At 32.2% G+C, this 57671-nt stretch carries 57 protein-coding genes, 2 pseudogenes, 1 riboswitch and 1 other annotated feature (2 of these 61 cut by a window edge); of the genes and pseudogenes, 50 read left to right on the top strand and 9 right to left on the bottom strand.

The features are described 5' to 3' along the window. The 8 genes in view from FS802_RS00595 to FS802_RS00565 are tightly spaced (at most 52 nt apart) and all read left to right on the top strand, a layout consistent with a single transcriptional unit that may run on beyond the window. Positions 1–350, top strand: partial view of a putative phage tail protein gene (locus FS802_RS00595; protein ID WP_144524728.1) — the 3' portion only. It extends 223 nt beyond the left edge of the window; only the last 350 of its 573 coding nucleotides appear in the window; the start codon falls outside the window, past its left edge; its stop codon occupies positions 348–350. Positions 351–354: 4 nt separating this feature from the next. Further along, a complete protein-coding gene (locus FS802_RS00590) occupies positions 355–1884 on the top strand; it encodes a pyocin knob domain-containing protein (RefSeq protein ID WP_144524726.1) in 1530 nt (509 codons plus the stop codon). Beyond that, entirely contained in the window at positions 1881–3260 is a 1380-nt protein-coding gene (locus FS802_RS00585; protein WP_144524724.1) for an outer membrane protein assembly factor BamB family protein, read from the top strand. The genes FS802_RS00590 and FS802_RS00585 overlap by 4 nt, the downstream gene beginning before the upstream one ends. A gap of 12 nt (positions 3261–3272) precedes the next feature. Next, on the top strand, positions 3273–3674 hold the full coding sequence (locus tag FS802_RS00580; protein WP_144524722.1) for a hypothetical protein: 402 nt from the start codon (positions 3273–3275) through the stop codon (positions 3672–3674). 20 nt (positions 3675–3694) lie between these two features. Next, positions 3695–3838 (top strand): hypothetical protein, encoded by a 144-nt coding sequence (locus FS802_RS30865; RefSeq protein ID WP_186367205.1) that lies wholly within the window; start codon positions 3695–3697, stop codon positions 3836–3838. A gap of 52 nt (positions 3839–3890) precedes the next feature. Continuing rightward, positions 3891–4397 carry a Bsp6I family type II restriction endonuclease gene (locus FS802_RS00575; RefSeq protein WP_144524720.1) on the top strand — a complete coding sequence of 169 codons (507 nt, stop codon included), beginning with the start codon at positions 3891–3893 and terminating at the stop codon, positions 4395–4397. 52 nt (positions 4398–4449) lie between these two features. Continuing rightward, positions 4450–4875 (top strand): phage holin family protein, encoded by a 426-nt coding sequence (locus FS802_RS00570; RefSeq protein WP_144524718.1) that lies wholly within the window; start codon positions 4450–4452, stop codon positions 4873–4875. Beyond that, positions 4875–5636: an N-acetylmuramoyl-L-alanine amidase gene (locus FS802_RS00565; protein ID WP_144524716.1), complete on the top strand. Its 762-nt coding sequence runs from the start codon at positions 4875–4877 to the stop codon at positions 5634–5636. The genes FS802_RS00570 and FS802_RS00565 overlap by 1 nt, the downstream gene beginning before the upstream one ends. An 82-nt stretch (positions 5637–5718) precedes the next feature. Here the strand turns inward: FS802_RS00565 and FS802_RS00560 are convergent, their stop codons facing one another. After that, the gene (locus FS802_RS00560; protein WP_144524714.1) at positions 5719–6096 is read right to left on the bottom strand and encodes a hypothetical protein; all 378 of its coding nucleotides are present in this window, start codon (positions 6094–6096) and stop codon (positions 5719–5721) included. A gap of 346 nt (positions 6097–6442) precedes the next feature. Here FS802_RS00560 and FS802_RS30860 point away from each other — a divergent pair, with 346 nt between their 5' ends. Both FS802_RS30860 and FS802_RS00555 read left to right on the top strand, forming a co-directional pair. Further along, complete coding sequence (locus tag FS802_RS30860) at positions 6443–6604, top strand: hypothetical protein (protein ID WP_186367204.1); 162 nt, start codon at positions 6443–6445, stop codon at positions 6602–6604. Next, the gene (locus FS802_RS00555; RefSeq protein ID WP_144524712.1) at positions 6601–7059 is read left to right on the top strand and encodes a putative toxin-antitoxin system toxin component, PIN family; all 459 of its coding nucleotides are present in this window, start codon (positions 6601–6603) and stop codon (positions 7057–7059) included. Before FS802_RS30860 ends, FS802_RS00555 begins: the two co-directional genes overlap by 4 nt. A gap of 99 nt (positions 7060–7158) precedes the next feature. Here FS802_RS00555 and FS802_RS00550 read toward each other — a convergent pair whose 3' ends face one another. Then, positions 7159–7623 carry a restriction endonuclease gene (locus FS802_RS00550; RefSeq protein ID WP_144524710.1) on the bottom strand — a complete coding sequence of 155 codons (465 nt, stop codon included), beginning with the start codon at positions 7621–7623 and terminating at the stop codon, positions 7159–7161. A gap of 228 nt (positions 7624–7851) precedes the next feature. On the opposite strand from FS802_RS00550, the gene FS802_RS00545 reads away from it, so the two are divergent. Continuing rightward, complete coding sequence (locus FS802_RS00545) at positions 7852–11142, top strand: SIR2 family protein (protein ID WP_144524708.1); 3291 nt, start codon at positions 7852–7854, stop codon at positions 11140–11142. 93 nt (positions 11143–11235) lie between these two features. Here FS802_RS00545 and FS802_RS00540 read toward each other — a convergent pair whose 3' ends face one another. Beyond that, entirely contained in the window at positions 11236–11433 is a 198-nt protein-coding gene (locus FS802_RS00540; RefSeq protein ID WP_144524706.1) for a helix-turn-helix transcriptional regulator, read from the bottom strand. Between the two features lie 150 nt (positions 11434–11583). Here FS802_RS00540 and FS802_RS00535 point away from each other — a divergent pair, with 150 nt between their 5' ends. From FS802_RS00535 to FS802_RS00495, 9 genes and pseudogenes are all read left to right on the top strand, one after another. Continuing rightward, positions 11584–11886: a hypothetical protein gene (locus FS802_RS00535; protein WP_144524704.1), complete on the top strand. Its 303-nt coding sequence runs from the start codon at positions 11584–11586 to the stop codon at positions 11884–11886. Then, positions 11883–12065 carry a hypothetical protein gene (locus tag FS802_RS00530; RefSeq protein ID WP_000156984.1) on the top strand — a complete coding sequence of 61 codons (183 nt, stop codon included), beginning with the start codon at positions 11883–11885 and terminating at the stop codon, positions 12063–12065. Before FS802_RS00535 ends, FS802_RS00530 begins: the two co-directional genes overlap by 4 nt. A gap of 118 nt (positions 12066–12183) precedes the next feature. Then, entirely contained in the window at positions 12184–13374 is a 1191-nt protein-coding gene (locus FS802_RS00525) for an FtsK/SpoIIIE domain-containing protein (RefSeq protein WP_144524702.1), read from the top strand. Then, positions 13316–13936, top strand: a complete 621-nt coding sequence (locus FS802_RS00520) for a replication-relaxation family protein (RefSeq protein ID WP_144524700.1) — start codon at positions 13316–13318, stop codon at positions 13934–13936. The genes FS802_RS00525 and FS802_RS00520 overlap by 59 nt, the downstream gene beginning before the upstream one ends. Before the next feature lie 250 nt (positions 13937–14186). Further along, positions 14187–14897, top strand: a complete 711-nt coding sequence (locus tag FS802_RS00515) for a hypothetical protein (protein WP_144524698.1) — start codon at positions 14187–14189, stop codon at positions 14895–14897. 203 nt (positions 14898–15100) lie between these two features. Beyond that, a pseudogene (locus tag FS802_RS00510) lies at positions 15101–16843 on the top strand (RNaseH domain-containing protein); the annotation flags it as partial. A gap of 208 nt (positions 16844–17051) precedes the next feature. Next, on the top strand, positions 17052–17825 hold the full coding sequence (locus FS802_RS00505; protein WP_000732197.1) for a DUF3959 family protein: 774 nt from the start codon (positions 17052–17054) through the stop codon (positions 17823–17825). A 128-nt stretch (positions 17826–17953) separates the two neighbouring features. Further along, positions 17954–18370 (top strand): DUF3995 domain-containing protein, encoded by a 417-nt coding sequence (locus FS802_RS00500; RefSeq protein WP_098654024.1) that lies wholly within the window; start codon positions 17954–17956, stop codon positions 18368–18370. A 139-nt stretch (positions 18371–18509) separates the two neighbouring features. Continuing rightward, positions 18510–18713 (top strand): hypothetical protein, encoded by a 204-nt coding sequence (locus FS802_RS00495; protein WP_098654023.1) that lies wholly within the window; start codon positions 18510–18512, stop codon positions 18711–18713. A gap of 249 nt (positions 18714–18962) precedes the next feature. On the opposite strand, the gene FS802_RS00490 is transcribed toward FS802_RS00495, so the two are convergent. Next, positions 18963–19175, bottom strand: a complete 213-nt coding sequence (locus tag FS802_RS00490; RefSeq protein WP_000409414.1) for a hypothetical protein — start codon at positions 19173–19175, stop codon at positions 18963–18965. 229 nt (positions 19176–19404) lie between these two features. Between FS802_RS00490 and FS802_RS00485 the strand changes: the two genes are divergently transcribed. From FS802_RS00485 to FS802_RS00455, 6 genes are all read left to right on the top strand, one after another. After that, complete coding sequence (locus FS802_RS00485) at positions 19405–20409, top strand: DUF1835 domain-containing protein (protein WP_098654022.1); 1005 nt, start codon at positions 19405–19407, stop codon at positions 20407–20409. A gap of 146 nt (positions 20410–20555) precedes the next feature. After that, positions 20556–20960, top strand: coding sequence for a hypothetical protein (locus tag FS802_RS00480; protein WP_000282702.1), 405 nt, complete (start codon positions 20556–20558; stop codon positions 20958–20960). Positions 20961–21118: 158 nt separating this feature from the next. Continuing rightward, positions 21119–22354, top strand: coding sequence for a cytochrome P450 (gene cypA, locus FS802_RS00475; RefSeq protein WP_144524696.1), 1236 nt, complete (start codon positions 21119–21121; stop codon positions 22352–22354). A gap of 266 nt (positions 22355–22620) precedes the next feature. Then, positions 22621–23904 carry an MFS transporter gene (locus FS802_RS00465; protein ID WP_075307154.1) on the top strand — a complete coding sequence of 428 codons (1284 nt, stop codon included), beginning with the start codon at positions 22621–22623 and terminating at the stop codon, positions 23902–23904. Next, complete coding sequence (locus FS802_RS00460) at positions 23894–24526, top strand: Vat family streptogramin A O-acetyltransferase (protein WP_078183857.1); 633 nt, start codon at positions 23894–23896, stop codon at positions 24524–24526. Before FS802_RS00465 ends, FS802_RS00460 begins: the two co-directional genes overlap by 11 nt. Positions 24527–24596: 70 nt before the next feature. Next, on the top strand, positions 24597–24752 hold the full coding sequence (locus FS802_RS00455) for a DUF1540 domain-containing protein (protein ID WP_000046092.1): 156 nt from the start codon (positions 24597–24599) through the stop codon (positions 24750–24752). Between the two features lie 102 nt (positions 24753–24854). Here the strand turns inward: FS802_RS00455 and FS802_RS00450 are convergent, their stop codons facing one another. Next, positions 24855–25352 (bottom strand): PadR family transcriptional regulator, encoded by a 498-nt coding sequence (locus tag FS802_RS00450; RefSeq protein WP_098654020.1) that lies wholly within the window; start codon positions 25350–25352, stop codon positions 24855–24857. Between the two features lie 140 nt (positions 25353–25492). Here FS802_RS00450 and FS802_RS00445 point away from each other — a divergent pair, with 140 nt between their 5' ends. The 6 genes from FS802_RS00445 to FS802_RS00420 all read left to right on the top strand — a co-directional run bounded on the left by FS802_RS00445 (position 25493) and on the right by FS802_RS00420 (position 34502). Next, complete coding sequence (locus FS802_RS00445) at positions 25493–26707, top strand: cytochrome P450 (protein ID WP_144524694.1); 1215 nt, start codon at positions 25493–25495, stop codon at positions 26705–26707. Positions 26708–26819: 112 nt separating this feature from the next. After that, positions 26820–27398, top strand: coding sequence for a cysteine dioxygenase family protein (locus FS802_RS00440; RefSeq protein WP_098654018.1), 579 nt, complete (start codon positions 26820–26822; stop codon positions 27396–27398). A gap of 157 nt (positions 27399–27555) precedes the next feature. After that, the gene (locus tag FS802_RS00435; protein ID WP_000766373.1) at positions 27556–28407 is read left to right on the top strand and encodes a Cof-type HAD-IIB family hydrolase; all 852 of its coding nucleotides are present in this window, start codon (positions 27556–27558) and stop codon (positions 28405–28407) included. Positions 28408–28849: 442 nt separating this feature from the next. Then, positions 28850–30637 carry a PAS domain-containing sensor histidine kinase gene (locus tag FS802_RS00430; protein ID WP_098654017.1) on the top strand — a complete coding sequence of 596 codons (1788 nt, stop codon included), beginning with the start codon at positions 28850–28852 and terminating at the stop codon, positions 30635–30637. A 221-nt stretch (positions 30638–30858) separates the two neighbouring features. Next, on the top strand, positions 30859–32985 hold the full coding sequence (locus FS802_RS00425; protein ID WP_000745498.1) for a peptidoglycan D,D-transpeptidase FtsI family protein: 2127 nt from the start codon (positions 30859–30861) through the stop codon (positions 32983–32985). Positions 32986–33323: 338 nt separating this feature from the next. Continuing rightward, a complete protein-coding gene (locus FS802_RS00420; protein ID WP_098654015.1) occupies positions 33324–34502 on the top strand; it encodes a macrolide family glycosyltransferase in 1179 nt (392 codons plus the stop codon). Between the two features lie 49 nt (positions 34503–34551). On the opposite strand, the gene FS802_RS00415 is transcribed toward FS802_RS00420, so the two are convergent. Then, positions 34552–35232 (bottom strand): aspartate/glutamate racemase family protein, encoded by a 681-nt coding sequence (locus FS802_RS00415; RefSeq protein ID WP_098654014.1) that lies wholly within the window; start codon positions 35230–35232, stop codon positions 34552–34554. Between the two features lie 153 nt (positions 35233–35385). Next, a riboswitch (SAM riboswitch) is annotated at positions 35386–35501 on the top strand. Positions 35502–35639: 138 nt separating this feature from the next. Between FS802_RS00415 and FS802_RS00410 the strand changes: the two genes are divergently transcribed. From FS802_RS00410 to FS802_RS00395, 4 genes are all read left to right on the top strand, one after another. Next, complete coding sequence (locus tag FS802_RS00410; RefSeq protein WP_001038205.1) at positions 35640–36188, top strand: ECF-type riboflavin transporter substrate-binding protein; 549 nt, start codon at positions 35640–35642, stop codon at positions 36186–36188. Positions 36189–36198: 10 nt separating this feature from the next. Beyond that, positions 36199–37899, top strand: coding sequence for an ABC transporter ATP-binding protein (locus tag FS802_RS00405; protein ID WP_098654013.1), 1701 nt, complete (start codon positions 36199–36201; stop codon positions 37897–37899). Beyond that, positions 37892–38692: an energy-coupling factor transporter transmembrane component T family protein gene (locus FS802_RS00400; RefSeq protein WP_000287575.1), complete on the top strand. Its 801-nt coding sequence runs from the start codon at positions 37892–37894 to the stop codon at positions 38690–38692. The genes FS802_RS00405 and FS802_RS00400 overlap by 8 nt, the downstream gene beginning before the upstream one ends. A 135-nt stretch (positions 38693–38827) precedes the next feature. Further along, positions 38828–38935 (top strand): YjcZ family sporulation protein, encoded by a 108-nt coding sequence (locus tag FS802_RS00395; RefSeq protein WP_000120182.1) that lies wholly within the window; start codon positions 38828–38830, stop codon positions 38933–38935. A gap of 92 nt (positions 38936–39027) precedes the next feature. Here the strand turns inward: FS802_RS00395 and FS802_RS00390 are convergent, their stop codons facing one another. Both FS802_RS00390 and FS802_RS00385 read right to left on the bottom strand, forming a co-directional pair. Further along, positions 39028–40296 (bottom strand): sensor histidine kinase, encoded by a 1269-nt coding sequence (locus tag FS802_RS00390; protein ID WP_001012273.1) that lies wholly within the window; start codon positions 40294–40296, stop codon positions 39028–39030. Positions 40297–40381: 85 nt separating this feature from the next. Then, positions 40382–41263 (bottom strand): protein kinase, encoded by an 882-nt coding sequence (locus FS802_RS00385; RefSeq protein WP_098654011.1) that lies wholly within the window; start codon positions 41261–41263, stop codon positions 40382–40384. A 127-nt stretch (positions 41264–41390) separates the two neighbouring features. Here FS802_RS00385 and FS802_RS00380 point away from each other — a divergent pair, with 127 nt between their 5' ends. The 10 genes and pseudogenes from FS802_RS00380 to FS802_RS00340 all read left to right on the top strand — a co-directional run bounded on the left by FS802_RS00380 (position 41391) and on the right by FS802_RS00340 (position 51636). Continuing rightward, positions 41391–41903, top strand: a complete 513-nt coding sequence (locus FS802_RS00380) for a GrpB family protein (protein ID WP_098654010.1) — start codon at positions 41391–41393, stop codon at positions 41901–41903. Positions 41904–42074: 171 nt separating this feature from the next. Continuing rightward, a complete protein-coding gene (locus FS802_RS00375) occupies positions 42075–43064 on the top strand; it encodes a zinc-binding dehydrogenase (protein ID WP_000644541.1) in 990 nt (329 codons plus the stop codon). Between the two features lie 262 nt (positions 43065–43326). Then, positions 43327–43926: an undecaprenyl-diphosphatase gene (locus FS802_RS00370; protein ID WP_098654009.1), complete on the top strand. Its 600-nt coding sequence runs from the start codon at positions 43327–43329 to the stop codon at positions 43924–43926. Between the two features lie 337 nt (positions 43927–44263). Beyond that, positions 44264–46402 (top strand): penicillin-binding protein, encoded by a 2139-nt coding sequence (locus FS802_RS00365; protein ID WP_144524692.1) that lies wholly within the window; start codon positions 44264–44266, stop codon positions 46400–46402. 175 nt (positions 46403–46577) lie between these two features. Further along, positions 46578–46836, top strand: a binding site (T-box leader). A gap of 65 nt (positions 46837–46901) precedes the next feature. After that, a complete protein-coding gene (locus FS802_RS31370) occupies positions 46902–47027 on the top strand; it encodes a hypothetical protein (protein ID WP_260989050.1) in 126 nt (41 codons plus the stop codon). Between the two features lie 27 nt (positions 47028–47054). Then, positions 47055–48140, top strand: a complete 1086-nt coding sequence (locus FS802_RS00360; protein WP_260989063.1) for an MFS transporter — start codon at positions 47055–47057, stop codon at positions 48138–48140. Positions 48141–48245: 105 nt separating this feature from the next. Next, positions 48246–49268 carry a serine hydrolase domain-containing protein gene (locus FS802_RS00355; protein ID WP_098654006.1) on the top strand — a complete coding sequence of 341 codons (1023 nt, stop codon included), beginning with the start codon at positions 48246–48248 and terminating at the stop codon, positions 49266–49268. A gap of 4 nt (positions 49269–49272) precedes the next feature. Further along, positions 49273–49866: pseudogene (locus tag FS802_RS00350) on the top strand (GNAT family N-acetyltransferase). Positions 49867–50122: 256 nt separating this feature from the next. Then, positions 50123–50629: a DUF3189 family protein gene (locus FS802_RS00345; protein WP_098654005.1), complete on the top strand. Its 507-nt coding sequence runs from the start codon at positions 50123–50125 to the stop codon at positions 50627–50629. Between the two features lie 200 nt (positions 50630–50829). Then, positions 50830–51636, top strand: coding sequence for a DegV family protein (locus FS802_RS00340; RefSeq protein ID WP_000831942.1), 807 nt, complete (start codon positions 50830–50832; stop codon positions 51634–51636). 134 nt (positions 51637–51770) lie between these two features. Here the strand turns inward: FS802_RS00340 and FS802_RS00335 are convergent, their stop codons facing one another. After that, positions 51771–52343 carry a DJ-1/PfpI family protein gene (locus tag FS802_RS00335; RefSeq protein ID WP_098707713.1) on the bottom strand — a complete coding sequence of 191 codons (573 nt, stop codon included), beginning with the start codon at positions 52341–52343 and terminating at the stop codon, positions 51771–51773. A gap of 528 nt (positions 52344–52871) precedes the next feature. Here FS802_RS00335 and FS802_RS00330 point away from each other — a divergent pair. The 4 genes from FS802_RS00330 to FS802_RS00315 all read left to right on the top strand — a co-directional run. Beyond that, complete coding sequence (locus FS802_RS00330; protein WP_098720415.1) at positions 52872–53819, top strand: DUF7018 domain-containing (lipo)protein; 948 nt, start codon at positions 52872–52874, stop codon at positions 53817–53819. Positions 53820–54246: 427 nt separating this feature from the next. Beyond that, positions 54247–55470 carry a methyltransferase domain-containing protein gene (locus tag FS802_RS00325; protein ID WP_098707715.1) on the top strand — a complete coding sequence of 408 codons (1224 nt, stop codon included), beginning with the start codon at positions 54247–54249 and terminating at the stop codon, positions 55468–55470. A 112-nt stretch (positions 55471–55582) separates the two neighbouring features. Further along, the gene (locus FS802_RS00320; RefSeq protein ID WP_098720416.1) at positions 55583–56887 is read left to right on the top strand and encodes an MFS transporter; all 1305 of its coding nucleotides are present in this window, start codon (positions 55583–55585) and stop codon (positions 56885–56887) included. 515 nt (positions 56888–57402) lie between these two features. Then, on the top strand, positions 57403–57671 hold the 5' portion of the coding sequence (locus FS802_RS00315) for a DUF7018 domain-containing (lipo)protein (RefSeq protein ID WP_098720417.1). Its footprint extends 241 nt past the window's final position; 269 of the gene's 510 nt are visible here — the first part of the coding sequence; it begins with the start codon at positions 57403–57405; its stop codon lies off the right edge, out of view.

Here is a 57671-nt window from a genome sequence, read left to right as displayed (position 1 = left end):
CACTAGAACAACGGAAATCAGTTGTGAAAAGTAAAATGCGAAGTACCGGTTCCACTAGGTTAATGCTCATTAAGAAAGTAGCAGAATCATTTGAGTATGGTGAAGTGGATGCAAAACAAGACATACCGAATTACACTGTCACAATCACGTTTGCGAGTAAATTTGGTATACCACCTAATATTGATGACATTCAGTTGGCTTTAAGAGAAATAATTCCTGCTCATTTAGATGTGAAGTTTGTGTTCACGTATTTAACATGGAATGAACTTGAAAGTTACAAGTATACATGGGATCAACTAGATGCTCTCGAACTAAATTGGGATGAATTAGAAACGTATAGAAAGGTGTGAGAGTGTGCCTAGCTTAACAAATCGATTAAAACTTGCATTGCCAAATGGTAATGAATATGTAAATAGAGCTGCATTAAATAAAATATTTGAAGACATTGATAGATTAGTTATGCTGCAGGGAGATATTGATACAGTTAAAAGAGATGTAAATAAATATACTGATGAACAAGTGCGAAGTGCTAAAGAACATGCAGATGAAGTTTCTAATTCAAAAGCAAGTACTGCATTAAGTGATGCTAAAAAATATGTAGAAGGAAATTGGAAGCAAAAACATCAAGTGACAAGCGATGATGGAACTGCGTATTCCCTTCCACCAGGAACCGATTTGAATAACGTGGAAAATACGGGATTTTATAGAGGTACTGGATTGAAAAACAGTCCGACTTCATCTAATGGTCATTATGTAATGGTTATTAAACAGTCTGGATCCGAGAAGATGCAAATCGCTTCAGTAATAGAGGGTCCATTATTTAATAAATGTGCCCACTCACTGTTTATTCGACATCACTTTGAGGGAAGTGGATGGACTTCCTGGCGAAAGATTTCTACACAAGCGGACTGGGGAGAATGGAGTACGAATGGCGGGCAAGACCTTTTAGTTTGGAATAAGCGGGCATTTGTTGGTTTTAATTCAGAATCAGGAGATAAACTTCATGTCAATTATGCGGGTGACTTTAAAAATGGTGTGAATTTTTTTGGCAGACTCATGGTTGATGAAACTTTTGATGTTGTGCATACAGGATTCAATTTTATGAGGGATAAATCAAGAATTGTTTCTGTACAAGAAGATTGGAACCTAATTGTAAACACAGGATATTATGATGTGACTGATGATACAGGTGAGAGCCATGCAAGTACTCCACCTAATTGCTATCCTTACGGTACTTTAGAAGTTTATAAAAGTGGTGTTGATAGACATATTATTCAACGGTACACGTCTCATAATAGTGCTCAGATGTTTGTTCGCTCTGCATGGAGTAAATCCGCATGGACTGCTTGGAGGAAAATTTCAGATGAAAAATATGTTGATGATGGATTAGCTGAGAAATTATCTAAAGCAGGAGGTACCATGACAGGTCCTCTAGTTTTTGATGTAAATACAGAGGAAAAAGTAATTAGAGGAAATGATAGTACAGGTCCACTGGCAGGATTCTTTTTTCAAAAGAACAGAATGGGTGCGTATGATTGGAAAAATATGTTGCCGATTTTCGGATATGAAGCAGATACTAAAACATTTGAGGTTAGAACACCGATATTTAAATTTGAAGAAAGAAAAGTTTTAACAACAAGTGATTTAGAAGATGGAATTCCGTCAAGAAGCGGTAAAGATGACAATGGTATTTACACCATTTATGAGGAATCACATGAAAACGGAAAGTTCTCAAAGAAATCTATTTTGTCCAGTCCTGATGCGGATGGGAACTACCTTATCCGTACTGTTACGTATTATGAGGATGGAATAGCATACAAAACAAAAACATTTGATTTGAAATACGATGAAGACGGTGATTTTGTAAAGGCGGTGCAGCGATGAGTTTTTTAGAGGAACATGGTATTGGTGGGGCAAACCTTGGATTGGTACGAGCCGTAAAAGTATTTGTTCAAGCAACTGAGCCAACAACCAAAGAAAAAGGGACAGTATGGATCAAGTCTGCTACACCAGCGACTAAAACTGTATTCCGAGAATATGGATTAGAGCCACCGAAAGTGGAAGGAACGCTGTGGATCAGTCTTTATGATATAGACATTAAATTCATGTTAGAACGAGAGCTTAAAGTGTTCTCTAACAAAAAAGAAATCAACATCGAATATTCAAGAGAGAATTTCATTAGTTCAATGGATTCTAGTAAAATAAATGTCTTAAAAAATAAGTTTATGCAAGTCTATTCGTTGCTTGGTACTTCCCGTATTTACAAAAACGGAAAATGGGAATGGTTAATCGGCCAATACTGGGATGGTACAAGTTGGCGAAGCTTTAGCAATTTAGAACTCAGTGTATATATTGGAACAACTGATAAAATGGTTAAAAAGATTTCACCCGATACAGGGAAAGAGGTTTGGTCAGTAAATAACCATATTGGTGCTGTTAACGATGTAGTAGTAGATAAAAATGGATATATCTACAGCGCTTCTGGAGCACCGAACGCAGCAGCCACTATAGGCGAAATTAAAAAGATATCCCCTACAGGACAAGTAGTATGGGCTAAAAGTTATAGTAGGAGTATTCAACGATTAGTAGTAGATAAAGATGGATATATTTATGCATTTAACGATATTAGGCAACTACTTAGGTTTAGTCCTGATGGTGAAAAAATCTGGGAGATTAACCAAACAGATTTCATGCAAGATATCATTGTAGACATAACTGGAAATGTATATATAAGTTATTTATCTGGTAGCAGTCGCAGTCAAATTAAAAAGGTTTCTCCTGGCGGGAAAGACATTTGGAATTACTCCTTCTCTGCAAATCGATCACCTAATCTTTCTATAGATAGCCAAGGTTTCATTTATACGTTTATGAATACAGCCGGCAATGATACAGCTACATTTAAAAAGATTGATCCGAATGGTAAAGAGGTAGCTACTGCTGCCACGAGCATAGTATCAATTTTACGACCTAAACTCGATCAATACAAAAATTTATATGCACTTCATACCGATGGAGCGGGTTTATCTAGTCAGCTCGTCAAAATGGGACCCGATTTAAAAGTTACTTGGTCTGTACCAGGTGATATAAAAGATATTACTGTTGATAAAACAGGAAATGTATTTGCAGCTTTCAAAGATTCAATTAAGAAAGTTTCATCAGCTGGACAAGTAGTATGGACTTACTCAATTACAGTAGATTCTGTAAAAACGTTAGTTGTAGATCAAAGCCCGTATGGAGCATTCCCGTTTTTATGGGAGTAAGGAGTGAAGTGAATGCAAGCATTTATTGCAAATGAAAAAGGGCTAGTTGTAAGTAGACATCTGATGCCGTTAGATGAATTAAATGGATTCGCAAAAAACGCACAAGATGCCATTAAACAAGGTTGGACTTTGTATAATGGCGAAATACCAAGCGATAAAATCGAGGGAAATCGAATCGGCCGAGTTTACTATAATAAGCAGGAGAACTCTTTTTATTACGAATGGGAAGTTATCCAAGTGGATGATTCCAATGTAGATGCACTAAAAGTACTGAAAAAGCAGCAGGAATTAATGCAGCAAGCGATTGATGAAATTATTATTAACAGTCCAGGTCAAGAAGAGCTGAAGATGTTAAATGAGCAACAAGCGTTAATGCAAAAGGCTTTGGATGAATTAATCATTGCTAGCATTTAATAAAAAGGAGCGGATGTAGAATGGCTGAATACATGGCGCAGAGAGTGATTGATGAAGTGTTTACGTATACATTTATTATCGTAAAGATGAAGACTTACAAAGATAGAATCGATAAATACCTAACTGACAATGGAAGAGCAGATTTAATTACTGTTCAAATCTAATAAAAAATTATAATATTTATATAAATAATTTTTTTGTTGGGGGATAGTTAAGATGACGGAAGAATTAACGGATGAACAATATTGTGAATTTTATTGGGCGGTAAAAAGAAAGAAAGATTTAGCTCAACAGTTTGGGTTTGGAACAGGTGGTGCATTAGGTAGCAAGTTTACTGAAAGTTTATGTAGATACTTATATAATTTAAATACATGTGAGGGAAGTGAATTTGATGCTTTAGATGGTGATAAAAATGTAGAAATTAAGGCTACACAATCTAGAAATGGTACTACTTCTATAAATATGAATGTGAATTTTGATATTCTTTTTTGGATGCACTTTGATATAGATAGTGACAAATTAATCATTAGAAAAATTAATGGAGATATTTTTAGAGAGGCTTATAAAAAGCATTATCCTTCGCTATTGACAACAGATTCAAGAGTTACTGTAACTTTAAATAAAATATGTAAGGATTTAACAATAGAAGAAGCGATAAAGGAAGAAATATATAAGTTTGAAAAAGATACAATAAGCATAAGAAAATTAGAAGTGAGTAGTTAAAAAACAGAGATAAATATATTTCTGTTTTTTTATTTTGGAAAGGAGTGAAAAGATGGATCGTATTGATGTATTTATGAAAGCATTTATAGCTACGTTTGGTGGCTTCTGTGGGTATTTCTTGGGAGGATGGGATACAACATTGAAAGTTCTAATTATCATGGCAGTAATCGACTATATCACAGGAGTATTCGCAGCAGGATATAACGGAGAGTTGAAAAGCAAAGTAGGATTCAAAGGCATCGCCAAAAAGGTGGTGCTTTTTCTTTTGGTTGGAATTGCAGCACAGCTAGATTCGGTGTTTGGTAGCAATAGTGCAATTCGTGAAGCGACAATCTTTTTCTTTATTGGAAATGAATTGTTGTCTCTTTTAGAAAATGCAGGACGTATGGGAATTCCTTTACCTTCAACATTAACAAGTGCAGTTGAAATTTTAGGTGGCAAACAAAAACAAGAAGAGAAAAAAGGAGATGTTGAATAATGAGAGTATCAAGTCACAGAGGGCATAATGCAATTGTACCAGGAGCTAACTATGGAGGTAGAAAAGAACACCTCTTAGGAGATCAAACTAACGGAGAATTTATTAGGAAGTTACGTGCATTAGGTCATTCTGTAGAAGAAGATACAGACAACGTGGGTAGAACAGCTTCAGCTGTCGTAGGTAACCAAGTTCGGAATATTAATGATAGACCTAACGATGTAGGCTTTGCTTGGCATAATAATGCTCATAATGGTCAAGCTCATGGGGTAGAAGTTCTCTGTTACTCCGAAAAGGAAGCGCCTATGGCAGCTCGTATCTCAGCAGAAATTGCTAAGCGTACTGGTTGGAAAGACCGTGGAGCTAAAATCCGTCCGGACATCGGAGTAATTCGTTCATCAAACTGTCCGTTTTTCCTTGTAGAAGCTGGTTTTATCGATAACGATGGAGATATGGCTAAGTGGAATGTGGATGCAATTACCTCAGCTGTAATTTTTGCTTACTTTGGAGAAGAATGTGGAGGAGGAAGCTCAAGTGTTGCACCTACTCAGCCAACTAAACGAAACATCATCCAATCAGGTGCTTTTTCACCTTTTGAGGTTCAGGATGTTATGCAAGCATTAACGTCCGTTAAAATGACTGCTAATTTTATCTTAAAGTCTGATGGCTTAACGTATTTTGTTTCTGAGCCAACATCAGATACACAACTTAATGCGATGAAAGGATACCTTGACCGTAAAGGTTGGTGGTATGAAGTTAAATAAAAAAAGCCGTCCTGTTTGATGTGCACCCCAATTGTTAGACACAAAAGACAATTGGAGGTGTGCTTTTTTAATTTATTCTATATTAAGAGGGGACTTGAGGTTGATGCGGATTACCTGGCGTAAACTGCCCGTTCAACACCGTATTCCCTTGCTGACTTACTCCTGCAAAGTATGTGTTTACGATAACTGGACGAAGAGGCTCTTGTGGAGCGAAAGGCTCGCCTGTAACATAAAGGTCTACCGGTACCGTCACCCGAACTACGTATACAGGGTCTTGCGGTATATGCAGTTCGTCTGTTTGATTAAGTGCAGAAACTTGAATGAAGTCCGTGTCCGTATTACGGAATAAAGGTCCAGACGTATACGTTTGGTATCGAGGCTCACAATGACATTCGCAGTCGCACTTTTTACGATTCTTCTGATAACACTTTTGTGAACGGTCGTAATAATAGTTTGACATATTAAGCACGTAGCTCCTTTTTAGTACATGTAATGTGAAGAGTAGGAGGGAGGCTTGGACAATAAATGGTAAATTTGCTGAAAGTGAAATGGGAGAATGAATAGAAAAAACACTTTTAGTTAGTGTTTTTTATTTGAGTTAAGATATGTGCTCTATTGTGGTTTGATGAAATGAATGCTAATACGCAACAGAGGATTTTATCTATTTTTGGCGAATAAATATATTAAATTACAATTTGTTGCATTGTTAGCAAGAATGTATACTGATTTGTTGGAATTTCTTGTATAGTATAAGTAGCTATGGACAAGCCTTACCTTTAAGATAACATTAAAGGAGGTGTTTAATAGTGAAATGGGACAAGGGGGAAATGGATATGAATGCAGTTTTAATATCAGATCAAAGCTTAGACTTTCTTGATGAAGTATTTGAAATTATTGGTGAATCAATTCATGAACAAGACTTATCAAAAGAAGAAATATTAGAATCATTGGATTATAGAAGAAGATGAATAAAAAAGTAAAAGTTGTTCTTGATACCAATGTTTTCATCCAAGCATTATTTTTTCAAAATCCTTCGCCAGTGAAAATAATCAAGTTAGTACAAGCTAGAGAAATTGAATTAGTTTTTTCACAAGATACAATGGGGGAACTGATGTATGTTATTAAGAGTTTTGTCGAAAATCGAATTAGTGATGCGAAGAAACAAGAAACTGTATTTTTAGGTATTGCGAAGTTAATCTTTTTTTCTGAAACAGTTAATATAGCTGGTATGGGGGATATTCCTGAGATTGTAGATAAGGAAGATTTAATGTTTATGAATACTGCTATAGCATCAGATGCTGATTATTTAGTTACTACAGACTTTCGTAGTGGATTAAACACAGTAAGTGGAATTGCATGTAACGTTCTAACTCCTTATCAATTTATGGAGATTATAGATAAATTGAAGCATCAAAACCAATAAACCTTGCTATATGATTGTAGCGAGGTTTTTTTATATGTATGTAATTGTGTGGAATGCAAATTCAAATAAAATAAAGGCTAACTTCCAAAAGAGTTAGCCTTATAACTTCATCATGTTAATAAGAGCATCTCCATCAATCAACTCGATGTTCTTATTAGCTGCATATTGCCTTGCATTCTTATTAAAATTACTGAGTGTAACGAAATACCCTCCAACAGCATCCGCATCTACAATAGCGCTATGGAGCTTCTGAATAAACGGTCTTCCAATGGAACTTTTTGTGTAGCGCTTTACCTCAACAAATTTCATTTCGTTATCTTTATAAAGGATAATGTCTTTTCCGCCATCGTTAGAACCAGAAGTAACTTGAACTTTATATCCGAGAGAGCGAAAGAAATCAGCTACAAAGTATTCAAATTCTCTTGGATTCATTATTTCTAAATTACTGCGAGTTACAGCTTGTTGTACTCGATGTGTTCTAATTTCTTTAGGCGTTACGTGTCGACCTCTCATTACAAAACCGATAAGAAAAACAAGTAAAAGCAATGCTATTGCCCAAATCATGCAATTCACCTCAGTAAGAGTATCTCCAGTTACTCTTATAGTTATTTCTTTTAAAATTGTAGTGGGATTATATGGTATAATTTTGCATGAATATTATATAGGAGAAAATAATGAATAGTTTTTTTTTACTCGAAAATACAATATTTAGAGTAATGGTAAGTAGTTTTTATTTGGTAGAGGAAGCTACTAATTATATATTATCAATTAAATACTTTAAAGGAGATAACCATGACAGTTGAATTAAATATTAATAAATACGAAAAAAATTTAGAGATAGTTTTACCTGATTTGATTAAATCTTATAATGAAGAATCTTTAATCTTTTTTATAGGTGCAGGGTGTTCTAGGATTCAAGGATACCCAAATTGGGATGAATATATCGGGGAATTGATTTCTTATTGGGAGTCAAATTTAGGGGAGATAATTGATGAAAACTCATATTACACTAAAGTAGAAGAACAAGATATTAAAATTCTTGAAAACTTACAAAAGAGTAATATTGAGAAGAAAAGAAAGATTGACATAGCACACCAATTGATTGAAAAGTACTGTAGGCAAAAGGGTTCTAATTTTGAAAATATGGAAAAGAGATCAAAAGAGAAGTTTAATAAAAACGTACTTAATTACGAGAAGGTAAAATTCATGGATTGGGAACCGAAAATGAAAATTAATCCTGTATTACAAGAGCTAGTAAAATTGGAATGTCTTTTTATTACTACAAATTATGACAATCAAATTGAGAAACATTCTGAATTTAAAGGGAGAAATATTAGTATTTATAAAAAGGTTGATGAAGTACCAGCGTTTCCTAAGGTGTTTTCAGTAATTCACCTTCACGGTACTCCAGAAATTGATAAACCAATACATTTTATTAATTCAAGCTCTTCTTATTCTCACTTGTATTTAGATAATCAATCGGAATTGCAGAATATAATTAATTTACTTAGAAAGAAGAAAAATATATCTATTATTTTTATTGGTTGTAGTATGGATGAGGAAGAAGTTTTAACTTTGTTAGATAGAACGGAAAATAGCAAAGCGAATTACTATGCTTTTCTTTCAGATCGTAGTGATGTACCGTCGAATAACCGTGAAATTTTTCAAAATGTAGAAGAAGAATTCTTTCGTGAAAAAAGGAATATTAATGTAATACGTTATGGTGAGGATTATACAAAACTTCCAAGTTTTATAGATAGTTTTGTAGATAAATTAGTGCAGAAAACGAAAAGAGATACTGAAAATGATTGGAATACGTTGTTTGATAATGCAGATATAAATATAATTGATAATTATATTTCAAAAGAAAATTATTATTTTCTTAATCGGTTCTACAAACAAGCTTTGGAAAATAATCAAAAAGAGAAAACACGAGAAATATTAACAGCATCATTTAATTCACAACTAATCAAAAATAATGAAATAGTGAACGCACATAAATATTCGGATTTTTGGACTTTTCTTTCAGTAAACTTTTCTGAATTAGAGAGCGAAGAGAAAAAGGTAGTTATGGAACTTATAAATAAAGTAACAGGGTATAATAATCAAAATAACATGGATTTCTTCAATATAATAAATAAATACTATTATGTAGAAAGATATGAAGGTAGTATCGAAGAGAAATTAACAGTTTTGAAACTTATATTTTCATGGGGATTGAATGAGAAAATAATAGATAAAATTCAAAATAATGAAATTTATCTATTTTGGATTTTGTTTATTCTTAGTGAAAATACATCTGTTTATCGAGAAAAACTAGCTATAAGTAAAGTGCCTACTATCAATTTTAATAATGTTGAATTAGAAGCGAAAATAATACAATTAGTCCAAAATATACAAGGTTATAGCCCGATTGAGGATAGCTTAGAATACAATCAAGGCGCGCAATTATTTTCTCTAATTTTAAAAGAAAGAAAATTAAATTTAGATTCTTTGACAAATGACTCATTCTATAAAGTTAAATTTGTACAGAAACTATTTGTTTATTTAGATAATAAAGAGATTAGGTATCCAGGTGTCATTGAGAAAGTAATAAAAGAAATTGACTATGCCGATCAATTTTTTGGTAGTGAACTTAATTTGTTTTTGAAAAATCACCCTGAGATTAGCGCTCAAAATAACACCCTTGCTGAATATAAAGATGGAATTTCTTCTGTCCAAGTAAGTAATGTTGTTGATAAACCTTTTATAGAAACTAAAGATTTATTAAAATGGCCAATCGGAAATATTATTGAAACACTAAAAACAAGTCGTATAAGTCAAAAACAAGTGAATCCTCATACCTTATATATTTTCAATGTTGAAGGTCAAAATGAAGAATTGATTTCATTTTTTGAAAAAGACCCAGCAAAGGGAGAAAAAATAGTGGGAGAATTATTACAAAATGAAGATTTAAAATCCTTATATTTGCAGGCAATTAGTGTATATCTTCAAAATCACCCTGATAGTGAAGGGATGATTCATAAGTATATCGATGTTATTGAAAAGGACAAGATTACTTATGAAACTTATAAGATATTTAGATCTTTAATAAAAGTAAATCCGGAATTAGTTTATGAATTTCTTACACATTTAGATTATTCTTCGTTTGAACAGAAATTCATAGAAGGAGTACCAGATGAACAATTTATTGAGATAAATTATTTTTCGAATTCTAATATTGGTAAATTTTACGAGATATTGAGGGAATGTATGTCTAATAAAGCTATTGAAAAAGAAAGATTAAATTCGTACATTGAGCAAACAAGAAATACCTTTTTAAAGCAATATGTATGCGGAATGTTTTATGAATTCGCACCAACTGAAATAAGTAAAGTGACTTTCAATTCTTTTCAAGGTATTAGTCATTATAATAATATACGAAGAGATGTAATGCCTTTTTATAAGAATATAGTTATAAATCTTTTGCTAAATGGAACAAAAGATTCATTTTTACAACAAAATATTATACTTGTTATAATTTATGAGGTTATTCCTAAAACTGATATTGATGTATCAAAGGTTAATAAGGATTTATTATCAGAAATTCTTCCTGGACTGTTCCGGGCATATCTTCAAAGCCAAGATTTTAATGAAAATACCTACAAGTGGTTATTAGAGATACTAAAAAATACAGAGCTATCCTCTACTTTAATGGAGTTTATAATTACCAGTTGTAAAAACAGTAATAATGAAACATTAAAAAGGATAGATAAGCTACTTATTGAAATTGAGAATAATAAATTTAATCCTAATAAAAGTATAAGGCTAAGTTTAGTTAATCATTATGTCAAAGAAGTTTTTAATAACACTCTAATGTTACGTAAAGAAAAAATCAATGTTTATATAAAAGCAGTTATTTTAAGCTTTAAGAATAATTTTATAAAAATAGATGATTATTCATATGAAGAAATAGATGATCTTATGAATGTTATAGATGAGGAAGGGTTGTTTGAAAAGAATAAAGAATTACATGATAATATTCAAAACTATCTGCCAGCGGTAGACTTTAATAAACTTGGAAGGAAATATTTAAGAGTTTAAAAGTAACTGTGGTCAAATGATTTTATAGAATTAATTACAAATGTATTCAACTGTGATATGAAATAAAAAAAGACGGTATACGCCGTCTTTTTTTTATTTCATATCTTCCTCAATCCAAATGTCTTCTAATTTCATTTCCAGTGCACGAGCAATACGATAGGCAACAGGCAAGGATGGGAGTCCGCCTTTTAATAAATTCGTCATTGCTGAATTACTTATATTCGCTTTCTTTGCGATATATCCATATTTGATGCCTTTTTCATCAAGAATTTGTTTTAGTTGACTTCGCATAATTTCCACATCCATTTTAAATTTTTGCTTGTCCATATAAATATTTTGAGAATGGACGTGCAAAATCCTTCTTTCCAGGTCATATACCTATATCAAGACCACGAGGAATACCAAGTGGAATCAAGGACATCGAGAGGGGAGAGGGCGCGTATGCGTTGGCAATATTCACATTTGAATGAAACGCCTTACCTGTATCCATCAAAAGAATTAAGAGGTATGTATAGGGATTCAAATGGAAAAAAAGAAACAAGTGCAATTGTGGACCACATGGAAAGACATGAGGTTTTTGATAATCGTGAATATAAGGGTTATTACCGTTTATCCAACGATATTATGGATGATTTATATGAAGACGAGGATGAAATGCTTGATTGGGGAGATGTCATTAATGAGTATCAACCGGTTATGACACCGAAAGGATTACAACTCATTCGAAAAGAGGGATTCAAATGACAATCGTTGGTGAAGCGGTAGTAGTATGGACGGCAACGGGCTTGTCAGTGATTACGATGAAGGTTGCAGAGAAAATGGGGCAGAGTGTTCCACATTGGCTTCCACGTATGACTATGTACACAACGCTCACAGGCTCGTTCTTGTATCTTCTACGTTATGTGCTTTTCGCGTTTCTATAGGAGAATACCAACGTGGAATTGTAGGACATTTACTGACAGATGACATAGAACATGTACGGGAGTCTTCCAAAAATAAGGGATATATACCCTTATAAAGGGTAAATGGGGAGTGGAGAAAATGATTGAATTATTACTCGTTCCAGCTGCAGGTCTAACAGTGGCATTATTCGGTGAAAAGTTCAAAAGTAAAAATGATGATAAGCGAAAAATACAGGTGTTTTTTGAGGTAGCTGGTATTGCAATCAAAAGAAATAATGAAGAAAAATTACAATATCCGAAGTTCCAAAAACAAATTGATGATGATCGTAGTACGACTTATGTATATACCTTACCGTTAGGTATGCCGAGTAAAATCATACAGAAGGTAGAGGATGTTGTTTCTGAGGGATTAAATAAACCAGTACGTATTCAATACGATAATTATAAATTGAACATTCGCGTGTTTTACAGTGAGATACCGAAGAAGTGGAATTGGTCAACAGGATTAGTGAAGAAAGGGAAATGGCGTATTCCAGTTGGTCAGAGTCTAGAAACGATTGTATATCACGATTTTGATGAAACACCGCATATGGCTATAGGTGGATTAATTCGTATGGGGAAAACTGTTTTCCTTAAAAATATGTTTGCTTCCTTATCATTAGCAAATCCAGATCATGCACATTTTTATTTAATTGATTTAAAAGAAGAAGGGCTCGAATTTAGCGAATATAAAAAACTGAAACAGGTTGAACAAATCGCAGAAACATCAGAACAAGCACATGGCATGCTGTTAAAAGTAATGGAGAAAATGCATGAGCGTGGGAAGTACATGAAAGAACGTGGCATCAAGAATATTGTTCACATGAAAGAAAAAGACCGATATTTCATTGTAGTAGATGAAGGAGCAGTACTCGCACCTGCAAAAGGATTACCGAGAGCTCATAATAAAATGCTGGAAGAGTGCCAATACATGCTGAGTCATATTGCACGTGTTGGAGGGGCACTTGGGTTTCGTATTGTCTTCTGTACACAATATCCAACAGGAGACACATTGCCAAGGGTAGTCAAACAGATGGCGAATGCAAAACTTGGTTTCCGTTTACCAACTCGTACCGCATCAGAAGTTGTAATTGATCAGTCCGGATTAGAACAACTACCATCTATTCCAGGAAGAGCTATATATATGAAGGAAAACTTCACTGTATTGCAAGTGCCATATATCGATGATAAGGTCATGTGGGAACATCTAAAAGAATATGAGGTGGAAAAACATGAACATCCAGAGTCACATGAAAATCAACCGTCACATGGCGATACTTGCGACGATTAGAAAGCTCCAGTTCGCTACAAGAAGACACGTAATGAGTGTGCATGATATGGGTGGTATACGAAATGCAAACAGAATTATGCATGATTTGAAGCCGTATTTGAGTAAGACAATGCAAGGGAAAGAGTATGTGTACTATCTCAATAAAGAAGGGCATGCTTTGTTTGGTGATGACGGTAAGGTGGTTTCAAGAGGAAAGCTTGCACATGCATTATTACGGAATGAAGCATGGTTATATTTATTCTGTCCGGATGATTGGCAGATTGAAACGGATATACGTTATATAAAGAATAAGGAAAAAAAGAAAATAGTTCCTGATGTGAAGTTTCGAAATGAAGAAGGAATATTGCATGCAGTTGAAGTGGATCGCTCACAGAAAATGAAAGTGAATGAAGAGAAGTTGAAAAAATATGAAGAACTTACGCAAATTTATAAACAGAAGCATAACGGGAAAGTGCCGGTGATTCATTTTTTTACAGTGACAAAGTATAGGGAAATGAGATTAGAAGAGTTAGCAACTAAGTACGATGTGTTTGTGAAGGTGTATGTGATTACAAATATATAAGAGAAAAATAAAAAGGAACAGCAATTCTGTGGCGACATAAATCGTTACAACTCTTAAAAAATAGTTATTTACATCATTATTATCGGATATACAGATTAATACTATGAAAATTTGATTCTACGTTCACTTAGTGGAAAATAAAGGCTATAATATGAACAAGTCGCATTAATAATAAATAAATAGATAAATCGAATTAAAAAGGAAATGCATATGGGTATAAATAATACCTTTGGGGAGGAAACGGATATACATGAGAAGAAAAACACGGTCAAATTTGATCTTGTTCAAAAAAAGACCAATTCATAGAAAAAGGAACAGAAAATTAAGATTGGTAAATTCGCATGAAAATGAATATACACAGAAAAATACAGGGAAACATTTGATGCATAGAGTTTTCAATTTTCTTTGTTTTGTTAGTGTAATAGCGGGAATTATATATTATACAACAAATGACGATTTTCTTTGGATAAATATTGGGGTTACTGAAGAAGAAGCCCTAGCAATAACGCATGATGTTGTTAAAACTCAAACCCAATTAATCTTGCAAGATTTAGGCGTTGGAGATGATGGGATTTCAAGTAAAATAATAATTCATAATACTTATCCAGATAATGGTTATGCCGGTTTGTTCTATGGCGATTATGTGATTGCAAATGGAGTGAAATCATATGTTCAAAAATCTGGAGTTATTGATATATATCCGATGGTTTATTTTATGAGGCGGGATAAGGGTGGAAACATAGTATCAATACCTTCTAATCAACGACCTAATAAAGATGGCTTTCGTGAAGGGATGAATCAAGTACTTGCCCATGAATTGCGGCATTATTGGCAACATCAAACAGGTGTATTTTATAAACATCCTTATGATACTAGTATCCCACATGATGAACGTTGGGCTGAAAAAGATGCAAATGATTATATGGAGAGATATTACAAGTCAATTCAACATAAAAACTAGTCTATATGTTGAATATGAAACGGTGAACTGTTTTACAAGTGATAATGAATAGAAGAAAAATAAAAAAGTGCTAACAAGTTTGCAAACGAACTTGCTAACACCTATACAAAATAGACATAATTTATCGCTGATATGTCGTCTTTGAAAATAGCTTTAATCAGTTAAATCACACTTATACGAAATGCACATAAAAATAGTCTTAATATCAAGAATATAATCATCCAGACATTCCATTGCTATTAAGACGAAAACGGGGCATGATATTAATTTCTACACCAGAATTTGCATCGAATAATAAAAAATTACGGTTTGTAAAACTAAAAGTACAACAAGCTACAAACGGCATAAAATGGATTAAGATATTTAGAAATTTAAAAGAGGATTTTCATATAGGTGGAGAAGTTGAATTAGAGCATATTCTTCAATATCCGAAAGATTATATGCTAGGAGCAAATATTAGGGTGCTGCTTCCATACAATGAGAGAATATATAAAGTGCAAGGTACTAAAATAAAACCTGGTATAAAAGTAAAGGAAAGAGAGTATCTATTTAAAGGGTTTCAGCAAAAATTCTCTTATTTCACATTACTACCAGAATGTAAAAAGCTAGCAACAAATAATGAAAATGAATTATTCCCTTTAATTGCACCAAAAGGATTAGAGACTATAACGTTAGAAATATGGTCTGAAAAAATTTCAATGGAAGTAGAACAAGCGTTATTTGAAAGTGAAATTGTGTTAGCTCATATTGGTGAGTCATCTTATGTATTAAATGCAGATTCTCCAGTATTGTTAAAAATAGTAAGATATAATATTGAAAAAGTATTGCAAAATCCATATAAAATGCAATATTGCCAGAAATACAAAACAAACTTAGTAGAGGATGTTATGAAAGCGGTTTATGCTACTGCAGGTGAGCGCAATGATGCAACATTGGCGTTAATCGCAATGAAAAATTGTGATGGGCGTGAAAAAATTGATCCAAAGCAAATCGTTAGAGAAGGGTTTGCACGAACAAACCGTATTTCAGCATTTATTAATTTATTTATAGGCCAAAGTGTATCCCGTAAAACAATTATAAATTGTATTCTTAGTTTATTAGAACAAAAAGGATTTTTGAAACGTAGTTGGAATAAGATAAATTTACCTTGTACATATGTTAATTTATCAATTGAACGAATCTCGAAATTCGATTTCTTACCTATTATTTCACAAATAAAAGGGAAAGAAATTTCATATAAATTATACGGGAATACTGAGTGGCAAACGATTGATCGTTTATTATTAAATATAAATAAACATAATGCCTTTTTACCGCAGCCTTCAAAAAGAAATGATATGGGGATTCAATTTAAACAATTTGTTTCTGAAACACTAACGGGAATTTTACAACATGCAAAAGAGCAAAATGAGCAAGTATATTTCATTATAGATGCGAATTTAAGAAAACATTGGATAAAAGAGTTACAAAATAAAAAAATTGATATAGATACTTTCCCTGAGATTGTTCCTGATGTGCTAAAGGTTCCAAACTTAAACATTATAAGAATAAATACATCTTTTGATGTACCAAAATACGGCGAGATAGAATGTGATGATATACTGGATGGCACAAGTTTATACACAGATCAAAAAGGAATGTATTATAGCACTGGTAAATATTCGATTAATGGTAGTGAAACATTACAGCGATACATACTTGAAATATTACCGCTAGGTGTAAAACCTGTAGAAAGGAATTATATTGCCAAAATGATACATTACATGTGTTGTAATTCAAGTATGCTGTTAGAAAAGGATGTACACATGCCGTATTCCATGCATATGGCAAAAGTAGTAAAGGGCTATATGACGGATATAGATGCAAGAGAGTTTAAAGAGTTTGATGATGAACTGGATGTAGATATAATGAAAATAGAAAAGAAAGATTCAATTATTCTGCTCTAAATAATAGTAGACAAATCCTGCTCATTATATTGATCAGGATTTGTCATTTTTTCATGTAAATAAGGATATCTTTTGTCATGTATCTTTTCTTTTACGTATTTACTTTATTTACATACAGGATTAAGATGTTTTTTAGAAATAAAAAACTACATCATTTGGGAAAGCAATATGAATTGATTCAAAATAAATTTGAAAGGAATGAGGAATTGTGAAGAAATTAGATGTGTTATTAATGCTATTGAGCGGCCTCTTTCCGGTTGCAGGAATTATAAAGCAAATCCCACTAGAACAATCTTTATATATCGGGGGCCTTTTATTTTTTACTAGTTTCGGTAGCTATTTTGCGAAAAAAATATATTCACGTATATGTAGTTGGATAGCGTATGCGCCATTTATAACACTACTGTTAGTCATTTGGCATCAGGATATTTCAACAAGTTCAATAATAGGGAATGCGAAAATCGCCGCTTGTATCGCTTTAATTCCATGTTTATTCCGTTTTCGTACATATGGACTTACTTTCGGTTTATTCTCATTATGGGCCGCTTTACTTTGGGATATTAAAGAAGTACAGTCGTTAGTCATACTTGAACGTATGTCGAGTTTAATGACAAGTCATTATTTATATCTTCTACTGTTAGTTGGAGGACTTATATTAGGTGGATTACTTGCGATGTTATTACACCGTAAAGAGAACGATACTGATAAAGAAAATATAAATCTATTTCATCAAAAAAAGAAGCGTAAAAAATTATCATTTAAGATTCCACTTCCAAAATTACCGAAGCTTAAGATGAAATTATTTAAGTTTGGTGGAAAAGTATCAAAACGAAAAACGCCAGAAAAAATACGTGAGCATAATTACGAAGAACCAACGCCAGCTGCAACTTATGAAATGACAGAGCAAATACATCAATTTAAAGAAGGTACTACTCAAGGACAAACGAGGATGGAACGTCGTAGAAATAGGTATAATGCATAAGATATTTGAGTAACCCTTTAATGATTTATCATTGAAGGGTTTTTTATGTAATTATATATAGATTGCTAATGAGAAATTTATAGCATACCTTAAAGTTAAGGACTTAAATAAAATAATGGGAGGACAAAATGCTTATTATTACATATATTTCTGTCTGTATATTATTTTTAGTTAGCTTTTTACATGTTTACTGGGCTTTCGGAGGTACGTGGGCGACAAATAGTGTCATTCCAACAAGATCTGGAGAAAAGGCATTTATACCAGGTGTAGGAATGACATTGTTCATTGCGTTATTATTAAGTATGGCGGCAATGATTTTATTACAACAAACAAATGTTGTTCATTTTGTATTTCCTAATAGTATTGTTCAATTGGGCTCTTGGATTTGTATGATTGGTTTTTTTATAAGAGTAATTGGTGAGTTTCATTATTTTGGCATCTTTAAGCGAAAAAAAGATACGCGTTTTGCTAAAATGGATACTGTTTTATATATACCACTTTGTGCATTTTTATCTTTATCGTTCTTACTAGCAATTATAACGTGAACATAAAATAGTAGCTGCCTTTTCTAAAATAAATAAACGTGAATTAGCAAGGAATAAAAGTGAGAAATCTAGTAGTAAATAAAAAGGATGTAAGCGCCTTCTTATCGAAATATAGATTATTATGAAAGGCGGTGACACTATGAAGTATGTAAAAGTCTGTATGAATGGCGGAAGTGAACACAAATTCTCGATGACTTTAGATCTGTTTGAAGAACTTATTACTACAGAGAATGGACTATTAGAAAATAAATTAGTTAGTATTGAAAATGTAATGATTAATCCTACTAATATATCTTCTGTAGTTGAAAAAATTGGTGTACCAGCTAAGTTTATGGAAGCTTAAAAATCAGTACATAAAAAAACATCCATAGGAATGTTTTTTTATGTGTAAATATAATAATTATACAATTAATAAATAAGCAGAATTTTTAGCAATACGTATACATTTGATGTTTAATAGATGCACAATAAAATAAGTACAAGCATATATTATGTTGTAGGACAAGACCTTCGTGTCCTACTTAATACTCAGAAAAAACCTCTATCACATGAGAGCATCCAATTGCAGGGTGCTCTTTTTTTATCCCGTGCTTTAACTTTCAATTTTAAACATATCTTTGATGTTAATAAATATTAAAAATAATATAATAGCAAAAATTAAGTTTGATAAATAGAAATCTTGATGAAATAGTAGTTCGAAGATGACATCGAAAACATATAATATGGCGATAGTAGGTAATATACAAATAAATATAAATCTCCAATTTTTTAAATAATGTTTATAAGTAGTAATCGCTTTCTCCATACATATAGCTCCTATATTTTTTATTTTCTATATAATTATACATTTAAATAAAGGGATTTACAAAGGGATATTTAGTAATTAAGAATTGTAGGAGAGATTTTGATGAAAATGTGGATTGCTGTAGCAATCTGAATAATAAATGCTTTTATTTTAAAAAAACTTTAAAAGAATGATACTAAAATGATACACTATAATATACGTTATTTATGAAATGAATAGAGGGATTTGTGTGATAGATAAAATCAAAAATGTTGTAGAAGAAATGTACGAAGATGAAGCAAAACATTTACTTCAAAGTATTCTAATTCAGTTAAATTTGTTAGAAGAAAACTATAGTGAAGATACCATTGAAAATTTAATGGATATTCCTAAACAACTAACGAGTAATACATCTTATAAAAGAAATGTAAAAGAAAGCTCACATGTTCATATTGCATTTGATGATTCAACAGCTGGATGTTTAAAACATATGCTTAGTCAAGAAGAACGATTGGAAGAGAGGGTTGTCGCTTTTTCTGAATTCTTTTCAATTGGGCCGATAAACAAGTTACATATGAATGAGGGACAACTAGCAAGACAGAAATGGTTAGTAAACAATTTAACTGCTTATGATAATTATTTTGAAGAAGAGTATTTACCAAGGTTTTTAGAAACTATGGAAGAACTACACACTATTCCTATTGAAACGCCTATTACAATTTGGAAAGCTAATAACGCACATGAACATGTAGGCCTATGTTTTGTAATGGCGCAATTAAAAGATAAGAAAAACATTCGCGTTATTAATACGTCTGAAGCAAGTAAAGAAATATTAAAAAAAGAGTATGCTATTCGTGGAACAGGAGAATTACCGCCTGACAGTTTAGCTCTATTCCAAAAAAGTTTTGCAGAATCTCCGTATTTAACTGAAGAGAAGCGAATGAGGTTTGAAGAGGAGTGGTATAGATTATCGAAAAGTACGGAGTTTCTAAGAGTTTGGAAAGAAAATGAAGTGCGTTCTGTACAAGAAGATTATTTTGATCAATTTATTATTGAATGCGCGAAAAGTATAGGTGCTGATCGAGAATTCCTAAAAGCTCCAAGAGTAATTGGTGAAGCGCTTGGTCTTGTAGAGCAGTTAGTTGGCGATACGTTTTTAGAATATCGCTTAAAGGAATTAATTAAACAAGACGTATTTGAATTTGAAGGTTCACTAAAAGAAATGCGTTTTTATAGTGTAAAGTTAAGGGAATAATAAATACATTTTATTTTTAAAAACCTCGTATTTTAAATAATACGAGGTTTTTAAATTGAATTTGGGCTATAACATAAGCTTCCTATAGAGCGCATATTACATATGAATGTTAAAGGTACTGAATGAAAAGTAGGTGATTTGTTAATATGTATAACCAGCAAAATTATCCATATGATCAAGGGATGTATTATAATCCACAAAACTACGGGTATGAATCTGTAAATGAAGTGAGAGATATGGAACAAGAAGATTATAGACCAGATGATGCGGAAGATGCTCCAACGTCACCACCACCGTCACAAGCGCCGTCGTTACCGTCTACATTTGCTTCTCCAGCTCAAGCAGGGAATATGAAATCATGGATGTGTAACTGTCTAGGAAGATGGGGATATTTACGTTTGCATCGTCCTGGACCTTTCGGAAGAGACTTATGGTTCTTCCCGACTGAAGTGAGGAGAAATGGGGTTTCAGGTTACACTTGGCAAGGTGGTCGCCGTCGTAAAGTAAGTTATCGCTATCAACAAATTAGTAATTTCATGTGTTTTGCGTAAAGAAGAGTGAGAGAGTAGAAGGATTTTACTCTCTCACTTTTTATTTTTCAATATACGAAGTAAGGTTTTGAATGAAAATTTACAATTTTCGCGTTTTTATTAGAGTATAATGCATATGTTGGTTGGTTTTCAAAAACAAATGAGAGTGAGGGAATACAATGTCAATGAAAAACAAAGTTGGGCTAAGAATAGAGGATGGTATTAATTTAGCTTCAGCTCAGTTTAAAGAAGATGCGTATGAAATTTATAAAGAATCTAGAAAAGTGCAACCTATCTTATTTGTGAATAAAACTGAATTAGGTGCAGAGTGGCTTATTACAAGATATGAAGATGCTTTGCCACTATTAAAAGATAATCGCTTAAAAAAAGATCCGGCCAATGTATTTTCTCAAGATTCATTGAATGTCTTTCTTACTGTTGATAATAGTGAGTATTTAACGACGCACATGCTAAATTCAGATCCACCTAACCACAATCGTTTACGATCACTCGTACAAAAAGCTTTTACACCGAAGATGATCACGCAATTGGGAGGAAGAATACAGGATATTGCAGATGATTTGTTAAATGAAGTCGAGCGAAAAAGTTCATTAAATCTTGTTGATGATTACTCGTTTCCTTTACCGATTATTGTAATAAGTGAAATGCTCGGCATTCCAAAAGAAGATCAAGCGAAATTTAGAATTTGGTCTCATGCTGTCATTGCATACCCAGAAACGCCAGAAGAAATAAAAGAAACCGAAAAGCAACTATCTGAGTTTATTACATATCTCCAATATTTAGTTGATAATAAACGAAAAGAGCCAAAAGAAGACTTGGTGAGTGCATTAATACTTGCGGAAAGTGAAGGGCATAAACTTAGCGCCCGAGAACTATATTCAATGATAATGTTACTAATTGTGGCGGGACATGAGACAACGGTAAATTTAATAACAAATACGGTATTAGCACTTCTCGAAAATCCGGATCAATTACAGTTATTAAAAGAAGATCCAAAATTAATTGATGCAGCTATTGAGGAAGGATTACGATATTATTCTCCAGTTGAGGTTACAACTTCAAGATGGGCAGATGAACCTTTTCAAATTCACGACCGAACAATCGAAAGAGGAGATATGGTTGTCATTGCATTAGCTTCTGCAAACCGTGATGAAACTGTATTTGAAAATCCGGAAGTATTCGATATTACTCGGGAGAATAATCGTCATATTGCATTTGGCCATGGTAGCCATTTCTGCTTAGGTGCTCCACTTGCTAAGTTAGAAGCAAAAATTGCTATTACTACTTTATTTAATCGAATGCCTGAACTAAAAATAAAAGGTAACCGTGAAGAAATGAAATGGCAGGGTAATTATTTAATGCGTTCTTTAGAGGAATTACCATTAACATTCTAGAATATTTATTGTAGACATGCATACATAGAAAATGATTTACATAGAGTATGTATGTGTTATTTAAATTCGAAACGGAAGGGTGAAAACATCCCAATGATCAACTAATTCTATTTGTAAGAGATCTTCGTTAAAAAACGAAATATTCTTCTGAATAGGATTAGTCTGTGCATTTATAGAAAAGGGATGTATTTCGCTCTGCGAATATATAGTCTTTTTATATGATTTGTGCTGCCTCCTGTTCAGAACATGAAATAGGAGGCTTTTTTATGTCGACAAATGTAGTAACGAAACAAAACAATGGGGTATCACAAGTATTAAAAAATCGGTTTGTGCAAGGAATTCTTGCATCAGCATTGTTTTTACAAATTGGAATATGGGTTCGGAACTTTGCGGTATTACTATATGTAATGGAAATGACGAAAGGTGATGCTTTTGCTATTTCAATGATTTCGGTTGCTGAGTTTGCTCCAATTTTCATCTTTTCCTTTATAGGTGGAACCTTTGCTGATAGGTGGAAGCCAAAGAAGACAATGATATGGTGTGAAACGTTAAGTTCCATTTCAGTATTCGCTGTATTAATTACACTTATGTTTGGAACATGGAAAATCGTGTTTTTTGTCACGCTTATTTCTGCAATCCTTTCGCAGTTTTCTCAACCATCAGGTATGAAATTGTTTAAACAGCATTTATCAACGGAACAAATCCAATTAGCGATGTCTATATATCAAACAATATTTGCGATTTTTATGGTGTTAGGACCGATTCTTGGAACATTTATCTTTCATAGTTTTGGAATTTATATTTCAATTATCATAACAGGTATCGCTTTTTTACTGGCAGCAGCTGTGTTGTTATTTCTTCCGAAAGATCTTGAGAATAAAAATGAGAAAAAAGAAATCACGTTGTTACAGGAAATGCTAGACGGTATTAAATACGTAAAAAAGAAAAAAGCATTAACTTTGCTTGGGCTTTGTTTTATGGCAGCAGGACTAGGTATAGGATTGATTCAGCCATTAGGTATATTTATTGTGACTGAGCAGTTAGGGTTATCAAAAGAGAGTTTGCAATGGTTACTAACAGTAAATGGCGCGGGTATGATTGTTGGCGGCGCTTTAGCGATGGTATTTGCGAAAAATGTTGCTCCGCAAAAGATGTTAATTGTAGGGATGCTCGGTCAGGCAATCGGCATTGGTATTATTGGTTATTCGACGAATTTATGGGTGACACTTACAGCACAACTTTTTAGTGGGTTAGCTCTTCCATGTATCCAAATAGGTATTAATACGCTCATTATTCAAAACAGCGATACAGATTTTATTGGTCGTGTAAATGGCATTTTAAGTCCACTATTCACCGGTTCAATGGTAGTAACAATGAGTATTGCTGGTTCATTAAAAGAGGTGTTCTCATTAAGTACGATGTATGAGGGCACAGCTTTACTATTTATAATTGGATTATTATTTATTTTACCTATATACAATTTAAAGCCAGTAATAGCGGTAGAAAGTGAAATAAATGGTAAAGGAAGTGCTGTACAACATGAATCCTAATCCAAATGTAAAATACCCAATTGAAGGAAATCAAAACGTTCATTTTATAAAAAATACAATAACGAAAGCTAATATACTTGTTGGTGACTATTCTTATTATGATGCGAAAGATGGAGAAACATTTGAAGATCGAGTATTACATCATTATGAATTTCTTGGAGATCATCTTACTATTGGAAAGTTTTGTTGTATTGCAAATGGAGTTACCTTTATTATGAACGGAGCGAATCATCGGATGGATGGATTTTCGGCATATCCATTTAATATATTTGGAAATGGGTGGGAGAAGTATACACCTAATTTGTCTGATTTACCTTACAAAGGTGATACAGTTATAGGAAATGACGTATGGATTGGTATGGATACAACGATTATGCCTGGAATAAAAATAGGGGATGGTGCAATCATTGCAGCTAAATCTGTTGTGACTAGAGACGTCGCACCGTATACAATTGTTGGCGGAAACCCTGCAAATAAAATAAAGCAAAGATTTACAAATGCAATAATAGAAGAATTATTGCAAATTCAATGGTGGCATTTTGACATTGAAAAAATAACAGAAAATATAGATGCTATTGTACAAGGAAACATTGAACCATTAAGAAAACTAAAAAGGGAATAAAAAATGCATGACAAAGAGTATCATACCTCCGAATTTTGTTAATGATATTAGAACAAGGAGGTGTGATACTATGGCACAAGACGTTTTATGTGAAGTAAACAACTGTAAATTTTGGGCTAACGGCAATAAATGTAGTGCAGATGCAATTTATGTAGTAAGTAATAAAGGGAAACATGCATCAACTACGGAAGAAACAGATTGCAAAACTTTTGATCCAGAAATATAAAATTTTTGAAGGGTAGCCAAATCGTGGTTGCCCTTTTATTAATTATAGTATTGATAATAAATCTCATTTTCATTCATTGTTTTTAACTTTTCTTGTTAATTTTTATATTTTCTTCATAAGTGATGTAATCCAGAGCAATTCGTGTTCTATACGTGATTTACTAAATTCAATGACTTCTGTAATAAAAGATGAGCTAACATGTAAAGATTGAACAGCAGTAAGCTGTTTATGTAGTACGTCTTGGCGTATTGTTAAAATTTCTTTTCTACCTTCGTAATCAAGTTTTTCAAATAGGGCGATACGTACAAGGAACTCAGCGTTATTTGTCGCAATTTTTTCAGGAAACTCTCTTAACATTTCATAAAAAATTTCTTCTCCTGTTTCAGTTATGTCGTACATATTTCGGTTTGGCTTTCCGACTTGTTTATGTATTTTTTTCGTTATAGCACCCATATTTTCGAAGCGCCGAAGAGCGGGATAAAGTGTGTTATGATTTAATTCGAAATTCTCACCTAACCGGTTTTGAACATTTTTCTTTATTTCATATCCATGTTTTGGTCCAGTTGTTAATTCTGCTAATAGTAAAATGTCAACGTACATAAAAATCCCCCTTATATATTTCTCAAGTTCCTCAATGAAAAATCTCCTTTTGTATATGTTAAAATAACATATGTTAGATTATACAACTTTGAACTGCCGACCTATCACTTTTATTGTAAAAGAAAAGGGAGGAAAGAACTATGGCTTCGCCCGAAAATGTGATTTTAGTTCATGAAATTTCAAAGCTGAAAACAAAAGAAGAATTGTGGAATCCGTATGAATGGTATCAATTTATGAGGGATAATCATCCGGTTCATTATGATGAGGAGCAGGATGTATGGAATGTTTTTTTATACGATGATGTAAATCGAGTTTTATCGGATTATCGATTATTTTCAAGTAGAAGGGAACGAAGACAATTCGCAATCCCACCTTTAGAAACTAGAATCAATATCAATTCTACTGATCCACCGGAACATCGCAATGTACGTTCTATTGTTGCTAAAGCATTTACTCCAAGAAGTTTAGAACAATGGAAACCTCGAATACAGGCTATCGCAAATGAACTTGTACAACATATAGGAAAATATAGTGAGGTTAATATCGTTGAAGAGTTTGCTGCACCTTTACCTGTTACTGTCATATCCGATTTATTAGGAGTGCCAACAACGGATCGTAAAAAAATTAAAGAATGGTCTGATATTTTATTTATGCCATATAGTAAAGAAAAATTTAACGATTTGGATGTAGAAAAAGGAATTGCGTTAAATGAATTTAAAGCATATCTTCTTCCAATTATTCAAAATAAAAGATATCATTTAACCGACGATATTATCTCAGATTTAATACGAGCTGAATATGAAGGTGAAAGATTAACGGATGAAGAAATTGTTACTTTTTCTTTAGGTTTGTTAGCGGCTGGTAATGAAACAACTACAAATTTAATTATTAATAGCTTCTATTGTTTTTTAGTGGACTCACCTGGAACATATAAAGCATTAAGGGAATCACCTAAATTAATTTCAAAAGCGATTGAGGAAGTATTACGCTATCGCTTTCCCGTTACATTAGCTAGGAGGATTACAGAGGACACAAATATATTTGGACCTTTTATGAAAAAGGATCAAATGATTGTTGCATGGGTAAGTGCAGCAAATGTAGATGAGAAAAAATTCTTACAAGCTTCTGAGTTTAATTTACACAGAATAGGAAATGAAAAGCATTTAACCTTTGGTAAAGGTCCTCACTTTTGCTTAGGGGCACCACTTGCACGTTTAGAAGCTGAAATTGCATTAACTACCTTTATAAATGTCTTTGAAAAAATAGAGTTATCTCCATCGTTCAATTTAGAAAAATGTATATTGGAAAATGAACAAACATTAAAATACTTACCTATTCTTTTGAAAACTAGGTAAAACGTTCAGCAAGGTGCATTGTATTGTACCTTGTTTTTTATTTCTCAATTGTAAAATTCTAGTGTGTTTTATAGTATGGAAGTGTGTGAAAGAAGAGTAGAGGAGGATACTTATGTTAACGTGTAATGGAAGTAAAACGTTTCAAGCATTTATTAAAGCTGTAACCGATTTAATAGATAGTAATTTATCCGAAGAGCAAATGGTTTGTGCAATTGAAAAATTACTAGGAAAACTATTAGAAAAGAAAAGATGGCTTCCGTTAGAGAAACAGAAGGTCAATTCGACTCAATATGCACGACACTTGCTATATGAAGATCCTTTAAAGCGTTTTGAAGTATTAGCTCTTGTATGGAAAGATGGTCAATCTACCCCTTTACATGATCACGATGGCACATGGGGAGTAGAAGGCGTTTTTACAGGAAGAATAATGGTGCAGAACTTTATACAAACTAAGCAGCTTGAAAATTCACTTGTTTATTTAACACATACAGGAAATCTTTATTTGGGAGAAGGAAAAACAGATAAAGTCATTCCACCAGCTGATTGTCATATTCTTGAAATAGGTAAAAATGAAAGCGTTATCACTATTCATATTTACGGAAAACGTTTAGAAAAGTTTAAAATATATGTCCCAACTGAAGAAAAGAATGTGTACATGTGTGAGACGAAATATATTAGTTATAGTTCATAGTTTAAAATCAAAAGCTTTTGATTTTATTTTTAATTATTTCTTGACCTGAAACGCTTTTCATAAATTATAAATAAGGAGTACTTCACGAGATCAGTATGAAAACGATACCTATTGTTTATAATGAGCTCGTGTATTTATAGAAAGTGGTGAAGGAATAATGAAATTAATCGCAATTGATTTAGATGGAACTCTTCTTTCGGGGAATAAAATGATTAGTAAAGAGAATGCAGAAGCAATTCGAAAATGTCAGGAAGCGGGTCATGTTGTAGCAATTTGTACAGGACGTTCTATCGTCGACATTGAAAGATTGTTGTTAGAAGTTAATTTAGAGTGTCCAATTATTGCGGAAAATGGTGCACTTATATATAAAGATAATAAAATGATGAAGAGATATCCAATTCAAAATATGCAGGCACTTGAGATTGTGGACTATCTTGAAGAGAATGGCTTATATTATCAGCTTTATACTAATAAAGGTGTATATGTACCAGATTATGGAGTAGAGAGTGTACGTAATGAGATCGAATATGTGAAGAATTCAAAAGAAGATTTTGATTTGAAAGAGTTAGAAACGATTGCAGCATTATATCTTGAACATACAGCATTTCATAGTGCAGAAAGTTGTAAACCAATTGTAGAAACTGATATACATGTGCATAAGCTTTTACCATTTTCTTATGACATAGAAAAATTAAAAAAGTTAAAAGCAGCGTTTCTGCATAATACTGATTTAGCAATTACATCTTCATATTGGCATAACTTAGAGATTAATCATCGAGATGCTCAAAAAGGCAATGGATTATATACTTTAGCAGAACATCTGAATATTCCAGTCGAAAATACTGTAGCGATTGGTGATGGGCTAAACGATGTTTCCATGATGGAAAAAGCGAACATATCAATTGCAATGGGGAATGCTGTGGAAGAAATAAAAGCGATGTGTCAATACGAAACTTTATCAAATGAAGAACACGGTGTTGCACATGCTATATATAAATATGTAATGTAATATAAAAAGAAAAAAAGAATCCAAATAGATTCTTTTTTTCTTTTTATTAGGGGTAAGGTATTCTATGAGATTCATAGAAGCCTTATTACTTTATATTATATAGAATATATTGGAATAAATGTTTATATTTTTCATGTTAATTGTGAAAATTTTATGAACTTTATATTTTTTGTATTTTTATACTACTACAAGCGATATGAATAATGCTATTGTCATAGTTAAATCTATGCATGAGGGCGCGTTATCGGTTGCTTGTCAAATTAAAAAATACATAATGATTAAAGTTTCATTTTATACGTAAATTCTTCTCTTTTTTAATTGAAAAATAAAATTTGTTCGAATAATTATTCTGCAGCTATATACCTAAAGGCACATTCTTCGTATAATGGAGAAGTATAAATTTTGAATTTGTATTAATTTTACATATTGAGGTGAAAAAGGAATGAATGCGCGGCTAATGGAACTTATTGATGTGAGTACAATAGAAACCATGGCAGAACAGTTTTATAAATTAACCAACATATCACATCAACTTCTTGATGCTGAAAAAGAATGTATATTTTCTTTTGGAATAAATGAGACGAAAATATGTAAACTTCCCAAAATTGAAATCCCCATTTTTTTATACAATCAACATTTAGGATCTTTTGTAGTATGGACAAACAAAAGCGACATTTTCAATTGTCAAAAATACTTTGAAATGCTTTCAAATCTAATTATAGATGGGGCGACAAAAGTATTTCAAAGTAAAAATACAACGTTACTTTCTCGGAAAGAGGAGGAACTGCATACGATTTTACAAAACATGCCTGTTATGGTTGATGCGCTTGATTATAATGGAGATTTTATTTTGTGGAATCGGGAGTGTGAAATTGTAACAGGTTATACCGCTGAAGAAATAATAGGAAATCCAAATGCCCTTCAATTATTGTACCCAGATCATAATTATCGTCACCAAATACAAACGAAATTTTTAACTTGTGGAAAAAATTTCAGGGATTGGGAAATGCACTTAACATGTAAAAATGGTGAAATCAAAACAATCATGTGGTCCAATATATCAGAACAGTTTCCTGTAACAGGATATAGCTACTGGGCGGTCGGAGTAGATATTACACATTTAAAAGCGATAGAAGAGCAGTTAAAACAACAAACGTCTGAATTGGAATTAATTTTTAAGGCTTTACCAGATTTATGTTTCTTAACAGAAGATGATGGCACAATTATAGATTATAAAGCAGGATCGCCTTCGAAATTTTACGTACCGGCAGAAGCTTTTATGGGAAAAAAGTTTTTCGAAGTATTACCATCTCCAGTAGCACAGCAGTTTCAGGAAGCAATTCATCAAGTGAAGGAAAAAGGAACGAATGTAATTGTTGAATATCCACTTACAATTAATGGGAGTATCGATTTTTTTGAAGCTAGATGCTTACCATTATTACATGATAAAATTATGATCATTGTACGCGATATTACAGAACGGAAAAAGACAGAAGAATTGCTAAATAAATCAGATACACTTGCAGCAATTGGTCAATTAGCAGCTGGTGTGGCTCATGAAGTGAGGAACCCATTAACTGTCATTAAAGGGTTTATACAGTTATTTCAAATTAATAAAGAAGATCAAGAAAAATATTTTGATTTAATGCTTTCTGAAATTGAAAGAATAGAAGCGATTCTTCAAGAGTTTTTATCAATTGCTAAAACAGATGAGATAAATACAGAACAAAAAAATATTTATCAAATTTATAATAACGTCGTATCGTTAATGAATACAAAAGCAATTATGACGAATATTCAAGTGGAACTATATGCAGACACAAAAGACATAAGCATTGAATGCTCAGAAAATCAATTGAAACAAGTGTTTATTAATATTTTGCAAAATTCAATCGAAGCTATGCCAGATGGCGGGAAAATTACAATTCATATTAAAGAGAGAAACGATGAAGGTGTCATTATTCATGTAATTGATGAAGGAATAGGGATACCTGAGGATAGAATTAAGAGATTAGGTGAGCCTTTTTATAGTACGAAAGAAAAAGGTACCGGTATCGGATTAATGTTAAGTTATAAAATCATTGAAAGTCATCAAGGAAATATAAGTATTATGAGTGAAGTTGGAGTCGGGACAACAGTAACGATTTACTTGCCGAAAGCTCAGAGTGAAAAATCTCTATCAAATTATGATGATAGATTCGAATCAATACGTCCAATTATTAACTCTTAAATTACTAAATCCCCAATAACCAAAAGTTAAGCTTTCGGTTATTGGGGATTTTTATATTTAATTTAGTAAACTTTACCTTTTCTTTAGATTTGTTTTAATTTCTATTAAGTTTTAAATATTATATTAATATTTGTGCAAGGTAATGTATGGAAGTTGTACGTTACTTTTAATATAGAAAACAAATATTATTTGAAATATTGTAAGGAGGAGATTTAGACGAAGTGAAAAAACGAGAGAAAACAACAGGTAGAGCAATACCGACGCGGTTAAATATTTTATTCTTTTGTGTATTTTTATTATTTTCTGCCATGATCATACAATTAGGTAAAGTACAAATTATCGATGGAGAAACGTATAAAAATGAAGTAGAGAAGAAAGAAAATGCGACCGTAAGTCTTTCTGTCCCGCGTGGAAAAATATTTGATAGAGAAGGCAATCCAGTAGTTGATAATAGATCTTTACGTACAATTACATATACAAAGATGAAAGGTGTAAAATCAGAAGATATATTAAAAACCGCAAGACAACTTGTAGACATAATTGAAATGCCGCAAGAAGATATAGCTAAGTTAACTGAGACAGATAAGAAAGATTTTTGGATGCAATTAAATCCGAAACTGGCTGAAAATCTAGTATCGAAAAAAGAAATAGATATATTTAGAGAGAAGGAAATTAGTGGAAAGAAGCTAGATAAAAAAATAGAAGAGTTAAAAAGAAAACGGGTTACAGATAAAAATCTTCAGGAATTAACAGATAAAGATATAAAGGTGTTAGCTATTAAAAGTAAGATGACTTCTGGTTATCAAATGGCTCCTCAAATTATAAAAAAAGATGTTAGTGAAAAGGAATTTACTATAATTAGTGAAGGTTTAGCGAATCTCCCAGGTGTAGACGTATCGGTTGATTGGGAGAGAGTGTATGTAAATGATGGATTATTCCGATCTGTTCTTGGAAATGTTTCTAATTCCGATGAAGGATTACCAAGTGAACGATTAGATTACTACTTGGTACGTGATTATAGCCGAAATGATAGAGTTGGAAAAAGTTATATCGAGCAGCAATATGAAGATGTACTTCATGGTACAAAAAAAGAAGTAAGAAGCGTTGCAGATAAACAAGGTAATACAATTAGAACGGAAACCGTTTCTGAGGGAAAGAGCGGTAAGAATTTAACTTTAACAATAGATATGGAATTACAGAAGAAAGTAGAAGAAAGTATTGAAAAAATATTAAAGGCATATAAAGGGTCAGAATCAATGTTGGACCGTGCTTTCGTTGTGATGATGAATCCGAAAAACGGACAAGTATTATCCATGGCTGGGAAAAGACTTGTAGAAAAAGACGGAAAAACAGAAGTTGAAGACTATGCATTAGGCACAATGACTAGTTCTTATGAGCTTGGATCAACAGTTAAAGGTGCGACAGTTTTAACTGGATTTGAAACGAAAGCTATAACACCAGGTACTTATTTTTATGATGCACCTATGAAGTTTAAAGGAACAAAGGAAAAAAAGTCTTGGAAAGAGTTTGGAAATATTGATGATTTAAGAGCGTTACAAGTCTCTTCAAACGTTTATATGTTTAATACAGCATTAAAAATTGCAGGTGTAGATTATGTGAAAAATAGTTCATTAAATATTAAACAGGAGTACTTTGATAAAATGAGGTATTATTTCAGGCAATTTGGATTAGGTGTTCCAACGGGCATCGATTTACCGAATGAAACAGCTGGACAAATTGGTAAAAAAGATAATCAACCTGGTTTCTTACTAGACTACTCAATTGGCCAGTATGACACCTATACGCCACTTCAGCTTGTACAGTATATTTCAACAATCGCAAACGGTGGATATCGAATGAAGCCACAAATTGTTCAAGAGGTAAGAGAGCAAACGTCGCAAAAAGATGAGATTGGTAAAGTGGTGCATTCAGTAGAACCAATCGTTTTAAATAAGATAGATATGAAAGAGGAATATATAAATCAAGTAAAAGAAGGATTTAGAAGGGTATTCCAAGAAGGTGATGGAACAGGAGTAAGGGCGTTCCAAAAAGCATCTTATAAGCCAGCAGGTAAAACAGGGACAGCACAGACTGTATACGGTGGAGAAAGTGATATAGGAAGAAATGAAAAAGGTGAGCGAAGAGAATGTTATAACTTAACGTTAGCAGGATATGCGCCGTATGATAATCCTGAAGTAGCATTCTCTGTAGTTGTGCCGTGGGTTATTAATGATAAATCTGGTATTAACTCTGATATTGGAAAAGAAGTTTTAGATGCTTATTTTGAATTAAAAAATAAGCGATTGACTGGAGAAACTACAAAAATAGATAGCTCTCAAGAAGATTAAAACATATGAAATGTTATAGAAACTAGAGTCGTCTTATTTAGAAATAGATTCAAAATGGATGATAGAGAAGGATGAAATCATTCTATCAACTATGCACACTTTATAAAATAAATCATATATTGATAGCATAGGACAAGCTGAAAAGCTTATTCTAACCTCACAGAACACTCCTTATCACGGTTAGGTATCTACTTATGTAGATGCCTTTTTTAATTTATTAACTGACAATTATTTATCAATATAAAGTAGTAAGTATATTAGGACTATTAGGGGAAGATTGACGGTAATAATTACAGTATGATTAATAAGAGTATTGAAATGTAAGGAGTGAGAAATAAGTGCTAAATATTTTAGTGGTTAATTTTCCAGCAGAGGGACATGTAAATCCTACATTACGTTTAGTCAAAGCTTTTACTGAACGGGGTGATCACGTACATTATATTACAACAGAACACTTTAAAAGCAGAATTGAAGATTTGGGAGCCACTGTATATACTCATCCAGATTTATTAAAGGAGATTTCCATTGATACTGAAACCTCATATGGGCTGAATTCTTTCTTTCATGTACATGTTCAAACTTCTTTATATATATTAGAAATTACGAAACAATTATGTGAGAGCATCAATTTTGATTTCGTAATTTACGATATATTTGGTGCTGGAGAGTTAGTAAAGGAGTATTTACAAATTCCAGGCGTACTTTCTTCTCCTATATTTTTAATTCCCCCAGAGTTTTTGGAGACTTTACCTTTTCATCCAAATGCAGAAATACAATTCCGACCCGATGAACTTTCTGAAAAGTTACTATATCAAATGGAACATGAATTTGGAGTAAAGCCCAAAAATAATCTTCAATTTATGCATAATAAGGGAGATATTTCACTCGTGTACACAAGTCGTTATTTTCAACCTAATAGCGATTCATTCGGAGAAAATAACATTTTTATTGGGCCTAGTATTTCAAATCGTAAAACAAATGTAGAGTTTCCATTTGAATTGCTTAAAGATAAGAAAGTTATTTATATTTCAATGGGGACACTACTTGAAGGACTCGAACCATTCTTTAATACTTGTATTGATACTTTCTCAGATTTTGAAGGGATAGTCGTAATGGCAATTGGTGATCGAAATGATCGTTCTAAAATTAAAAAAGCGCCAGACCATTTTATAATTGCTTCATACGTACCCCAATCAGAAATATTAAGTGAAGCAGATGTTTTCATTACACATGGTGGTATGAATAGCGTTCACGATGCCATTTATTTTAATGTCCCATTTGTTATAATTCCACACGATAAAGACCAGCCAATGATAGCACAAAGATTAACTGAACTTGAAGCAGCACATCGATTATTGAAAGAGCATGTTAATGTGCAAACTTTAAATGAAGCGGTAACAGACGTTCTTTCAAATGAAAAGTATAAACATGGTATACGAAAACTGAATGATAGTTTTTTAGAATGTGTTGGTACTAAAGAAGCAATTGCAGTTATAAAATCTCTTTTAAATAAATAGTGTGGACAATATAAAAGCATAGAGGATTAACCGTTATGCTTTTATATTATTATCCTGCAAACTGCACAGCAGTATTTGCATGTAAAAAAGCGGTATCAAAAACAGGTACAGTAAGGTCGTTTTGGGAAACGAGCAATGGTATTTCAGTGCAGCCTAGCAATATACCTTCTGCGCCGTTTTGAATTAATGAGTTTGTAATTTGTAAAAGTTTTTCTTTTGATGTTTCTGAAATAATTCCTTTACTTAATTCATTTAAAATAACATGATGAATAAAATTTCTTTCCTCTTCATTTGGGATGATCGTCTCAATATTAAAATTTGCTAGACGTGATTTATAGAAGTCTTGTTCCATCGTTTGTTTCGTACCCAATAGTCCGATACGCTTTATATTCTGTTCTACCATTTCTTTAGCACTTACATCACCAATGTGAAGTAGTGGAATAGATATTGCATTTTCTACTTCTTCAGCAAATAAATGGACCGTATTGGAACACATTAATAAACAATCAGCTCCGGATTTTTCAACCTTTTTTGCAACCGTGACTAATTCGTTTATCACTTCTTCATATTGATGATTTTGTAATAAAGTAGTTACTTCACCAAAGTCCATGCTATATAAAACAAGCTTTGCATTTTGATCATATTGAGAGAGTGTAAGTGTATTAATATGTTTATAGTATAACGATGTAGATTCCCAACTTAGTCCACCAATTAAACCGATTACTTTCATCGTACATTCCTCCCGTAACTATTTTGAATTCATTATTTCACAATTCCGATAAGAATACAATGATTTAAATGTACCGTTAAACAAAAAATAAAAATAATTAGAAAAGTGTTGAAATTCATACTTATTAGTGCCATAATACGAATTACAAATTAATACTTATCCAGAGAGGTGGAGGGAACGGCCCTATGAAACCTCAGCAACCCCTATATAAATTTATAGGAAGGTGCTAATTCCGCAGAGGACACGATGTGTTTTTTGGAAGATAAGAGGATTCTTGAACGTGAAGAAAATGACCTCTTATGTAAGGGGTCATTTTTTGTTGTATAGAAAGGGAGTGTTGATGCATAATTCATTTTCAAAATAAATATAGAGTAATAAAAGTTGACTAATATGGGAGGGGAATTGTAATGAACAAATTATCAACAAAGTTAGTAGTAGCAATCGGAATTGGAGCAGCATTATACGGGATATTAGGACTTTGGGGATTTTCTATTGCACCAAATACATTTATTAAACCTGCATTAGCTATTTTAACCGTTTTTGGAGCGTTATTTGGTCCAGTAGCAGGACTTTTAATAGGACTTATCGGTCATACAGTAACAGATACAATCGCTGGATGGGGTATTTGGTGGGGTTGGGTTATAAGTTCAGGCATTATCGGCTTTGCAATGGGACTCATTCAAAAAAGAGTTAGCTTTAGTGTGAAAAACGGTATGTATAATAAGCGGGATATTTCTTATTTAGCCATTACTGGGTTAATTGGTATTGTCATTGCTATTATATTTGCTGGGGCATTCGATGTTATTGTGATGGGAGAACCATTTGACAAAATTGTTATACAAGTATTAGGAGCAACAATTGCTGATGTTATTGTATTTCTAGTTCTTGGATTGCCAATTACAATAGGTCTAGCTAAATCTAATAAGAAACATACACATTTGAAAATTGAAAAGTAGGGATGTTAACATGCAACCAATTATTTCTTTTGAACAATTCAGCTTTCAATATGAACATGCTGCGCAACCTACTGTAAAAGACATTACATTTCATATATACCCTGGAGAAAAAGTACTAATTGCTGGACGAAGTGGTTCAGGGAAGTCAACGTTAGCTCATTGTATCAATGGGCTAATCCCCTTTTCTTATGGGGGGATTAGTACTGGTAATATTTTAATTGCCGGCAAAGACCCGAGGAAAGGCAGTGTTTTTGAACAGAGTAAACAGGTAGGAACAATTTTGCAAGATCAAGATGCTCAATTTATTGGTCTTACAGTAGAAGAAGATGTAGCTTTTTATTTAGAAAATGAATGTGTAAATCAAAATGAAATGAAAAAAATTGTTTCAGACTCATTAAAAAAGGTAAAGATGCATTCTTTTCATAAACAAAGTCCACATGAATTATCAGGAGGTCAAAAACAAACCGTTTCTCTAGCAGGGTTGTTAACAACGAATGCCAATATATTATTATTTGATGAACCTTTAGCGAATTTAGATCCTGTCAGTAGCTTACATACAATAGAAATTATTAAAGATATACATAAACAATATAATAAAACAATTGTAATTATTGAACATCGAATAGAAGAAATGTTAAATCTGGATTTAGATAAAATCATTTTAATGGATGAAGGGGAAATTGTTGCGATAGGTACTCCGGAAGAGATTTTAACGTCAAATATATTACCATCTATCGGCTTAAGAGAACCTATGTACATAGAAGGATTAAAGAGATTACCTTTTGATAGTAATAATGCTGTAATATATCCACTTGAAAATCTTCAAAGAGAAAGTGTTAGTAGCGCAATAAATGAGTGGGTGGAGAAGCAAGTCTTTTGTAAAAGCACTCCTACAAACAAAGAATTATTGAAAGTAGAAAATTTGTCGTTCTCCTATCCTAATAAACAAAAAGTATTAGAGAATATAAATTTTTCAATAAAAGAAGGGGAAATTGTAGCACTTTTGGGTCATAATGGAGCTGGAAAATCAACATTAGCTCATAGTCTTATAGGCATAAACAAAACAAAAAATGATAGAATTTTATTTAATGGAGTAAATATCAATTCTTGGTCTATTCGTAAACGTGGAGATATTATATCTTACGTGATGCAAAATCCAAATCATATGATTACGCAACCTACTGTTATAGAAGAGGTTACATTTTCATTAAAATTAAAAAAGGTTTCAAATGAAGAAATTAAGCTTAGGGCGGAAGAAACATTAAAAATTTGTGGTTTGTATCCATTTCGTAATTGGCCAATTCAGGCATTAAGTTATGGACAAAAAAAGAGAGTAACGATTGCATCTGTACTAACAACAAATCCGAAACTTATCATTTTAGATGAACCGACAGCGGGACAAGATTATTATCATTATAAACAGTTTATGTCGTTTATTAAAAAACTAGCTGCAAAGGGAATATCTTTTATTTTTATCACACACGATATGAATCTCGCATTAGAATATGCAGACAGAGCAATCGTTTTACATGAAGGGGAAATTATTGCGAATAATACCTCGTCTATCGTATTAGGACATTCAGAAACGTTACAAAGAGCGAAACTTAGGGAAAGTTCATTATTCAAGTTAGTTAAATTTAGTGGGATTGCATACCCTGAAAGGTTTATAGAACTTTATTTTGAGGTTACTAGGAGGGAGGAACATGTATAGTACATACTTTCATCGTATGGATGGAGCAGTGAAATTGTTGTTATTTATTTTTTGTATGACGCTTACTTTTTTGTTTCTTGATTTTCGCATATTGCTTATTGTTTTTATGATTGGCTGTATCGGACTTCTAGTTGCAAAAATTCCATTTCGTAAAATTTGTATTGTTTTTACTGTTATATTTACATTTAGTTTATTAAATTCTGTAATGATTTTATTTATTACACCAACTCATGGATCTGAATTAACCGAATCATATACTTCGTTTTTACATATCGGATATGCAACAATTACATGTGAAACATTATTTTATGCAGCTACACTTTCATTAAAATATTTTACGTTATTACCATTTACACTTATTTTTATATATACGACTGATCCAAGCAAATTTGTGAGTAGCTTAAGTAAATTTCGAATTCATTATAAGATTACATATGCAATAAATATTGCATTACGTTATATACCTGATATTCAGTCCGAATATAAAGTTATTAAACATGCGCAAGAGGCGAGAGGAGTAGCTTTTGAAAAAGGAGAAGCAAGTTTATGGATTCGTATGAAAAACCGTGTCTTAATTTTCTGGCCTTTAATTATCCATTCACTAGATAGAATCGATACAGTTTCAAATGCAATGGATTTAAGAGGATTTGGAAAGAAGAATACACGAACTTGGTTTTATACAAATAAAGCGAAAAGCGGGGATTTCATTGCTTTATTTGTAGGTGTTTTTATTTTAATTGTTGCAGTGTATTTAAAGTTACATGTATTTCAAAATTTTTGGTATCCATTTTAAAGCACTCTCAAATGAGTGCTTTTACTTATTTTTATGTAGACATGCTCAAAAAAGGGATATTTACATAATGTATAATACGAACCAGTTAAAATGATCAACTACCTATTAGTTTTCAAACCAAAAGGAGGAGAAAATATGAGTTACGGTGGTTCTTGTGGTTTTGGTGGAGGTTTCGCTTTATTAGTTGTGTTATTTATTTTATTAATTATCGTTGGATGCAGCTGCTGGGGCGGAGGGTACTAATTTCTAATTAGTCTCCACAAATGTAAACTTAAAAAACATAGAAGATACTTATGTATCGAAACAAATAAAAAAGGAGCAATTATGCTCCTTTTTTATTTGTTTTCAGATGAGTTGTTATTACATCTCGGCAATGTAATTGTCAAAGTTGTACCTTTATTAACAACGCTTCGGATTTTTAAACTACCTTGCATCGTTTCAATGATCTTAACAGCAACCATTGTACCTAAACCTGTACCTTTCGTTTTTGTACTAAAATATGGTTCACCAAATCGATTTATTTGATCTTGTGACATACCAATTCCGCTATCCTCAATTCGAATAATAACTTTATTATTACTAATAGATGAGGAGATATGTAAAGTACCACCATTAGGCATTGCTTCAATACCATTTTTTATTAAGTTTAAAAAACATTGTTGAAAGTGCTGTTTATTGCCTACAATTGTTGCCGTGGAAAAATCTTTTGTAATATGTATTGTATTCATATTGCATAATGGTAAGATCATATTAATAACTCGGTTCAACTCTTGTTCTACTGAAATATGATCTAATTTTTCTGAAGCAGGTTTGGCAAACGTTAAATAATCATCAATAATTCCTTGTGCACGATGTAACTCTTCAAGTATATGTTCAATATACTCATCTCTTGATTCTGGAGTTAAATTAGGTGTTTTTAAAAGTTGAGTAAATCCTTTTACGACAGTTAAGGGATTTCTTACTTCGTGCGATATACTAGCAGCAAGCTGGCTAACAATCTCCATTTTTTCCATTTTAATCATCTTCGATCGCATACATACTGCATCTTTTAAAACTTCATTAAAATAAATGACAAACAACATCAAAATAGTTGGTAATATTATGAAATAAATAATGTACAAATTATTCACTTCAAAATCTGATAAAGTTAATACAATTACAGTTGTAAATATTGCTAGAAAAAATGTTAAAAACATTCCATAAGCTACTTTAATTTTTCTATTATACTTATTAAATTTTGCGGATGCGAATGCTGTAACGATAAACATTGTGCCATAAACTAGTATTGTTAACATACTAAATCCATAAAATAAAAATCTTGTAATTAATAAAATAGCAAACAAAATGATACCAACAGGGAAGCCACCATAAAGTGTGCCTATTATAACTGGTATTTGTCTTAAATCATGAATACAATTTTCATCCATATAGATTGGATAGCGCATACATAAAATAAGAGGGATAATCGTACAAAGGATAATAAGTAGTTTTTTATATTTCTTTAAATAGCGTCCGCTATCATATATAAAATAAAAAATAAATATGCTACTTAAAATGTAAAGAAGATTATTTAATACGTTTTGATTAATATAAACAAAGTTCATAATATTTTCCTCGTTATTTTGAATTTCCATTTTATATGTATTATACATGATTATAGTAGAAACTTTATGTTTTTAATAATATGGGTTATATCTTTTCAGTATTTGCTACGTTTATCCACTCTTCATAAAATACTTTAACTGATTCATAGCGTTCAGCTCGGCTTTCATTTACAGCACGATACGCTATTTCATATAAATCCCTACTTGCTTCCCATTTTGTAAAGGAACGATCTTTTCCACCTCCTAAAATTTCGAAAGCCATCGCCCCCATATTAAATACATTTGTTCTTGCATCAATCATAGCGTTTAGCTCAAATTCTTCAGGAGACATAAAACGCGAGGAACCCCATAATCTTCCCATTTTATTCACGTATGGTTTTTTAGAATATAAATCAATATCACAAATCTTCGTCTCATTTGTATGGAAGTTATATAAAATACTACCGTCATAAAAATCTATTGCTACATAGTTTTCCTTTTCGACATATGTATGGAAAGAAAACATAGAATTTAAGGATTGAATTCGCTTCAAAACAGATAAATGCTTATATTTATAATAAGGAGAGTTTGGATTTTTATATTTCTCAGGAGGCGGGAAACTCCAATGTGAATGAAGACATTCGCCATCAAACCAATCAAAAATTAAGACATATCCAGATTGAACGGGAAAATGTTCAATTAATTGTATAAGTGATTCATGCTTTAATTCTTCATATAAGGAAACTGAATTTTTTAATCTATCAATTGCATCGCCGGTCTTTCCGTTATATGCAATTGTATGTGCCCCTGCATATTTAATAAATTTCTTATGCCCATCTTTTTCTACACCAAAAGATAGATTTCCTGAATCTTGCTGGTCAAAAACCGCAAATACGGTTCCTAATTTCATAAGCCAATCAAAATTAGTATGTTTCTTTAATTGGAATGTTACTTGATTTAATTGAATTTCAACTGGAATATCTTTCATAATATACCTCACATTTATTATAATTAAGTTGTATATTTCAGTATTCGACATATTTTGTAAAAATCCTATGTTAATCACATGAAATTTTATAAATATAATAATAAACACTTATAAGAGGGTGAACAATATGGAACAACAAATCGTTATTAAACCATATCAAAGAGATTGGTATGAAGAGTATGTAATAGAAAAAGAGAAATTTATTTCATTATTTGGAGCAGAATGTATTGCTATTCAGCACATAGGGAGCACATCTGTACAAGGATTAGGAGCGAAACCTCTAATTGATATGATGATTGGCGTAACGGATTTACAAATTACTGAAAAGTGGATTGAAGATTTATTAAAGATTGGATATGAGTATGTTCCAAAAGAAACACCTAATCGACGTTTTTTTAGAAAGGGAAAATGGAGAGCTGGTACCCATCATTTGCATGTTTATATTTATAATAGTGACGAATGGAAAAACAATCTTTTATTTCGAGACTTTCTAATAAAACATGAATGGGCACGTAAAGAATATAGAGAATTAAAAGAGAAACTTGCAGCTACATATCCTTTTGATCGTGTTTCGTATACAAAGGAAAAGGCACCGTTTATTCAAAGAATTTTAGAATTGGCCAAAACTCAAAAAAATTAAAATTACAGATTCTTATCTGAAAAATTTTAAAAACCCCTTCCTACGTTATTTATAGGGAGGGATTTTTTCTTTTGTTATAACGATATGCTTTATTTCTAATTATTGGAGACGGATTATTTTATTTATTTCGATATTTCTAGTACATTGAAAATATTAAGGGGGAATTAAACAATGAAAGCTATTGTACATCAATATAAAAAAGGGGTAGAAGGATTAGAATATAAATTTTCATCTGAAACAAATCCTAATGCCGGTGAAGTAAAAGTAAAGTTAAAAGCTGCAGGATTAAATCATAGGGATTTATTTATTATAAACAATAGAAAAGAAATGGAGCTGCCGTTAGTAATAGGGTCAGATGGTTCAGGAATTGTTACAGAAATCGGAGAAGGTGTTTCAAATAATTTATTAAATAGCGAGGTTATTATAAATCCTAGCATTGGATGGGAAAATATTGCCGAAGTACCAGATTTACCAGAGGTTTTAGGTGGACCGAAAAATGGAACGTTTGCTGAATATGTTATTGTGCCAGCTGAAAATGTAGTGGCAAAACCGTCATATCTTACTTGGGAAGAGTCTGGGGTTTTATCTTTATCGGCACTAACTGCATATAGAGCACTTTTTACAAAGGGTAGATTAAAGTGTGGAGAACATGTTTTAATTCCGGGGATAGGCGGCGGTGTAGCGACATTTGCCATGTTATTTGCAAAAGCAATTGGTGCAAAAGTAAGTGTTACTTCAAGGGTAGAGAGTAAAAGAAAGTTTGCCGAAACATATGGCGCAGACTTTTCTTTTAATAGTTCTGGAAATTGGGAAGAGAGTTTACGCGGAGAGAAAGTAGATTTAATAATTGATAGTATAGGTCCAGCAACATTCTTACAATATTTTGATGTATTAAAACCAAATGGGAGAATTGTTAATTTTGGTGCTAGCTCAGGAGATAAAATTGAATTACCTTTACGAGCATTATTTTATAATCAAATCGATATTATGGGGACATCTATGGGGAGCCGTGAGGAATTTAATGAAATGATTAAGTTTATAGAGAAATATAAAATTAAACCAATTATTGATAAAGTTTATTCGTTAAAAGAAGCCATTCAAGCGTTAAGCCGTATGGAACAGAGCGAACAGTTCGGTAATATCGCTCTACGTATGGAATAAAAATATGATTTAATAACCTATGTTTTTATATGGTTATGTTTTGTAATATATAAAATTATAGTTTGTGAATCATTCGATTTAAAAGGTTTTTTCCACCCTATATATTTTTAATACATGTAAATAGGTACATAATTGTCAAATGAAAAATAGTAAAATGAATAAAGTGAAAATCCAAATGTGTGTAAATGTTGTATACTGTGTAAATCAAGTAAACTTGTAACTTAATTTCAAGTAAAACAAGAAATTGTAAGGAGAGAGTAATGTGAATTACACAGTATTTCAATGGATAAACAATTTAGCAGGTACATCTGCGCTCTTAGATAAGGCAATGATTGCTATTACAAATAGCGCTGCATATGTGGCTATTCTATTCATGTTTATCTTATGGTTTCATAACGGAAAGAAAGAGAATGCAATAAAAAAACAATATACAGTGTTATATACGACGCTTTCAGTCATTATCGCATTACTAGTAAATGTTGTGATACATGCGGTATATTACCATCCACGTCCGTTTGTATCACATGATGTGCATCAATTAGTGCCACATGCAGCAGACTCATCATTTGTTAGTGATCATTCAGTACTTGTATTCTCAATTGCATTTGTATTTTTGCTTAGAGGAGAAAAACTAAAATATATTGCTCTTATTTGGGCAGTATTAGTTGGTATATCGCGTATGTACGTAGGTGTTCATTATCCTCTAGATATACTTGGTGCTGCTTTCTTAACATTTATCACAAGTGGCTTAGTAATGCAAAGTACACGTACGTTTGAGCCGATAGCGAAATTTGTATTCAAAATGTACGCATTGGTAGCAAAACGAATTCCTTTTTTAGCGAAATATGATCATATAGCTTAATTATTAATAAATAACCATAAGTAGGTTTGTTTAAAAATTCTCCTTTGGAAATCCAGAGGGGAATTTTTTTATTGTGAACAAGAATAAGAGGATACGTATTAAAAAAGTTCTTATTAAGTTTGTAGTTTATAAAAAATCAGCCCACTTATTGCTGAATATTCATAAATTTCACGCACTGTACTGTAAATAGAAAAATAAAAACAGAAACAAAGGCTACTTTCAGAACGATTTAAAGGAATTAAAAGGAAAAGTTCGAAACATATAGTATTGAAATCAAAAACTACATAATTTCTAGCACACTTTTGCAGTAATTAATTGTGACAGAAAGGAGATAAACATGCATAAACTTCAAACGAATAAAGGCGCGCGGTATTTTATGGTTGCTTTTATTGTTTTGTTTCTTATTATGCTTTTTCGTTTTTTCTATATTCAGGCAGTAGGAGTCCTGCATAATGTGGATGTAAAGGACCTAGCAAATGAACAACATAATAAAAATGGTGTTTTGGAAGCAAATCGTGGCACGATTTATGATCAAACTGGAAAAGTGCTAGTCCAAGATTCCACAACGTATCGTGTTGTTGTGAATTTGAAAGGGAAAGATATAGTGAAAAACAAAGATGAAACTGCTCAACGATTAGCTGATGCGCTTGAAATTGATAAAGAGGACGTATTAAAAAATTTTCATGAGGGACGTACGCAAGTTGAAATTGGAAAAGTTGGTCGGAATTTATCTAGAGAAGTGAAGGAAAAAATAAAACAATTAAAAATCCCGGGTGTATCCTTTATGCCAGAGAAAGCAAGAGTATATCCAAATGAAGATTTTGCATCCTATATACTTGGTTTTGCTAGACCAGATGATAAAGGAAATACAGAAGGAAAATTTGGACTTGAAAAAAGTCTAGATAAATATTTGCGCTCTACAAATGGGAAAATAGAATATGTGGGCACGCAAGGGGGTATTCCGCTTACGAATGATATAGGAAAAGTAGAAGCCGCTAAAAATGGAAATAATGTATACCTTACGCTTGATAAACAAATTAATGGTTTTTTAGAAGAAGCAATGAACAAGGCACAAGAACACTATGATCCTTCTATGTTAGTAGGAATCATAGCGGATCCAAAGACAGGAAAAGTTTTAGCGATGTCTAGTAAACCTAGTTTTAACCCCAATAAAGGTGATATCGAGTACTTTTTAAATGATCCAATCGCAAATGCATACGAACCCGGTTCAACAATGAAAATATTTACGTTAGCTGCTGCAATAAATGAAGGGGTATATAACGGGAAAGAATATTTCCAATCTGGAAAATATTCAGTTGGTTCATCTGATATAAAAGATCATAACGGTGGGTTTGGATGGGGATCTATTACATTTGATGAAGGCTTTGAAAGATCATCAAACGTAGCTTTTTCTATTTTAGAAGATAAGTTATTAAAACCGGATAAATTTAAGCAATATATGAATAAATTTGGATTCAACCAAAAAACCGGAATAGATTTACCTGGCGAAAGTAAAAACACATTATTATTAAATACACAAATTCAACAAGTCACAACTTCTTTCGGACAAGGTTCTACAGTAACTCCCATTCAATTAATCCAAGCAGCTACTGCTATAGCAAATGACGGAAAAATGATGCAACCATATATCGTTGACAAAGTTGTAAATCCCACAAACAAACAAGTTATTATGGAAAATCAACCGAAAGAAATTGGGAATCCGATAAAAAAAGAGACAGCGGACGAGGTAAGGAATTTAATGGAGCGTGTTATTACGTCATCAAAAGGTACTGGTACAATGTATAAAGTGGATGGTTATCCAATAGGAGGTAAGACCGGAACAGCGCAAATTCCGAATCCTGAAAATGGACGATATATGGAAGGGAAAGAAAATTATATTTTTTCATTTTTAGGTATGGCTCCAATTGATGACCCAGAGTTAATTGTATACTTAGCTATTAAACAGCCAAAGTTAAAGGGAGACGAGTATGGAGCTCAGCCGCTTGCTGAAATATTTAAACCAGTTGTGAAAAATAGCCTTGAATATTTAAAGGTGAAACCATATACAGAAAAACAAATGGCAGATGCAACGAAACGATCCCAATTAAAAGTACAAAACTATGTCAATCAATCAATGGATACAGTAGAGAATAGTGTGAAAAAAGAGAAGCTCCAACCGATAATTTTAGGCGAAGGAAAAATAATAAAACAATATCCGCAATCTGGTGAAGTAATGAGTGAAGGGGATCGTATATTTTTATTAGGGAAGAACGTAATAATGCCAAATTTACAAGGTTGGTCAATGCGTGATGTTATGTATTTCTCTAAATTATTAAAATTAGATTTAAAAACTACAGGTACGGGCTATGTAACGAGTCAGAGCATTGAAAAGGGACAAGATATACAAGAAGGCGATGCATTAATCCTAGAATTGGAACCACCGTTACAACCGCTAGCAGAGGCGAATATAAACTAATTCGGACAAAGTGAAGGGTCTATATACAATAGGCTCTTTTTTTATAGATTTAAGTAATTTCACGCACCGTAATTTTCAGAAAAATAATAAATAAGAGAATCAATAGTGACACGTTCATTGATATCTGATTATTTTATATTTACAGTTAAATTAATTTGTGATAATATGGAAAAAATCAAATGCAGTGAAGAGAAGAGTAAATAAAATGAATTTTTCACAGAGAGCTCCATTTAGCTGAAAAGAAGCAAAAATTCTTTATTGAACCAAGCCTCTGAGCAGCACATCGGAACCTTTTATTAGGGGATAGTGTGACGGGAGCTCCCGTTATAGGGCTATGGTATAAGCATGAAATAGAATGCAGTACCTGATAAGGTTAATATGGCGACATATTAACAAACTAGGGTGGCACCGCGATGATAAATCTCGTCCCTAAGACTAAAAGTCTTGGGGGTGGGATTTTTTTATTGTTTCAAAACAATTTGGAAAGCGGGGGCCTAAAATGAAAAACTTACTTAAAGATTGGAAATATCCTTTATTACTACTGTCTGGAGTTGGTATTGCGAATTTAAGGGCATGGATTTACTTAATAGCACTGAATGTACTTGTCTATCATATGGGAGGATAAGCCTTAGCTGTTGCTACTTTATATGTAATTAAACCATTAGCCGCTTTATTTACAAACGCATGGTCAGGAAGTATGATTGATCGTTTAAATAAACGGAAGGTAATGATTAACCTTGATATATATCGTGCGGTATTTATCGCTATTTTACCTTTACTTCCATCACTTTGGATTGTTTATGTATTCGTATTCTTTATAAGTATGGCCAATGCAATTTATGAGCCAACTGCTATGACGTATATGACGAAATTGGTTCCAGTTGAGCAAAGACAACGTTTCAACTCATTACGTAGTTTAATAGGATCTGGTGCATCTTTAATTGGTCCAGCGATAGCGGGCTTATTGTTAATAGCAAGTACACCAGAGTTTGCTATATATATAAATGCTATAGCATTTCTCTTATCAGGAGTAATTACATTACTGTTACCTAATCTTGATAAAAAATCCGATATTACTACGTCAAATGACAAGTTATCTTTAGCTGTACTAAAAAAAGATTGGAACATCGTTTTAAATTTCAGTAAGAAATCTTTATATATCGTTTTTGTGTACTTTTTATTTCAAGGGATGATGGTTTTAGTTGCCGCCACTGATTCACTTGAATTGTCATTTGCGAAAGAAGTTTTATTGTTAACAGATAGCGAATATGGCTTTTTAGTTAGTATCGCTGGAGCAGGGTTTATTTTAGGAGCCATAACAAATACAATTTTATCAAAACAATTAACACCTTCATTTTTAATTGGAATAGGATCATTATTCATCGCAATCGGTTATTTAATTTATGCTTTTTCAAATGAATTTTTAATAGCGACAATCGGATTCTTTATTTTATCTTTCTCTATGGCATATGCCAATACGGGATTTTATACCTTTTATCAAAATAATATACCTGTCCATATTATGGGACGGATTGGGAGTATATATGGGCTCGTTATTGCGGTCATAACCATTTTGATTACGATTCTATTCGGAGTTGCAACTCAATTTATTTCTATACAACTTGTAGTTATTATAGGATCATCAATCATGTTCCTTATAACTATCATATTGTGTGTGTTTATTTTATTGCCATCACAGTCTAAAGTGCATTCCTCTGAGTCAATCAATTCGAAATAGTTCTCTTAGTTTAAATCGTATGGTGTTCAATAGGAGGGTTCTCCCTCCTATATATGGAAATATAAGAAAGGTGAACAATATTGATAAACAAGGGTGGTTTTTGTAATGAAAACAAAAGACCAAATAGACAGCATTGTAAAAGAAATACATCGGCATATAGATTACTCTGGGGTAATTTTAGTGAAAGAAGAAAAAGGCTTAGTCTATGAAGAGGCGTTTAGTTACGCAAATCGAAATGAATGTATAAACAATACGCTACAAACAAAGTTCGGAATTGCCTCCGGTTGTAAAATATTCACTGCTATCGGTATTTGTCAACTTGTTGAAAAAGGTGTAATTACTTTTCAAACAAAGTTAAAAGAGTGTTTAAGTATTAAATTTCCAAACTTTAATGAAGATATTACAATACATCACCTTTTGACGCATAGTTCGGGTATTCCGGATTATTTCGATGAAAGTATTTTGGATAACTTTGAGGATCTTTGGAAAGAAACTCCTATGTATCTATTAAAAAGTTTAAAAGATTTTTTACCATTATTCCAAAGCAGAAGTATGATGTTTGCACCTGGAAGTAAATTTCACTACAACAATGCAGGTTTTATCATACTGGGATTAATAATCGAAGAACAGACAGGACTTAAATTTACGGAGTATATAGAAAAAAACATATTTAAACCAATTGGTATGAATGATTCTGGCTATTTTTCTTTAGATACATTACCAAGGCACACAGCTCTTGGATATATAAAAGATGAAACTAACCAAAATTGGAGAACAAACATCTACTCTATACCAATAATAGGAGGCTCTGATGGTGGTGCTTTTATTACTGCGCCAGACATGCTGAAGTTCTGGGAAGCGTTATTTAACTTTGAAATCATAAGCCGAGAATATACAAAAATACTTTTAACTCCTCATATTCAAGTAAATAATAATCAGTCTTACGGATATGGAATATGGATTGAAACAAGAGAAAACGAAATATTCAAATATCATGTAATGGGATATGATCCAGGCGTCAGTTTTCGCTCGGCCGTATATCCAGGCTTAGGAATTACAGTAGTTATTCCATCAAATAAAGGAGCAGGACCCGAAAAATTAATGAAAGAAATAGAAGGAGCTTTTTAATTATATGGATATAGAAATTAGAGCGTATAAAAAATCTGATGAAACAGGCTGGGTACGTTGCCGTGTTTTGTCTTTTTTAGATACAACATATTACGATAACGTATTTAGAGAGAAAGAAAAATATGATAATCCTGCTATTGAATTAGTAGCAGTATATGAAAATCAAATTGTGGGTTTAATAGATATCGAATATGAATTAGAAGAACGTACAGTTTGTTCAAGAGGAACTGGTCTTGGCGGCATGATTTGGCATATTGCAGTTCATCCGGATTTTCGTAGAATGAAGATTGCTAATCAACTATTAAATGAGGCAGAGAAGTTAGCGAAAGAACTTAACCTAAATCGATTAGAAGCATGGACTAGGGACAACCTATGGGTACATGGATGGTATGAAAAGAACGGATTTGTAAACGTAGATTCATATTTACACGTATACTCGGATCATACAGACGAGATAAAAGGTGTCATGAAAAGTAATATAGATTAGCTATATCCAGTTCAAACATTTGCTCATTATACAGGTGAAAATAAAGAAGAAATAAGAAAACAATTTAAACGAGTTCACGATTGTTTTTGTTTTGAAAAGTATTTTAACTAACAATTCATACGGGTTATAGGATATATTTATTTTGAATAAAGATGATAAAAGACGTACGAGTCAAAAGTACGTCTTTTTATTTTTATAAATAATACTTATGACTATTACATGATGTACCGTGATAAATAGACGATAGAATAATCGGAAAATATATAACGAATTAACAAAAAAGTGTAAATACATTCATCCCTTGTTTATCAATGCTGTGAACGGTAATACTAAATAACATTGAACTTTTATAACAAGGGATGATAATATGATATTCATTTATACAGATTTTGGCGGAACACATTCAACTTCACTCGCTGCTGCTTATCATTTAAATAAATTACCAACTGATCGTAAGTTAACGAAAGAAGAAATTTTGAATGTAGATTACTTTAATAAATTGAAAACAGAAGATATGGGGAAAATTATTTTTCATGGAATAGACGAAAATGGTAATTCGGTTTATACAATTGGATGCGGTGCATCAAAAGTTGTTGTACCTGCGATGAAACATTTAGGAGAGATTTTGCAAAAACATTATCAAAGTCATGAAAAGATTATTTTTTCTAATACATCACCAACAGTGCCTTTACCAATGACTTTCGGTGGCCTGTTTTCTAGAAGATTTCACATCGACTTCATCGGCGTACCGTTACTCGTATGGGGAGCGAAACTTTGCTGTGATAACGTACAAAGACTTGTTAGTTATACGAAAGAAGCTGGCCGATTGACAAATGATTATGTTGTAATTTTAGATAATGAAACTTTTAAATAATGCATAAAAAGAAGAAAATCGGGCAAATACTTCGGTTTTCTTCTTTTTATGGTGAAAATGACAAAAAATATTCACATTTACTATTCATCTACTATAGCCAAAACAATAAAGTCCTGTTACTATTACAGGGATATTCTCTTTTCGTAACATAAATATATAGAAAAGTCAGAAAAGAGGAATTGAATTAAGGGAGGAACAACATGAAGCGTGTTGCTTGGATTACTGATAGTACAACTGCGAGTTTTACAACAGAAGGAGATAATTTTGTTATCCCGATTGAAGTTATTATTGATGGTGTGTCGTACAAAGATTGTGAAGAAGGTGTGCGTGAGCGCGTCTATAATGCGTTAAACGAAGGTAAAACTGTCACTACATCACAGCCTAACATAGGGGAAATGGTAGAGTTATTTTCGAAATGCAAAGAAGAATATGAAGAGGGATTTGCAGTTGCTATTAGCGGAAAAGTAAGTGGAACTTATCAAAACATGAAGTTAGCTGCAGACATGGCAGGTTTCCCATTAACGGTATTGGATAGTGAAACAACAAGTTATCCAATGGATGAACTAATAAGAAAAGCGAAATCGTTATACACTGATGGTATGACGTTACAAGATATACACAAAACATTGGTAGATGAAAAAAGAAGACCTTTCCACGTATTCCCGAAAAGTTTAAAAGGCCTTTACGCAAGTGGGCGTGTAAAGGGAGTTCAATTTTTACTTGGAAGTTTATTAAGTGTTAACTTAATATTAGAAGTAAAAGGTGGAGAACTTTTACTTGAAAAGAAAGTTCGCAAAATCCAAAAATGTCGAGAATACATTAAAAATGAGCTTGAAAAAGAATTACCAAAAGTACTTCATATGTTCCATGCTAATGATAAAGATGGAGCTGAAGAATGGATTTCAGATATTAGACAAGCATTCCCTGAAATGGACTTTAAACTATATCCATTACCAATTTCATTTGCGGTTCATGCAGGTGAAGGTACAATAGCAATTAGTTATTAAATAAAAAACCCGTGAATGATTCACGGGTTTTTTATTTAATTAAATTGAAATTGGAGGCATATTACATCGCTATCAAGCAAAAAAGATCATTTTATCATTTTTGGGAGCAACCAATCCCTCAACTTGATTTGAAATTAAAAATATAAACCTTTGCCTACTGGCTGAACAGTTTCTAGCACAGTATTGACCATTTCTTCATTGATTAGGGTTCTTATAATCCAAGCTGAGAGATCTTGAGCTGCAAAACAGCCTGCAGCAGTCGAAATATTTCCTTCGTTCACGAAACTTTGTTCAATAACGTCCACATCAAATTCTTTAAGCTGTTCTACTGCGGATGGATATGTAGTGGCTTTTTTACCTGTTAGCAATTTTTTAGCTCCTAGTAGTAATGAACCAGAACACATAGATCCTATTAATTGTCTTTGAGGATCTACATGAATACTATTAATATATTCTTGGTTTTTATATAAATCTTGTATACCTTTACCACTTGCAAATATTACTGCGTCAGCAGTAGGAATATGAGATATGCTTCCTGTCATAGGAATACGTAAGCCAGACATGGATATATGAGTTTTTTCCGTTCCTAATAGTTGGACGTTCCAATCAGAAATACCGCCAACTAAACGTACACGATTTAATAAATCCCATGGTAAAAAAACATCTATATCAGTAAAGTTATCGAAACAGACTATTGCAATTTTCATTTTTTAATCCCCATTCTATATGTATGTCCCCTTATTTAAAATATAAACTTCTCCTTTTTATGTTCTATATTAAGTTGTAAATCCCTGTATATTCCATGTGTTTGAAAGAGATGTTAGCGGTTTTTTAACTTCTCTAAACATAAAAAGTAATAAAAATTTTCCTTGGTTTCTATCGATTTGTTGTACTCAACTAAAGTTTGTAACAATAACTCGTAAGTATTTGCAGATGAGAATCTTTAAAAATATCGAGGAAATAGATGTAATTCATCATACACACAAATAGAAATAAAAGCGTCATCCTAACTTATACATTGACAGATATAAACACGTTTTTTCGTTTTTAGGGGGTATTATATAAATAGCCAGCAATTAATAAACCCTATAATTTTTGTAAAATAATTTTGACGTTTTTATTTTTTCACTATAAATAATATTCGTTCATCCAAATTTAACCAACAGCATATAAAAAGATATATCTTTTTATATGCTTAGGTATGTATGTTTTAGTTTTAAGGGGGAAGGGTTAATATGAAAGTAAAGAAACTAGTTACGCTTGCAGTACCATTTATGCTATTAGTAGGTTGTGGATCGGAGAAAACAGATGCAAAACCGAAAGAAAAAGTGGAATCAAAAGCAGAAACAAAAGAGAAGTTATCGAAAGACAAGTATCCTGAGCGTATAACGGCTATATCTACTGAATTCTTGCAGAAAGTCACTGAAATGTCTGAAATAGCAAAAGATAGAACAAGCAGTGATAAAGAAGTATCTATGAAAATATTAGCACAATTAAAGGATATACAGAAAACCATTAAGAAGTTTGATACTATTGAACCGCCAGTAGAGTATCAAGAAGCCCATAAAGACATATTAAAAGCAGTAGATTGTTATAAAGAATCATATTCGATTCAAGAAGAAATTTTAACATCGGACAAGAAAGCAGACGAGAAAGCACTTAAGGATAAAGCAGATAAGTCAAAAGAGTTACTAAAAAAAGGTTCTGAACTTTGGGCATCTGGTTACAAACCGATTCAAGATGCGATAGTAGGTAAATCGAATGAAAGTAAGAATAACTCTGAATCTAAAACTGATAGTCCTTCAACCTCTGATACTTCTACTTTTAGTAATAAAGATGTGCAACTATCAATAACTGGAAAAGAGTTAGTAGGAGAATGGGGTAGCTATGAAGGTTCTGAATTTATCAAAGCAGTTGAGTTCCGAGAGGATGGTACATATATCGCTTATGATGACAAAGGTAAAACGCCTTATGAGCAAAACCACATGGAAGGAAGTTGGTACTATACTCAAGAAAAAAACCAAGTTTCTTTAACGGCGAAAGAAGTTGTAAAAGATGGGAATAAGATTGATACAAGTCAGTTAAAGGTAGCAATAGACTACAATGTTGAGTCATTTAAAAATGGTTCATTCAAGATGACAGACGTAAAGGGAAACAGTCTACAAGCAGTAAAACGTAAGTAATTTATGCTATTTGATTATAATTAATTCAAAAAAGACATTTACTTTTTCAGTAAGTGTCTTTTTTATATTAAAGATATGAATCCGCTTTCTCTTTAATTCATAAAGCTAAAATAACTATGAACAGTATATTGTCCTATCCCTTTTAATAATTTTAACCTTACCATTTTAACACCTCGCGTACATTTTGTTTAAGACATATTATAAGTAACAAATTACAGTAATCCTGCTCCAATGGTTTAATATAATAGATGTGATGATGTCCGTTTACATGGAAATTTAATTAAATAAAAGGATTATATACCTATAAAATATGTGGCATTCAAATATCCTATACATACCGTAAATAATGTTGTTTAGAAAGTTTAAAGGGTTTTTTAATATAAAAATAGAAATCTATATAAAAAAATATATAAATGGTAGTGATACTATGAAAATAGGTAAATTTGGAGAAGTAAATAACATAAGTATTGATACAATTAGACATTACATGGATCTCGGCCTCATTATTTCTGAAAAAAAGGGCGGTCACAATTTTTTTGACGAGTATTGTCAAACAGATTTAGAGCTTATATTACATTACAAAGAGCTAGGTTTTAGCTTGAATGAAATTAAAGAACTATTTTTTTATAAAAATTTAGCGAAATCTATGAATTACAAAAAAGATACTTTTTACCAATCTATATTTAAATTGAAATATGACCAGATGGAACAGGAAATAGAACTTTTGGAGAAGAGACGGGATAAATTAAAGGAAGTGTTACATGATTTATTATTAACAAATGAAACTTCGAATTCAATTAAAGGGATAGATTTAAGCGTACTTCATTTGCTTACATGTTCTAAGTGTAGCAAAAAACTAATTCTTCAAGATGGAATTATTACTAACAATCAAATTACTGAGGGGAAGCTAATTTGTAATTGTGGTGAAGAATATATTATTACTTCAGGAATTATAACTGCGGGTAAATCATTTAAAGCAAATGAGCGAACGTCACTTGAAGATACTATTTCGGATTATATTCATGAAACTGATAATGCGTATTTGGAAAATATGCATAGAGAAGGACAATGGGCGAAAAAGAAACTAATACATTTAGATTTAAATAATAAATTAATACTGGATATAGGATCGGGACTTGGGTTCTTTTTGAGAAACATTTATGAAGAACTACCAGAAGATTGCCTATACATTGCAGTGGATCGAGATTTAAATAAACTTTTATTTTTAAAAGATGTATTAGCGAGAAAAAATCCGAAAAGAAACATTCTCTTTATCTGTGCTGATTTTTTGAATATCCCTATTCAGAATCGGTCTGTTGATATTGTAATTGATCATTCTGGTACGAGCAATTATAGTTTTGAGCATGAGGATTTTTTACTTCACGAATTAAATCCACTTTTTAAAACGGATTGTTATTTATTAAGTTTATTTATTTTATTTAAAAATTTCAGCTCAAATAGTCAAATTACAAATAACTTTCGAGCAAATTTTACACTTTCAAAAGTAACGAAAGAAATCCAAGATTTACAGTTTCAATCCATAGATGAAAGTACTTCAAACTATTTGAAACGAGGTGGAAAATACGAGGATTTCTTTGTTCAAGGAGAAGAAATTTATACATATTCATTTTTCGGAAAAAGATGGGGTTAACCCCATCTTTTATTTATTTTCCCTTAAAACTTTTCAAATAGTACATATTGCTATTGGGTTGACCCAAGAACTTACAATGTACGTAACACAAAGTTAGGCAGGGGGAAAAGTGATGGGAAGTTTACGATTACATATAGAAAATAAAAAAAGAAATCAAGAACTAAGAAATATTTGTTTATATTCAATTGCAAAAACAGTATCAATATTCGGTAGCTCTATGTATAGTTTCGCACTAGGATTATATGTTTTACACATAACTGGATCTGCGTTAAATTTCGCAATTACGCTCATATTAGGAACGATTCCAATGATTGTTATGAATCCATTTGCTGGTGTAATTGCTGATAAGGTTGATAAAAAGAAACTAGTTGTTTGTATGGATTTACTAAGTGGGTGCTTATTAGTAACTGTTTATATATTAAGCAGCTATTATGGATTAAACTTATTCATCATTTATACTACTACCTTTCTAATGACGGTCTTTACAACCTTTTTTGGAATAGGATTAGAGGCTGCAAAACCAAATATCGTCTCTAAAGAGAGGCTTATGAGTATTAATTCAATAAGTAAAATTATCGATTCTGTATCTTTAATACTAGGCCCTATGCTAGGGGGGATTGTTTTTGCAGTCTTTGATATTAAAACATTTATCATTATAAACGGTATTTCATTTATTCTTTCGGGTATATCCATATTATTTATTAACTTTAAATTGTTCGAGCAAAACATAAACGAGGAATGTTCTATGGGAGAAATTAATTTTATTAAAGATATAAAAGAGGGATACTCTTACTTAATTGAGAGGAAAAGCTTAAAGAATACGTTTAATATATTAATTTCCCTTAATTTTTTCTTAGGTTTTGCTGTAACTGTTCCATTACCATACATTATTAATACAGTTCTCAATCTGAGTCCTAAACAATTTGGTATAATTCAAGGGACTTTTCCAATAGGTATGATAGTGGGTGCAATATTAGTAAAAAAGATAACTGATCGTTTTTCTTATTCCTATCTATTGAAAAAAATAAGTTTTATGTTGGCGATTTTTATGATAGTTTCAGGTATCCCTGTTTTATTCAAAAGTATTGAAGTAAATAATATTGTATTTGTTACTATGTATTGCGCTATTATGTTCTTTGTAGGGCTAACGATAGCATTAATCGATATCCCTTTAATTTATTTTATGCAAAAAGAGATTCCAGATGAATATAGGGGTAGAGTGCTTAGTATTGGATTAAGTATAGGTAAAATGATGCAGCCGATAGCGCTGGTATTATCAGGTCTATTATTAAATCATATTCCAGCCTACACGATTCCAATTGGAGGGGGCATCGTATTTCTTATTTTGAATAAAGTTTATTCAAATAAGTTGAATTTAGAAATTCATTCAAAAGAGTATAGTGTTGAACGTAATTAAATAATATCGAAAAAGCGCTGGATCATCATCTTGCGCTTTTCTATCGTAATTCCGTTGTTATTCCACTCATACACTTATCAATATTATCTTCTTCAATACCAATAAATAATCCTCATACTTTTAAATCGAGATTGTAGAAATATTGTTAGTTGTAGCATGTCTCTTCACTGAATACTTAGACAAAAAGGATCTTAAACGTTGAAAAATACATTAGGGAGAGTATTGAAAAAGCATACGGTGGGGGGGATTATCTACAACTATAATACATGTTATTATATGTTCATATTATTAAAAACCTAAATTTTCCATTAGAGAACAGGAAAGGAACTATTATTTACTTTATGCTAGTCAAATACAACACCTTTAAATAAGTTATAAATAAGAAAAGATGCAACTCTAATTTATATAACGTCTTAAGGTGCAATAAACAATATTCATAGAGTGAATAAATTAGGAAGACTAAAGAAAGAGTTGGAAGAAACGTAGATATAGTTTAAACAAAGGGGTAAATATTAATGAAACGTAAAATATTAACAGTAGTCTTACCAATTACATTAGCATTAGGAGTAGGTTGCAGTAAGGATGTCTCCGAAACAAAGAAAACTGATAGTATAAAAGTAGCAGAAGAAAAGCAAGATGATGGTAGATTAAAAAACGCACATGATTACAAAGAAAAGGTTAATGATGTAGCAAAAGAGTGGGTAAACCAGTATCAAGTTATATCAGATGTAATAGCAAAAGACCCTTCATTTGCTACTACAGAAAATGAGTTTAAAACAGAAAT

The organism is Bacillus sp. DE0042, from assembly GCF_007680225.1.
GTDB lineage: Bacteria > Bacillota > Bacilli > Bacillales > Bacillaceae_G > Bacillus_A > Bacillus_A wiedmannii.
This window is presented reverse-complemented; position numbering and strand designations above follow the sequence as displayed.

What these genes read in the sequence shown, in the direction of transcription:
- FS802_RS00585 (WP_144524724.1), top strand. Translation starts at nt 1,881, where the DNA reads ATGAGTTTTTTAGAGGAACATGGTATTGGTGGGGCAAACCTTGGATTG.
- FS802_RS00580 (WP_144524722.1), top strand. Translation starts at nt 3,273, where the DNA reads ATGCAAGCATTTATTGCAAATGAAAAAGGGCTAGTTGTAAGTAGACAT.
- FS802_RS30865 (WP_186367205.1), top strand. Translation starts at nt 3,695, where the DNA reads ATGGCTGAATACATGGCGCAGAGAGTGATTGATGAAGTGTTTACGTAT.
- FS802_RS00575 (WP_144524720.1), top strand. Translation starts at nt 3,891, where the DNA reads ATGACGGAAGAATTAACGGATGAACAATATTGTGAATTTTATTGGGCG.
- FS802_RS00570 (WP_144524718.1), top strand. Translation starts at nt 4,450, where the DNA reads ATGGATCGTATTGATGTATTTATGAAAGCATTTATAGCTACGTTTGGT.
- FS802_RS00565 (WP_144524716.1), top strand. Translation starts at nt 4,875, where the DNA reads ATGAGAGTATCAAGTCACAGAGGGCATAATGCAATTGTACCAGGAGCT.
- FS802_RS00560 (WP_144524714.1), bottom strand. Translation starts at nt 6,096, where the DNA reads ATGTCAAACTATTATTACGACCGTTCACAAAAGTGTTATCAGAAGAAT.
- FS802_RS00555 (WP_144524712.1), top strand. Translation starts at nt 6,601, where the DNA reads ATGAATAAAAAAGTAAAAGTTGTTCTTGATACCAATGTTTTCATCCAA.
- FS802_RS00550 (WP_144524710.1), bottom strand. Translation starts at nt 7,623, where the DNA reads ATGATTTGGGCAATAGCATTGCTTTTACTTGTTTTTCTTATCGGTTTT.
- FS802_RS00545 (WP_144524708.1), top strand. Translation starts at nt 7,852, where the DNA reads ATGACAGTTGAATTAAATATTAATAAATACGAAAAAAATTTAGAGATA.
- FS802_RS00540 (WP_144524706.1), bottom strand. Translation starts at nt 11,433, where the DNA reads ATGCGAAGTCAACTAAAACAAATTCTTGATGAAAAAGGCATCAAATAT.
- FS802_RS00535 (WP_144524704.1), top strand. Translation starts at nt 11,584, where the DNA reads ATGCGTTGGCAATATTCACATTTGAATGAAACGCCTTACCTGTATCCA.
- FS802_RS00530 (WP_000156984.1), top strand. Translation starts at nt 11,883, where the DNA reads ATGACAATCGTTGGTGAAGCGGTAGTAGTATGGACGGCAACGGGCTTG.
- FS802_RS00525 (WP_144524702.1), top strand. Translation starts at nt 12,184, where the DNA reads ATGATTGAATTATTACTCGTTCCAGCTGCAGGTCTAACAGTGGCATTA.
- FS802_RS00520 (WP_144524700.1), top strand. Translation starts at nt 13,316, where the DNA reads ATGAACATCCAGAGTCACATGAAAATCAACCGTCACATGGCGATACTT.
- FS802_RS00515 (WP_144524698.1), top strand. Translation starts at nt 14,187, where the DNA reads ATGAGAAGAAAAACACGGTCAAATTTGATCTTGTTCAAAAAAAGACCA.
- FS802_RS00500 (WP_098654024.1), top strand. Translation starts at nt 17,954, where the DNA reads ATGCTTATTATTACATATATTTCTGTCTGTATATTATTTTTAGTTAGC.
- FS802_RS00495 (WP_098654023.1), top strand. Translation starts at nt 18,510, where the DNA reads ATGAAGTATGTAAAAGTCTGTATGAATGGCGGAAGTGAACACAAATTC.
- FS802_RS00490 (WP_000409414.1), bottom strand. Translation starts at nt 19,175, where the DNA reads ATGGAGAAAGCGATTACTACTTATAAACATTATTTAAAAAATTGGAGA.
- FS802_RS00480 (WP_000282702.1), top strand. Translation starts at nt 20,556, where the DNA reads ATGTATAACCAGCAAAATTATCCATATGATCAAGGGATGTATTATAAT.
- cypA (WP_144524696.1), top strand. Translation starts at nt 21,119, where the DNA reads ATGTCAATGAAAAACAAAGTTGGGCTAAGAATAGAGGATGGTATTAAT.
- FS802_RS00465 (WP_075307154.1), top strand. Translation starts at nt 22,621, where the DNA reads ATGTCGACAAATGTAGTAACGAAACAAAACAATGGGGTATCACAAGTA.
- FS802_RS00460 (WP_078183857.1), top strand. Translation starts at nt 23,894, where the DNA reads ATGAATCCTAATCCAAATGTAAAATACCCAATTGAAGGAAATCAAAAC.
- FS802_RS00455 (WP_000046092.1), top strand. Translation starts at nt 24,597, where the DNA reads ATGGCACAAGACGTTTTATGTGAAGTAAACAACTGTAAATTTTGGGCT.
- FS802_RS00450 (WP_098654020.1), bottom strand. Translation starts at nt 25,352, where the DNA reads ATGTACGTTGACATTTTACTATTAGCAGAATTAACAACTGGACCAAAA.
- FS802_RS00445 (WP_144524694.1), top strand. Translation starts at nt 25,493, where the DNA reads ATGGCTTCGCCCGAAAATGTGATTTTAGTTCATGAAATTTCAAAGCTG.
- FS802_RS00440 (WP_098654018.1), top strand. Translation starts at nt 26,820, where the DNA reads ATGTTAACGTGTAATGGAAGTAAAACGTTTCAAGCATTTATTAAAGCT.
- FS802_RS00435 (WP_000766373.1), top strand. Translation starts at nt 27,556, where the DNA reads ATGAAATTAATCGCAATTGATTTAGATGGAACTCTTCTTTCGGGGAAT.
- FS802_RS00430 (WP_098654017.1), top strand. Translation starts at nt 28,850, where the DNA reads ATGAATGCGCGGCTAATGGAACTTATTGATGTGAGTACAATAGAAACC.
- FS802_RS00415 (WP_098654014.1), bottom strand. Translation starts at nt 35,232, where the DNA reads ATGAAAGTAATCGGTTTAATTGGTGGACTAAGTTGGGAATCTACATCG.
- FS802_RS00410 (WP_001038205.1), top strand. Translation starts at nt 35,640, where the DNA reads ATGAACAAATTATCAACAAAGTTAGTAGTAGCAATCGGAATTGGAGCA.
- FS802_RS00405 (WP_098654013.1), top strand. Translation starts at nt 36,199, where the DNA reads ATGCAACCAATTATTTCTTTTGAACAATTCAGCTTTCAATATGAACAT.
- FS802_RS00400 (WP_000287575.1), top strand. Translation starts at nt 37,892, where the DNA reads ATGTATAGTACATACTTTCATCGTATGGATGGAGCAGTGAAATTGTTG.
- FS802_RS00395 (WP_000120182.1), top strand. Translation starts at nt 38,828, where the DNA reads ATGAGTTACGGTGGTTCTTGTGGTTTTGGTGGAGGTTTCGCTTTATTA.
- FS802_RS00390 (WP_001012273.1), bottom strand. Translation starts at nt 40,296, where the DNA reads ATGAACTTTGTTTATATTAATCAAAACGTATTAAATAATCTTCTTTAC.
- FS802_RS00385 (WP_098654011.1), bottom strand. Translation starts at nt 41,263, where the DNA reads ATGAAAGATATTCCAGTTGAAATTCAATTAAATCAAGTAACATTCCAA.
- FS802_RS00380 (WP_098654010.1), top strand. Translation starts at nt 41,391, where the DNA reads ATGGAACAACAAATCGTTATTAAACCATATCAAAGAGATTGGTATGAA.
- FS802_RS00375 (WP_000644541.1), top strand. Translation starts at nt 42,075, where the DNA reads ATGAAAGCTATTGTACATCAATATAAAAAAGGGGTAGAAGGATTAGAA.
- FS802_RS00365 (WP_144524692.1), top strand. Translation starts at nt 44,264, where the DNA reads ATGCATAAACTTCAAACGAATAAAGGCGCGCGGTATTTTATGGTTGCT.
- FS802_RS31370 (WP_260989050.1), top strand. Translation starts at nt 46,902, where the DNA reads ATGAAAAACTTACTTAAAGATTGGAAATATCCTTTATTACTACTGTCT.
- FS802_RS00355 (WP_098654006.1), top strand. Translation starts at nt 48,246, where the DNA reads ATGAAAACAAAAGACCAAATAGACAGCATTGTAAAAGAAATACATCGG.
- FS802_RS00345 (WP_098654005.1), top strand. Translation starts at nt 50,123, where the DNA reads ATGATATTCATTTATACAGATTTTGGCGGAACACATTCAACTTCACTC.
- FS802_RS00340 (WP_000831942.1), top strand. Translation starts at nt 50,830, where the DNA reads ATGAAGCGTGTTGCTTGGATTACTGATAGTACAACTGCGAGTTTTACA.
- FS802_RS00335 (WP_098707713.1), bottom strand. Translation starts at nt 52,343, where the DNA reads ATGAAAATTGCAATAGTCTGTTTCGATAACTTTACTGATATAGATGTT.
- FS802_RS00330 (WP_098720415.1), top strand. Translation starts at nt 52,872, where the DNA reads ATGAAAGTAAAGAAACTAGTTACGCTTGCAGTACCATTTATGCTATTA.
- FS802_RS00325 (WP_098707715.1), top strand. Translation starts at nt 54,247, where the DNA reads ATGAAAATAGGTAAATTTGGAGAAGTAAATAACATAAGTATTGATACA.
- FS802_RS00320 (WP_098720416.1), top strand. Translation starts at nt 55,583, where the DNA reads ATGGGAAGTTTACGATTACATATAGAAAATAAAAAAAGAAATCAAGAA.